53 protein-coding genes and 1 tRNA gene (2 of these 54 running past the window's edge) are annotated in these 57,671 nt (G+C 55.8%); 23 read left to right on the top strand and 31 right to left on the bottom strand.

Going from position 1 to position 57,671, the window contains the following annotated elements; all coding sequences use genetic code 11:
- The 7 genes from AC07S6_RS03305 to AC07S6_RS03275 all read left to right on the top strand — a co-directional run.
- On the top strand, positions 1-788 hold the 3' portion of the coding sequence (locus AC07S6_RS03305) for an NAD(P)H-dependent flavin oxidoreductase (protein WP_495111693.1). It extends 277 nt beyond the left edge of the window; only the last 788 of its 1,065 coding nucleotides appear in the window; its start codon lies beyond the left edge, outside the window; the stop codon is at positions 786-788.
- A gap of 112 nt (positions 789-900) precedes the next feature.
- Positions 901-1,653: a molybdate ABC transporter substrate-binding protein gene (gene modA / locus AC07S6_RS03300; protein WP_495111692.1), complete on the top strand. Its 753-nt coding sequence runs from the start codon at positions 901-903 to the stop codon at positions 1,651-1,653.
- Entirely contained in the window at positions 1,654-2,334 is a 681-nt protein-coding gene (gene modB, locus AC07S6_RS03295) for a molybdate ABC transporter permease subunit (protein ID WP_495111691.1), read from the top strand. It abuts the gene before it with no gap.
- A gap of 5 nt (positions 2,335-2,339) precedes the next feature.
- Positions 2,340-3,419: a molybdenum ABC transporter ATP-binding protein gene (gene modC, locus AC07S6_RS03290; RefSeq protein ID WP_495111690.1), complete on the top strand. Its 1,080-nt coding sequence runs from the start codon at positions 2,340-2,342 to the stop codon at positions 3,417-3,419.
- 74 nt (positions 3,420-3,493) lie between these two features.
- Positions 3,494-4,543 (top strand): DNA topoisomerase IB, encoded by a 1,050-nt coding sequence (locus tag AC07S6_RS03285; protein ID WP_020302751.1) that lies wholly within the window; start codon positions 3,494-3,496, stop codon positions 4,541-4,543.
- A gap of 124 nt (positions 4,544-4,667) precedes the next feature.
- Positions 4,668-6,302 (top strand): ABC-F family ATP-binding cassette domain-containing protein, encoded by a 1,635-nt coding sequence (locus AC07S6_RS03280; RefSeq protein WP_495111689.1) that lies wholly within the window; start codon positions 4,668-4,670, stop codon positions 6,300-6,302.
- A 69-nt stretch (positions 6,303-6,371) separates the two neighbouring features.
- A complete protein-coding gene (locus AC07S6_RS03275) occupies positions 6,372-7,076 on the top strand; it encodes a YoaK family protein (RefSeq protein ID WP_495111688.1) in 705 nt (234 codons plus the stop codon).
- A gap of 147 nt (positions 7,077-7,223) precedes the next feature.
- On the opposite strand, the gene AC07S6_RS03270 is transcribed toward AC07S6_RS03275, so the two are convergent.
- The 5 genes from AC07S6_RS03270 to AC07S6_RS03250 all read right to left on the bottom strand — a co-directional run bounded on the left by AC07S6_RS03270 (position 7,224) and on the right by AC07S6_RS03250 (position 11,613).
- Entirely contained in the window at positions 7,224-7,577 is a 354-nt protein-coding gene (locus tag AC07S6_RS03270) for a hypothetical protein (RefSeq protein ID WP_032903026.1), read from the bottom strand.
- A gap of 171 nt (positions 7,578-7,748) precedes the next feature.
- A complete protein-coding gene (locus tag AC07S6_RS03265; RefSeq protein WP_014718527.1) occupies positions 7,749-8,060 on the bottom strand; it encodes an AzlD domain-containing protein in 312 nt (103 codons plus the stop codon).
- Positions 8,057-8,752, bottom strand: a complete 696-nt coding sequence (locus AC07S6_RS03260) for an AzlC family ABC transporter permease (RefSeq protein ID WP_495111687.1) — start codon at positions 8,750-8,752, stop codon at positions 8,057-8,059. The genes AC07S6_RS03265 and AC07S6_RS03260 overlap by 4 nt, the downstream gene beginning before the upstream one ends.
- A 109-nt stretch (positions 8,753-8,861) precedes the next feature.
- Positions 8,862-11,291, bottom strand: coding sequence for a dermonecrotic toxin domain-containing protein (locus tag AC07S6_RS03255; RefSeq protein ID WP_495111686.1), 2,430 nt, complete (start codon positions 11,289-11,291; stop codon positions 8,862-8,864).
- Positions 11,292-11,397: 106 nt separating this feature from the next.
- Positions 11,398-11,613: a hypothetical protein gene (locus AC07S6_RS03250; protein WP_046068240.1), complete on the bottom strand. Its 216-nt coding sequence runs from the start codon at positions 11,611-11,613 to the stop codon at positions 11,398-11,400.
- A 177-nt stretch (positions 11,614-11,790) separates the two neighbouring features.
- On the opposite strand from AC07S6_RS03250, the gene AC07S6_RS03245 reads away from it, so the two are divergent.
- The 8 genes from AC07S6_RS03245 to AC07S6_RS03210 all read left to right on the top strand — a co-directional run bounded on the left by AC07S6_RS03245 (position 11,791) and on the right by AC07S6_RS03210 (position 19,646).
- Positions 11,791-12,147 carry a metalloregulator ArsR/SmtB family transcription factor gene (locus tag AC07S6_RS03245; protein ID WP_197880551.1) on the top strand — a complete coding sequence of 119 codons (357 nt, stop codon included), beginning with the start codon at positions 11,791-11,793 and terminating at the stop codon, positions 12,145-12,147.
- Positions 12,148-12,166: 19 nt separating this feature from the next.
- On the top strand, positions 12,167-13,450 hold the full coding sequence (locus AC07S6_RS03240) for an arsenic transporter (RefSeq protein ID WP_490614473.1): 1,284 nt from the start codon (positions 12,167-12,169) through the stop codon (positions 13,448-13,450).
- An 11-nt stretch (positions 13,451-13,461) separates the two neighbouring features.
- The gene (locus AC07S6_RS03235) at positions 13,462-13,944 is read left to right on the top strand and encodes an arsenate reductase ArsC (protein ID WP_197880553.1); all 483 of its coding nucleotides are present in this window, start codon (positions 13,462-13,464) and stop codon (positions 13,942-13,944) included.
- Between the two features lie 284 nt (positions 13,945-14,228).
- Positions 14,229-14,840, top strand: coding sequence for a LysE family transporter (locus AC07S6_RS03230; protein ID WP_495111685.1), 612 nt, complete (start codon positions 14,229-14,231; stop codon positions 14,838-14,840).
- A gap of 318 nt (positions 14,841-15,158) precedes the next feature.
- A complete protein-coding gene (locus AC07S6_RS03225) occupies positions 15,159-15,452 on the top strand; it encodes a hypothetical protein (RefSeq protein WP_495111684.1) in 294 nt (97 codons plus the stop codon).
- 236 nt (positions 15,453-15,688) lie between these two features.
- Entirely contained in the window at positions 15,689-18,403 is a 2,715-nt protein-coding gene (mgtA, locus tag AC07S6_RS03220) for a magnesium-translocating P-type ATPase (protein WP_495111683.1), read from the top strand.
- A 64-nt stretch (positions 18,404-18,467) separates the two neighbouring features.
- The gene (locus tag AC07S6_RS03215) at positions 18,468-18,815 is read left to right on the top strand and encodes a DUF2493 domain-containing protein (RefSeq protein WP_003191350.1); all 348 of its coding nucleotides are present in this window, start codon (positions 18,468-18,470) and stop codon (positions 18,813-18,815) included.
- 18 nt (positions 18,816-18,833) lie between these two features.
- On the top strand, positions 18,834-19,646 hold the full coding sequence (locus AC07S6_RS03210) for a PA4824 family protein (RefSeq protein ID WP_495111682.1): 813 nt from the start codon (positions 18,834-18,836) through the stop codon (positions 19,644-19,646).
- On the opposite strand, the gene AC07S6_RS03205 is transcribed toward AC07S6_RS03210, so the two are convergent.
- Entirely contained in the window at positions 19,643-20,341 is a 699-nt protein-coding gene (locus tag AC07S6_RS03205) for a tellurite resistance TerB family protein (RefSeq protein ID WP_034127613.1), read from the bottom strand. The two genes, AC07S6_RS03210 and AC07S6_RS03205, sit on opposite strands and share 4 nt — an antisense overlap.
- 125 nt (positions 20,342-20,466) lie before the next feature.
- Between AC07S6_RS03205 and AC07S6_RS03200 the strand changes: the two genes are divergently transcribed.
- Positions 20,467-20,994: a DinB family protein gene (locus AC07S6_RS03200; RefSeq protein WP_054897299.1), complete on the top strand. Its 528-nt coding sequence runs from the start codon at positions 20,467-20,469 to the stop codon at positions 20,992-20,994.
- A gap of 137 nt (positions 20,995-21,131) precedes the next feature.
- Here AC07S6_RS03200 and AC07S6_RS03195 read toward each other — a convergent pair whose 3' ends face one another.
- Entirely contained in the window at positions 21,132-21,608 is a 477-nt protein-coding gene (locus AC07S6_RS03195) for a hypothetical protein (protein WP_198861593.1), read from the bottom strand.
- A gap of 223 nt (positions 21,609-21,831) precedes the next feature.
- On the opposite strand from AC07S6_RS03195, the gene AC07S6_RS03190 reads away from it, so the two are divergent.
- Positions 21,832-21,918, top strand: a tRNA-Leu gene (locus AC07S6_RS03190).
- A 220-nt stretch (positions 21,919-22,138) separates the two neighbouring features.
- Here the strand turns inward: AC07S6_RS03190 and AC07S6_RS03185 are convergent.
- Both AC07S6_RS03185 and AC07S6_RS03180 read right to left on the bottom strand, forming a co-directional pair.
- Positions 22,139-22,474: a hypothetical protein gene (locus tag AC07S6_RS03185; RefSeq protein WP_495111681.1), complete on the bottom strand. Its 336-nt coding sequence runs from the start codon at positions 22,472-22,474 to the stop codon at positions 22,139-22,141.
- Positions 22,475-22,606: 132 nt separating this feature from the next.
- A complete protein-coding gene (locus tag AC07S6_RS03180) occupies positions 22,607-22,987 on the bottom strand; it encodes a DUF4354 family protein (protein WP_495111680.1) in 381 nt (126 codons plus the stop codon).
- Between the two features lie 446 nt (positions 22,988-23,433).
- Between AC07S6_RS03180 and AC07S6_RS03175 the strand changes: the two genes are divergently transcribed.
- Complete coding sequence (locus AC07S6_RS03175; protein WP_495111679.1) at positions 23,434-24,375, top strand: radical SAM protein; 942 nt, start codon at positions 23,434-23,436, stop codon at positions 24,373-24,375.
- A gap of 15 nt (positions 24,376-24,390) precedes the next feature.
- Positions 24,391-25,698 carry an ATP-grasp domain-containing protein gene (locus AC07S6_RS03170; protein WP_495111678.1) on the top strand — a complete coding sequence of 436 codons (1,308 nt, stop codon included), beginning with the start codon at positions 24,391-24,393 and terminating at the stop codon, positions 25,696-25,698.
- A 235-nt stretch (positions 25,699-25,933) separates the two neighbouring features.
- On the opposite strand, the gene AC07S6_RS03165 is transcribed toward AC07S6_RS03170, so the two are convergent.
- The 19 genes from AC07S6_RS03165 to AC07S6_RS03075 form a co-directional block, all read right to left on the bottom strand.
- Entirely contained in the window at positions 25,934-27,217 is a 1,284-nt protein-coding gene (locus tag AC07S6_RS03165) for an OmpP1/FadL family transporter (RefSeq protein ID WP_495111677.1), read from the bottom strand.
- Positions 27,218-27,352: 135 nt separating this feature from the next.
- Positions 27,353-30,562, bottom strand: a complete 3,210-nt coding sequence (gene tssM / locus AC07S6_RS03160; RefSeq protein WP_495111676.1) for a type VI secretion system membrane subunit TssM — start codon at positions 30,560-30,562, stop codon at positions 27,353-27,355.
- 45 nt (positions 30,563-30,607) lie between these two features.
- Positions 30,608-31,720: a type IVB secretion system protein IcmH/DotU gene (gene icmH / locus AC07S6_RS03155; RefSeq protein ID WP_495111675.1), complete on the bottom strand. Its 1,113-nt coding sequence runs from the start codon at positions 31,718-31,720 to the stop codon at positions 30,608-30,610.
- A gap of 107 nt (positions 31,721-31,827) precedes the next feature.
- On the bottom strand, positions 31,828-33,168 hold the full coding sequence (tssK, locus tag AC07S6_RS03150; RefSeq protein ID WP_495111674.1) for a type VI secretion system baseplate subunit TssK: 1,341 nt from the start codon (positions 33,166-33,168) through the stop codon (positions 31,828-31,830).
- Between the two features lie 15 nt (positions 33,169-33,183).
- Complete coding sequence (tssJ, locus tag AC07S6_RS03145) at positions 33,184-33,675, bottom strand: type VI secretion system lipoprotein TssJ (RefSeq protein ID WP_495111673.1); 492 nt, start codon at positions 33,673-33,675, stop codon at positions 33,184-33,186.
- Positions 33,662-35,617 carry a type VI secretion system Vgr family protein gene (locus tag AC07S6_RS03140; RefSeq protein WP_248091378.1) on the bottom strand — a complete coding sequence of 652 codons (1,956 nt, stop codon included), beginning with the start codon at positions 35,615-35,617 and terminating at the stop codon, positions 33,662-33,664. The genes tssJ and AC07S6_RS03140 overlap by 14 nt, the downstream gene beginning before the upstream one ends.
- A 16-nt stretch (positions 35,618-35,633) precedes the next feature.
- Positions 35,634-36,023 (bottom strand): DUF4280 domain-containing protein, encoded by a 390-nt coding sequence (locus AC07S6_RS03135; protein ID WP_178116058.1) that lies wholly within the window; start codon positions 36,021-36,023, stop codon positions 35,634-35,636.
- A 21-nt stretch (positions 36,024-36,044) separates the two neighbouring features.
- Positions 36,045-37,052, bottom strand: a complete 1,008-nt coding sequence (tssG, locus tag AC07S6_RS03130) for a type VI secretion system baseplate subunit TssG (RefSeq protein ID WP_495111672.1) — start codon at positions 37,050-37,052, stop codon at positions 36,045-36,047.
- Positions 37,016-38,893, bottom strand: a complete 1,878-nt coding sequence (tssF, locus tag AC07S6_RS03125) for a type VI secretion system baseplate subunit TssF (protein ID WP_495111671.1) — start codon at positions 38,891-38,893, stop codon at positions 37,016-37,018. The genes tssG and tssF overlap by 37 nt, the downstream gene beginning before the upstream one ends.
- Positions 38,886-39,359 (bottom strand): GPW/gp25 family protein, encoded by a 474-nt coding sequence (locus AC07S6_RS03120; protein ID WP_082642599.1) that lies wholly within the window; start codon positions 39,357-39,359, stop codon positions 38,886-38,888. Before AC07S6_RS03120 ends, tssF begins: the two co-directional genes overlap by 8 nt.
- A 52-nt stretch (positions 39,360-39,411) precedes the next feature.
- Positions 39,412-39,885 (bottom strand): Hcp family type VI secretion system effector, encoded by a 474-nt coding sequence (locus AC07S6_RS03115; protein WP_047710936.1) that lies wholly within the window; start codon positions 39,883-39,885, stop codon positions 39,412-39,414.
- 65 nt (positions 39,886-39,950) lie between these two features.
- Entirely contained in the window at positions 39,951-41,429 is a 1,479-nt protein-coding gene (gene tssC, locus AC07S6_RS03110; protein WP_202691773.1) for a type VI secretion system contractile sheath large subunit, read from the bottom strand.
- A 37-nt stretch (positions 41,430-41,466) separates the two neighbouring features.
- Positions 41,467-41,988 (bottom strand): type VI secretion system contractile sheath small subunit, encoded by a 522-nt coding sequence (tssB, locus tag AC07S6_RS03105; protein WP_495111670.1) that lies wholly within the window; start codon positions 41,986-41,988, stop codon positions 41,467-41,469.
- 25 nt (positions 41,989-42,013) lie between these two features.
- Positions 42,014-43,024, bottom strand: a complete 1,011-nt coding sequence (tssA, locus tag AC07S6_RS03100) for a type VI secretion system protein TssA (protein WP_495111669.1) — start codon at positions 43,022-43,024, stop codon at positions 42,014-42,016.
- A 715-nt stretch (positions 43,025-43,739) separates the two neighbouring features.
- Positions 43,740-44,945: an MFS transporter gene (locus tag AC07S6_RS03095; protein WP_495111668.1), complete on the bottom strand. Its 1,206-nt coding sequence runs from the start codon at positions 44,943-44,945 to the stop codon at positions 43,740-43,742.
- Positions 44,942-45,658, bottom strand: a complete 717-nt coding sequence (locus AC07S6_RS03090) for a 2OG-Fe dioxygenase family protein (RefSeq protein WP_495111667.1) — start codon at positions 45,656-45,658, stop codon at positions 44,942-44,944. Before AC07S6_RS03090 ends, AC07S6_RS03095 begins: the two co-directional genes overlap by 4 nt.
- 4 nt (positions 45,659-45,662) lie before the next feature.
- Positions 45,663-47,033, bottom strand: a complete 1,371-nt coding sequence (locus AC07S6_RS03085) for an ATP-grasp domain-containing protein (RefSeq protein ID WP_495111666.1) — start codon at positions 47,031-47,033, stop codon at positions 45,663-45,665.
- A 27-nt stretch (positions 47,034-47,060) separates the two neighbouring features.
- Complete coding sequence (locus tag AC07S6_RS03080; protein ID WP_495111665.1) at positions 47,061-48,269, bottom strand: KamA family radical SAM protein; 1,209 nt, start codon at positions 48,267-48,269, stop codon at positions 47,061-47,063.
- Positions 48,270-48,417: 148 nt separating this feature from the next.
- Complete coding sequence (locus AC07S6_RS03075; protein ID WP_047710944.1) at positions 48,418-49,047, bottom strand: response regulator transcription factor; 630 nt, start codon at positions 49,045-49,047, stop codon at positions 48,418-48,420.
- 351 nt (positions 49,048-49,398) lie between these two features.
- On the opposite strand from AC07S6_RS03075, the gene blaPFM reads away from it, so the two are divergent.
- Positions 49,399-50,160 carry a PFM family subclass B2 metallo-beta-lactamase gene (gene blaPFM, locus AC07S6_RS03070; protein WP_495111664.1) on the top strand — a complete coding sequence of 254 codons (762 nt, stop codon included), beginning with the start codon at positions 49,399-49,401 and terminating at the stop codon, positions 50,158-50,160.
- Between the two features lie 32 nt (positions 50,161-50,192).
- Here the strand turns inward: blaPFM and AC07S6_RS03065 are convergent, their stop codons facing one another.
- From AC07S6_RS03065 to AC07S6_RS03055, 3 genes are read right to left on the bottom strand one after another with little or no spacing between them, the layout of a single operon-like run.
- Positions 50,193-50,675 carry a hypothetical protein gene (locus tag AC07S6_RS03065; RefSeq protein WP_495111663.1) on the bottom strand — a complete coding sequence of 161 codons (483 nt, stop codon included), beginning with the start codon at positions 50,673-50,675 and terminating at the stop codon, positions 50,193-50,195.
- Positions 50,672-51,526, bottom strand: a complete 855-nt coding sequence (locus AC07S6_RS03060; RefSeq protein ID WP_495111662.1) for a winged helix-turn-helix domain-containing protein — start codon at positions 51,524-51,526, stop codon at positions 50,672-50,674. Before AC07S6_RS03060 ends, AC07S6_RS03065 begins: the two co-directional genes overlap by 4 nt.
- A 40-nt stretch (positions 51,527-51,566) precedes the next feature.
- Positions 51,567-52,763, bottom strand: a complete 1,197-nt coding sequence (locus AC07S6_RS03055) for an EAL domain-containing protein (protein ID WP_495111661.1) — start codon at positions 52,761-52,763, stop codon at positions 51,567-51,569.
- Between the two features lie 1,026 nt (positions 52,764-53,789).
- Here AC07S6_RS03055 and AC07S6_RS03050 point away from each other — a divergent pair.
- The 3 genes from AC07S6_RS03050 to AC07S6_RS03040 form a co-directional block, all read left to right on the top strand.
- On the top strand, positions 53,790-54,482 hold the full coding sequence (locus tag AC07S6_RS03050; protein WP_495111660.1) for a DUF1120 domain-containing protein: 693 nt from the start codon (positions 53,790-53,792) through the stop codon (positions 54,480-54,482).
- A 177-nt stretch (positions 54,483-54,659) separates the two neighbouring features.
- Positions 54,660-55,343 (top strand): DUF1120 domain-containing protein, encoded by a 684-nt coding sequence (locus AC07S6_RS03045; RefSeq protein WP_495111659.1) that lies wholly within the window; start codon positions 54,660-54,662, stop codon positions 55,341-55,343.
- A 324-nt stretch (positions 55,344-55,667) separates the two neighbouring features.
- Positions 55,668-57,671, top strand: the 5' portion of a protein-coding gene (locus AC07S6_RS03040) for a TcdA/TcdB pore-forming domain-containing protein (RefSeq protein WP_495111658.1). 4,089 nt of this gene lie beyond the right edge of the window; only the first 2,004 of its 6,093 coding nucleotides appear in the window; the start codon lies at positions 55,668-55,670; its stop codon lies beyond the right edge, outside the window.

Genomic DNA, 57,671 nt, shown 5'->3' with positions numbered 1-57,671 from the left:
TGCTGCAACCTTACTACCATGAGCTGGGCGCCGACTTTGATGCGCCAACCCCGGTGTCCAACCGTGCGCCGTTCAATGACGCAGCCTGCCAGGTGGTGGAAGCGTTTCGGCCAGAAGTGGTGAGCTTTCATTTTGGCCTGCCAGAGAAGTCTTTGCTGGACCGGGTAAAAGCCACCGGTGCCAAGGTGCTGTCATCGGCCACCACCGTCGAGGAAGCCGTGTGGCTGGAACAGCACGGCTGCGACGCGATCATCGCCATGGGCATCGAAGCGGGGGGGCACCGTGGCCTGTTTCTCAGCGATGACCTCAATAGCCAGATCGGCTTGATGGCGCTGTTGCCACAGATTGTCGACGCGGTCAGCGTGCCGGTGATTGCTGCGGGCGGAATCGCCGATGCACGCGGCATCGTTGCGGCCTTTGCCCTCGGCGCTTCGGCGGTGCAGATCGGCACGGCGTACCTGTTCACTCCCGAAGCCACTGTAAGCGCCTCCCATCACCACGCGCTGCGCCATGCCCAGGCCAGCGAAACCGCGCTGACCAACCTGTTTACCGGCCGCCCGGCGCGGGGCATCGTCAACCGGGTGATGCGTGAACTCGGCGCAATCAACCCCGCTGCGCCGGCGTTCCCCAAAGCCGGAGGCGCATTAATGCCGCTCAAGGCCAAGGATGAAGCCGGTTTCAGCAACCTGTGGGCAGGCCAGGCCCTGAGGCTGGGCAAAGACCTATCCACCTATGCCCTGACCCGCGAATTGGCCGAACACGCGATAGCCAGATTCACCCGCGACTAACCTGCGCAGCAACTTGGTGCTGTACCGGCAATAGACTACCGCTATATATTCCCATACATAGCGGTAAGCCTTTTTACCTACAACCTGCCGTACACCTTCAAGGAGTTGCTTCATGATGACCCGCGTTTCGCGCCTGGCCCCCCTGCTTGCCGCCATTGCCTTGGGTACGGCGCATGCCGACGAAGTGCAGGTGGCCGTGGCCGCCAACTTCACCGCCCCGATCCAGGCGATTGCCGCCGACTTCGAGAAAGACACCGGCCACAAACTGGTCGCGGCCTACGGTGCCACCGGGCAGTTCTACACCCAGATCAAGAACGGCGCGCCGTTTGAAGTGTTCCTCAGCGCCGATGACACCACCCCGCAAAAACTCGAAAGCGAAGGCGCTACCGTCAAGGGTTCACGCTTTACCTACGCGGTCGGCACCCTGGCGTTGTGGTCGGCCAAAGCAGGCTATGTGGATGCCAAAGGCGACGTGCTAAAGAAAAACCAATACACGCATTTGTCCATCGCCAACCCCAAAACAGCGCCCTACGGCTTGGCCGCTACCCAGGTACTGGCCAGAGAAGGCTTGACCGACAAGGTCAAGGACAAGCTCGTCGAAGGCCAGAACATTACTCAGGCCTACCAGTTTGTTTCCACCGGCAATGCCGAGTTGGGTTTTGTCGCCTTGTCGCAGATCTACAAAGACGGCAAAGTCACCGGTGGTTCGGCGTGGATTGTTCCGGCCTCCCTGCATGACCCGATCAAACAGGACGCCGTGATCCTCAACAAGGGCAAGGACAGCGCCGCGGCCAAGGCCCTGATGGACTACCTCAAAGGCCCGAAAGCGGCTGCCGTGATCAAATCCTACGGTTACGAGCTGTAAATGCCCCTGTCGAGTGCTGATTTTTCTGCGATCTGGTTGACCCTCAAACTGGCCTCGCTGACCACCCTGATCCTGTTGATCATCGGCACACCGATCGCCCTGTGGCTGTCGCGCACCCGCTCCAAGTGGCGCGGCCCCATCGGCGCAGTGGTCGCACTGCCGTTGGTGTTGCCGCCAACGGTCATCGGCTTTTACTTGCTGTTGGCCATGGGGCCCAATGGGTACGTCGGCCAATTCACGCAGTGGCTGGGCCTGGGCACCCTCACCTTCAGTTTCGCCGGGCTGGTGATTGGCTCGGTGATCTACTCCATGCCCTTCGTGGTGCAGCCGTTGCAGAATGCGTTTTCTGCCATCGGCACGCGCCCGCTGGAAGTGGCCGCGACCTTGCGCGCCAACCCGTGGGATACGTTTTTCACGGTGATCCTGCCGCTGGCACGCCCTGGGTTTATCACCGCCTCGATCCTGGGCTTCGCCCATACCGTTGGTGAGTTCGGCGTGGTGCTGATGATCGGCGGCAATATCCCGGACCAGACCCGTGTCGTCTCGGTGCAAATTTACGACCACGTCGAAGCCATGGAATATGCCCAGGCCCATTGGCTGGCCGGGGCCATGGTGGTATTCGCCTTCCTCGTGTTGCTGGCGCTCTATTCCAGCCGTAAAACCAAGATGGGCTGGAGCTGATCGCGATGATGGATATACGCCTGCGCCTGAAATATTCCGCCTTCGCACTGGATGTGGACCTGCAATTGCCCGGCCGTGGCGTGAGCGCGCTGTACGGACATTCCGGTTCAGGCAAGACCACCTGCCTGCGCTGCATCGCCGGTCTGGAACGCGCCGAACACGGTTTTGTGCAAATCAACGACGAGGTGTGGCAAGACAGCCGCAAAGGGCTGTTTGTGCCGCCGCATAAACGCGCCCTGGGCTATGTGTTCCAGGAGGCGAGCCTGTTTCCTCACCTGTCGGTGCTCGCCAATCTGGAGTTCGGCCTCAAACGTATCCCACGCCCGCAACGGCGCGTGGACATGGCCCAGGCCACCGAACTGTTGGGTATCGGGCACTTGCTTGAGCGTCATCCGCAACACTTGTCCGGCGGCGAGCGCCAGCGCATCGGCATCGCCCGCGCCTTGCTCACCAGCCCCAAGTTGTTGTTGATGGATGAACCGCTGGCGGCCCTGGACAGCCAGCGCAAAAGCGAGATATTGCCTTACCTGGAACGCCTGCACGACGAGCTGGATATCCCGGTGCTGTACGTCAGCCATGCCCAGGACGAAGTGGCGCGACTGGCCGACCATATCGTTCTGCTCAGCGACGGCAAGTCCCTGGCCAGTGGCCCGATCGGCGAGACCCTGGCGCGCCTCGACCTGCCCTTGGCGCTGGGCGACGATGCCGGCGTGGTGATCGCCGGCAGCGTCGTTGCCTACGACGCGCACTATCAGTTGCTCACTCTGCAGTTGCCCGATTGCCCGTTGCAGATGCGCGTGGCCCATGTCCCGCTGGCGGTGGGCAACCCGCTGCGGGTCAAGGTCCAGGCACGGGATGTAAGCCTGAGCCTGCAGGCCCAGGAACACAGCAGCATCCTCAACCGCTTGCCGGTGACCGTCACCCAGACTATTGGCGCGGACAACAGCGCCCACGTGCTGGTGCGCCTCGACGCCGGCGGCACGCCCTTGCTGGCACGCATCACGCGCTTCTCACACGACCAGTTGCAACTGCATCCGGGCCAGACACTGTGGGCGCAAATCAAGGCGGTGGCGGTGCTGGCTTAACCATTTGGCACGACCGCAGGGTGCTGCGGTCAATCAGACATACCGGCCTGATTTGTTGCCAAGGAACCCGCCCCATGCCTGACTCTTCGCTACCCGCCGACCTGCCCCGCGACCTGCATTATGTGGATGACACCCAGCCCGGCATCCGCCGTAAAAAAGTGCGAGGCAAGTTCCAGTATCTGAACGCCAAAGGCGAGCGCATTACCGACGCGGACGAAATCAAACGCCTGAACGCCTTGGCGGTACCACCCGCCTACACCGATGTGTGGATCTGCGCCGACCCTCGCGGCCACCTGCAAGCCACCGGCCGCGACGCCCGTGGCCGTAAGCAGTACCGTTACCACCCACGCTGGCGCGAGGTGCGCGACAGCGACAAGTACTCGCGCTTGCAGGCTTTTGGCGCCGCTTTGCCCAGATTGCGCAAACAGCTCGAAGCACAAATCGCCGAGCCAGGGTTTACCCGCGAAAAGGTGTTGGCCACGGTGGTGATGTTGCTGGACGCCACGCTGATCCGCGTCGGCAATACCCAATATGCCCGTGAAAACAAATCCTACGGCCTGACCACCTTGCGCAACCGCCATGTGGACATCAAGGGCAGCGAGATCCAGTTCCAGTTTCGTGGCAAGAGTGGCGTGGAGCACCAAGTCAGCGTCAAGGATCGGCGCCTGGCCCGGGTGGTCAAGCGTTGCATGGAATTGCCCGGGCAAAACCTGTTCCAGTACCTGGACGAAGACGGTGAGCGGCATACCGTCAGCTCCCAGGACGTCAACGACTACCTGCACCGCCTGACCGGCGAAGACTTTACCGCCAAGGACTACCGCACCTGGGCCGGCACAGCAATGGCGCTGGCGGTGTTGCGCGAGTTGGCGTGGCAGCCCGAATCCGACGCCAAGCGGCATGTGGTGGCGATGGTCAAGGATGTCGCCCGGCAGCTGGGCAACACGCCGGCGGTGTGCCGCAAGTGCTATATCCACCCGGCGGTGCTTGAGCATTTCAGCCTCGGTGAATTGTCGAAGCTGCCCAAGCCGCGAGTGCGCAAAGGCCTGAAAGCCGAAGAAGTCGCGCTGGCAATGTTCCTGGAAAAACTGGCCGAAGACTTGCCGCACAAAGTTAAGGTGGGTTAGGCTCTGCCTCCCTTCTGACTCACGGGATGACCGCCGACGTGAACAACTAAGCCTTCCAAAATGTATCTGCAACGAGCCGCCTGGCGCGCTTGTTGGCCTGTTCGACATTTTTTTGGAGGTGCTGATGACTGACGTCAAACGGCTGCCCGCGCTTGTTTCCCTGCAACACCTGTCTTTCCAGTTCGCCAATGGCGAAACCTTGCTGGCCGACGTGAACCTGTCCATTGATCAAACGCCTACCGGTATCGTCGGGCGCAATGGACGGGGCAAAAGTATCCTGGCCAAGTTGATGGCCGGCGTGCTGCTGCCCTCCTCCGGCACGTTGAAAAAACCGGCCCATGTTGCCTATGTGCCCCAGGCCGTCACGGCTCAACCAGGGCAAACCATCGCCGATATCACCGCAACTGCCGCGGCCTTGGCTGCCCTTGAGCGAATGGGCCAGGGCGATGCACGCCTCGGTGACCTGGAACTGATCGACGATCGCTGGGACCTCGCCGAACGCCTGCGCCAGGCACTGGATGCAGCGGGTTTGCAGACCCTCAGTGGCAGTACCCCGGCCGATCAACTCAGCGGTGGCCAACTCGCCAGGGTCGCGCTGATCGGGGCGTTGTTGGCGGCGCCGCAGTTGCTGATTCTGGATGAGCCCAGCAACCATCTTGATGCTGACGGGCGCGACTGGCTGTTGCGTGTGTTGCGCGATTGGCGCGGTGGCCTGGTGGTGGTCAGCCATGATCGACAGTTGCTCAATGCCATGGGCCGCATCATCGAGCTGTCGCCCCTGGGCATTCAGGTGTATGGCGGCAACTACGATGCCTATCGCCAGCAACGCGACACTCACCAGCAGGCCGCGATTGCTGCGTGGGAACAGGCGCGTCTGGCCCGCAGCCGCGAGCGTCGGCGCCTACAAAAAGATCACGACGACCTGCAGCGCCACGCCGCACGCGCACGTAAACAGGCCGAGACCGCCAACGTCGACCGTTTTACCAAGGCGCGCTGGAAAAGCGCAGCAACGGAGGTCGTCAGCAGCGTGCGCAGCGCCCATCATGCGTGCAAAAACCAACTCGACGCCCAGGTACGCCAGGCGTACGAGCTCGTGGTGGATGAGACGCCCACACTGCTCGCATTATCAGGCTCGACCGTCCCCAATGGCCGCCAGGTACTGGTGCTGGAGCAGGCGCAATTGCCCTGGCTTGATCCCCTGGCACCCGCCAGCTACCTGACGGTCAACCTGACAGGCCCGGCTCGCGTTGCCGTACGTGGGCCGAACGGTTGCGGCAAATCGACCTTGCTCAAACTGCTAGCCGGCCACTGGCAGGCGGTCAGTGGCGAGTGCAGCGTAGCAGTGCCCAGTGCGTACATCGATCAGCACCTGGCGCTGCTGGACGACCGTCGCAGCCTTGTCGAGCAACTCAACCTGCTCGACACGCCCCTGGCCGAAGCCGAACTGCGCACACGTCTGGCGTTGTTGCAGTTGGACGCGCTGCGGGTTACGCAGCCGGCAGGGCAACTCAGCGGCGGCGAGCGCTTGAAAGCCGCGATGGCCGTAGCCTTGTGGCGTGAGACACCGGCGCAATTACTGTTATTGGATGAACCCACCAATCACCTGGACCTGGAGTCGGTGCTGGCGTTTGAGCAGGCATTGAAGGGGTTTGCCGGCGCGCTGCTGGCCGTATCACACGATGAGGCATTCTTGCAGGCGATCGAGCCGACTCACCATCTGACGTGGCACGCCACCGGCTGGCAACTTGAGCGTGTCTGAGGTCATTGCGCAGACAGGCAAAGCGTCCTACGGTAGTGGCCGGATAATCTCACCGAGGAAACCGGCCCCATGCTGCCTTCGTCTCGCAAGCCTTATACCAATGCCACGCTCGCCCATCGACAGCGCTGGCGCGGGCGGGTGGGCTTGATGCTGGTGGCTTGTCTGTCGGTGGTGGCGGGTATGACCGATGCCATCGGTTTTATGGCCAGCGGCGATTTCGTCTCGTTCATGAGCGGTAACACCACGCGCCTGGCGGTGGCCATCAGTGCGGGCGACCTGGGGCTCACGGGGCGGCTGGTGCTGCTGGTCGCCACCTTCGTGGTCGGTAATGCCTTGGGCGTGCTGGTCAGCCGTTTCAGCAAGCGCCATGCGTTGCCCTTATTGCTGTGCATCGGCGCCTTGCTCTGTGCTGCGGCGTTGTGGCCATCGACCGACACCTTGCCCGCGTTGCTCGCAGCGATCATTGCCATGGGCATGCTCAACGCGGCCGTCGAGGAGGTGAACGGGCTGCCGGTGGGGCTGACCTACGTCACCGGGGCGCTGTCACGCTTTGGTCGCGGGCTGGGCCGTTGGTTATTGGGCGAGCGCCGCAATGGCTGGCGCGTGCAATTGATTCCGTGGGGCGGGATGTTCAGTGGCGCTGTGATCGGTGCACTGCTGGAACAGCAGATGGGCCTGCGCGCATTGTGGGTCAGTGGTGCGTTGGCTGGGGCCTTGGGGGTGGCGACACTGTTGATTCCGCGACGCTGGCACTTGGGTTTCATGCCCCGTTGAGGTGGGGTGGAGGAGCTCGTTCGACGTTTAAGCCTCGACATCCGTGTACCGGTAAAGAGCCATCACGTCGAACGAGCGAGTGAATCATAAGCCAATGCCCGGCGGCTGTCCCGCCAGGCGTTTCGGAATATGACTAAGGCAACCGACTTACAGACAAGTGGCCAGTGCTGCCAGGCGACGTTTGGCTGGCATCGTGTCCTGAGCGGCGTAGTAGTTGACCGTAGAACCCGCGCCGGTGCTGAGTACATCGACAAAGTAATCGCCACCGGTGGTGTACACCGTAAAACCACCCGCCTCGGTCGCTTCCTTGAAGCCGCCGGCATCGATGCCGAACACGCTTTCATCCTGCCAACCGAACTGGATGCATTGGGCAACCACCAGAGTGGCCTTGTCCGATGCCAGGGTCTTGTAGGGGCTGCCTGCGCGCGCCTCTTTCATCTTGGAACCTGCACAACCGGCCAGTGCCGCCAGTATCAATGCGCCTATTACCACTTTGTGCATGCGATTGCTTCCTTGGAAAAACCGTGACTCTACCACCGTGCGAAAGCCAACTGACGCGCCCATGAACTTTGTTTCACTGTGAAAGGCAAACACGCCGCCTATAGTGGCCAGGCTCATTTTTTGGAAGTCTCCCTTCTGCCCGCCACCCCGCGGGCTTTTTTTGCCTGGGTATCAAAACCACCAACGGAACAGATAGAACAGCGCCATGCTCAATAGCACGGTGGTCAATACGCTGCGCGTCCAATACATCAACGCCACGGCGCAGATGCCGGCCAGCAGGTAAGGGTTGCTCGGGCTCAGGTTAAGCCGATGGTCAGCCAGAAAAATAATCGGCCCGCAGATCGCCGTGAGCATGCCCGGCACGGCGAAGCCCAAAAATTCACGCGCGCCGCGATTGAGCCGTACCGGCAAGCGTGGCTCGATAAACAGGTAACGGTTGAAGAACACCACCAGGCCCATGGCCACAATCATCAGGTAAATCATCGTTGCCCCACTCCCAGCCGTTTACAGGCAAACCCCGCGCTCATCCCCAACACACCCGAGACCACCACCGCCGACTCCCAGTGCAGATAACTCAACCAGACCGAGCTCAGCAGTGCCACGGCAACGCATACCACCGTGGGCACGTCGCGCACCACGGGGGTGATCAAGGCAATAAAGGTCGCGGCAATCGAGAACTCCAGCCCCAATTGATCAAGGCCGGGAATGCTTTTGCCCAGCACAATGCCGGCGAGGGTGAAGAGGTTCCAGATCAGGTAAAACGTCAGGCCGACGCCCAAGGCGTACCAGCGATTGAAGGTCTCGCGGTCGTAGTGGTTGACCAGGGCAAAGAATTCATCGGTCAACAAGAACCCCAGGCTCATGCGCCAACGGGCGTTGAGCGAAGACAGCGTAGGACGCATATGCATGCCATAGAGCAGATGCTGGGAGGTCAGCAGCAAGGTGGTCAGCACGATGGAAATCAGGCTGGCACCGCTCTTGACCATGCCGATGGCCACCAGTTGTGCGGCACCGGCGAACACAATGGCGGATAAGCCTTGGGCTTGCAGCGGGGTAAATTGCGCGTCGATGGCCATGGAGCCGGCCAGCACCCCCCATGGCGCACAGGCCAGGGACAATGGAATGACGGCAATCGCACCACGACAAAAGGCGTTAAGCGGCAAGGCATTGGGCATGGTTCACACTCTCGGCAAACAGTAATTGCCAAGCATGCCTGCCGCTATTAACGGTTGTCTTGAACAATATTGCGCAATGACTGCGTGCGCCAGGTTGCGTGATAACCGCTTATAAAACAGGCATTGACGGTAACTGAACCGGCGACGCTTTAGGCACTTCAACGCCACCGTCATAGCGCACGGGCTTGTAGCTGAAGGTTGGAAACTTATCTTGAGTACTGCCGTCAGCGGCAACCGAGGGTTTCGGTTTGACTTTCACTACCCGATGACTGACGTTTCGAGAAAGCACGTTGTCGAACTGAGTGATCGGTGTTTTCGCTTGACCCGGCTTAAAAAGTTCAGCCAATTCATCAAGATTGAACTCCGCGACGGCTTTACTTGCATAGGCCTTGACCGGAACACTGACATTCATCTGAAATTGCGCCGCGAACGACGCTTCCCCGCCCGTACCGGAGTTGCACATCATCAAGCGAATTCTCGGGTACTTATCGGTCGGCACGTTGTGATCCCAGAGTATATCGGTGAACTCGTCAGCGGTTAACAACTTACCGTCAACAAGCGCTTTGGCCGTGCCGTCTTCTCCCAATACACCGTGAACGACAATATTGAGGCGCTCCTCGCCCCGATTCATATCGACAAAGGTAAACGCCATGTTATTGATTTTTTCCAGATCGATGGTCTTTTTGCCGGTGGGTGGGGTCCCGTCCGTGATCGTCTCATCGGGTTTACCGCGCTTGATACTTTCCGGCGGTTCTCCTTCGAGGTCGTCCGTACGACTGCGCTTGACGCCACCTGTGGCGCTGTCTTCGCCTGCCAGCTCAACCACCTGATATTCAGGCATGTCCTCACCCGGCAGGGGTACTTCGTGGAATTCAATAGGTGGTTGCACCTTGGCGGGGATGCTTGCCAGGGCAGCTTCGCCTTCGGCCCCAGCCACCAGCCCGGGTAATTTTCCCGCCCCGTGGATCAGCGTAGGCACTGCGTTAAGCGCCCCGAATACGATGCGGTCAGTCGCCTTCGGTTTACCGTGCACGGCATCGTCAATCCCTACACCCATCTCGGCGATGCCAGCCGCGAGGTAAGTGGCCTCCATGGCCACTGCAACCTCCGGCATCACGATTGCCAGTGGCGTCAACATCAAAGCGGCAGCTCCGGCGGCCTCCGCCACGCTGACGATCCGATCTTTGACGATATCTCGGTCGGTCGTGATGTCATGGTTGGCATCGGCGTAGGAACGGGCTTTCTGGCGTGCCGTCATCTCAGCGAAGGGGTCCCCCTGTATGGGGGTCGTGGTGATATAAGTCTCTGGATTCCAACCGCTGATTCCAGTAAACCCCAAGCTGTTAGGTTTCTGTGCAGCTGTCCATCCGCCCATCCCGGTCAGCGCCTGATTCACACCGTCAGAAAAAAACCTGTCATCCTGATCGTTCTTTTTGAAGTGGGTACACAACGCCTGCCGCTTGATGGGGTCGCTGGCCTGGTCGGCAATCCATGTTTTCATCTGGCTGACGCTGTCAAAACGATGGATGGGTGAAGAGTTACCAGGAATGTATAAGAGCGTGTGATTCACTCTTTGGCCCTTGAGGTTCAGTCGAGACTGCTTGTCGGTGACATAAATCAGGTCGGTGGAAGGACTTCCGTTAATCGATAACAACCCAGACTCCACGTTCGGGTCTCCACTATAGGGTGCCTGAAGGATGGGTACCGTGATGTCTTCCAAGCGTTTGTCATTGCCGAAGCCCGCTGCGCGCATGACCAGGGTCGTTTCATAGTTGCTGAGGGTGCCTTCCTTGTGCTGCATTTGCGCGGCTGAGGCAAAAGATAATTTGCTCAATTCAGTGTAGTTTTTCTCATGGTTTGGCCAGAATTTATCCAGATAGGATTTGTAAGGTGCGGCCAGTTCGGTTTGCCATACCAGGTCCCTGTATGCCTGGGGCGTAAAGGGTAATTTGTCGGCGGCCTGGTATGTATGGTCGGTCTCGGGCCCCGTGGACTTGAAAATGTACTCGTGTGGGTCGTTTGGATTAGCAAATGTTTCCACTGCACCTGCCATCGGTATAAACATCTTCGTAATGTTAACGGCCGTATCTAGCACGGGATGCTTGGGGCTGCGCTCATCCTCCGTGTTCATACTCCTCACATTCTTGAGGGCTGCCTCTGTCAGCGTGAGGCTGTTGAGCAATTTGCCGTTAGCGGGCCTGGAATGATCCAAGTTGTAGTTGAAGGTGACAATGCGGGTGTTATCGGGGTCGACATCCATGTTCCATTTGCGTCTGATCGCTTCAGCCATGATGGTGGAAGCCTTCTGCGCAGGCGAGAGCATGGAGGGAGCTATCTCTTTGATATGACGCTCGATCTCAGGGCTGGTAGACGGTGAGAGCGTGGTGAGGGACGATTTTGTCTCGACACGCGGCACGACTGGTTGCGTGGTTGAGCAAATCGCTTGCTGGGCAGCTTGTTGCACCTTGGAAGCGGAGCGCATGGGCATCTGCTGGGAGATGAAGGTAGGAAAAGCAGGGAGGACGTTAAGGAGCGGCATGTCAGGGCCCTTCAGAGTGAGGTTGGTATCCTTACTCTTATTGGCACTGTTATCGCTGCAGGTTCATACCAATCAGTTACTTGGCATTAGCGACTTTCTTACACAGTCATGCCAGCTTGACTGAAACCAGTTCAACCGAGTCTCGCGCCTCGCGCAACTCGTAGGCATCCTGGTTCAAACGATGAATGGTGTTGAGCAGGCGCTGACGCAGCACCTCATCGCCGAGTTTTTCTACGGCGCGCATCAAGTCAAACGCCGCGGTCTCGTTATTTTCCGCGACGGAATCCAGGGTCTTGCGCAGGTTGCGGGTGGCTCGGGTCACGCGGGGTCTTCCTTCATCAGCAATGGGCAGGCACGTTAGGACATTTGTGTTTCATTTTAATTTCAAACAGTTGTGGCGGTTTCAATGGCATTTGATCCATATCAATTGAAACTAGATTTGACCGACATATATGGAAATACGTATATTCAGATGTATCTACTTGAAAAGTCCTTGATCATGTCAGACATCTTCTCTCCTCCCACCCTATTCAAATGCCTGGCCGATGCCACCCGTTCACGGGTGACCTTACTGATCCTGCGCGAGGGCGAACTTTGCGTGTGTGAGTTGATCCATGCCTTGGACGACAGCCAGCCAAAAATCTCCCGTCATCTCGCGCAATTGCGTAGTTGCGGGCTGCTGGTGGACCGACGTCAAGGGCAATGGATCTACTACCGCATCAATCCGGCACTGCCTGCCTGGGTTACTCAGGTGCTGGACACCACTCTGCAAGCCAACCAGCCATGGTTGCAGGATGACGCACTGCGTCTGAATGCAATGGGCGACAGACCACAACGGGCCAGCACCTGCTGCTGAGCCATCGGAGCGTTTATTCATGCTTGTCGCAATTGCGATTTTCCTCGTCACCATCGTGCTGGTCATCTGGCAACCCAAGGGCCTGGGCGTCGGCTGGAGTGCCACACTGGGCGCGATCCTGGCGCTGGCCTGCGGGGTGATCAGCCTGGCGGACATCCCGGCGGTGTGGCACATCATCTGGAACGCCACCGGCACCTTCGTCGCGCTGATCATCATCAGCCTGTTGCTGGACGAAGCCGGCTTCTTCGCCTGGACGGCGCTGCATGTGGCGCGCTGGGGCCGTGGCCGCGGCCGGCGGTTGTTTGCCTATATGGTGTTGCTGGGTGCGCTGGTATCGGCATTGTTTGCCAACGACGGTGCGGCGTTGATCCTGACGCCTATCGTGATGTCGATGCTGCTGGCCTTGCGCTTTTCCCCGGCGGCGACCCTGGCCTTCGTCATGGGCGCAGGGTTTATCGCCGACACGGCGAGCCTGCCGCTGGTGGTGTCGAACCTGGTGAATATCGTCTCGGCGGACTATTTCAAGATTGGCTTCAACGAATACGCCGCGGTGATGGTGCCGGTGAACCTGGTCAGTGTCGCCGCCACGCTCGCGGTGCTGCTGTGGTTTTTCCGCCGGGATATTCCGCAGTCCTACAACCCGTCCGACCTGGAAGATCCCGCCAGTGTCATCCATGACCGTGCGACCTTTCGTGCCGGCTGGTGGGTACTCGGTATTTTGCTGGTCGGCTGTTTCGCCCTGGAACCGTTGGGCATTCCCATCAGTGCGATCTCGGCGTTCTGTGCGGTGTTGCTGCTGGTGATTGCTGCCAAAGGTCATCAGATTTCCACGCGCAAAGTCCTCAAGGAAGCGCCGTGGCAGATCGTGATTTTTTCCCTGGGCATGTACCTGGTGGTGTATGGCCTGCGTAACGCCGGCCTGACCGACTACCTGGCCACCTGGCTCGACACCTTCGCCGCCTATGGTGTGTGGGGCGCGGCCATGGGCACCGGGGTGCTGACCGCGCTGCTCTCATCAGCCATGAATAACCTGCCGACCGTGCTGATTGGCGCGTTGTCCATCGAGTCCAGCCATGCCGTGGGCGTGGTCAAGGACGCGATGATCTACGCCAATGTGATCGGCAGCGACCTGGGTCCGAAAATCACCCCCATCGGCAGCCTGGCCACCTTGTTGTGGTTGCATATCCTGGCACGCAAAGGCATCACCATCACCTGGGGTTACTACTTCAAGGTCGGGATCGTGCTGACCCTGCCCGTCCTGCTGATCACCCTCGCCGCCCTCGCCTTGCGCCTGAGCGTCTAATGGAGATTGCAATGAAAGTGCTGTTCATGTGTACCGCCAACAGCTGCCGCAGCATCTTGTCCGAAGCGATGTTCAACCACCTGGCGCCGCCGGGCTTTGAAGCGATCAGCGCCGGCAGTTTTCCCAAGGGCCAGGTGTTGCCCCGTAGCCTGAGCACGCTGCAGGCGGCGGGCATCAGCATCGAAGGTTTGTACAGCAAGGGCAATGACGCCTTCGAAGGCAGCCCGCCGGATGTGGTCATCACCGTGTGCGATAAAGCAGCCGGTGAAGCGTGCCCCGTATATTTCGGCCCAGCGGTGAAGACGCATTGGGGCTTGGAGGACCCTTCCGAAGTGCAGGGTGACGAGGCGCAAGTAGAGGCAGCATTCAAGGCCACCCTCGACATTATCACCGCACGCTGCGAGGCGTTTTTTGCGCTGCCCTTTGCACGTCTATCGCCGGATGAATTGAAGGCTGAACTCCACCGCATTGCCTCAACGCCGCAGCCTGTGTAGGAGCGAGCTTGCTCGCGAAAAACTCATAGGCACCGCGGTCATTCAGGCAACACGCGTTATCGTTGAAGTTTTTCGCGAGCAAGCCCGCTCCCACAGGGACCGGCGCCGGGCGCTGAATCTGTGGGCAATACATGGCCAGTGGGAGCTGGCTTGCCTGCGATAGCGGTGGTTCAGTTGAAGATTCAGTGGCTGACATGCCGCCATCGCGGGCGTTCCTACGGAGGGCGTGGCATCCCTCTCTCGGACTGACGTATGCTCTGGCACTTTCTCGAAGGGAACTGAGCATGCTGTCGATCTTTGCCTATGCGCTGGTATTCGGTTTTGTATTTTGCCTTTCCCCCGGCGCCGTGCTGGCAGAGACTCTGCGCCGCGGCTTGCTCCATGGCTTCACACCGGCGTTGCTGGTGCAGTTCGGCTCACTGGTGGGCGACGCCGTCTGGGCGGTGATTGGCCTCACCGGCATCGCACTGCTGATCCAGCATGATGCCGTGCGGGTTCCACTTACAATCGTCTGTGCGCTCTACCTGGCCTGGCTGGGCATCCGCAGCCTGATTGACGCCTGGCAGTTACCGGCAATGGACAATGCCCCTGCCAGCTCAGGCAAAAATGCGTTGGCGGTGGGCGCGGCGATTTCCTTGGCTAATCCGAAAAACATCGTTTACTGGGGCGCCTTGGGCAGCGCACTGTCGGGGATTGTCGGCACCACCCCAAGCCACGAGCAGACCCTGATGTTTTTTGCCGGCTTCATGCTGGCGTCGATACTCTCGTGTTTTCTTACCGCCGCCTTGGTGAACCTGCTACGCAAGAACGCATCACCGACTTGGCAGCGTGCGAGTTATGCGGCCTGCGGTTTAGTATTGATCTATCTGGCACTCCTCGCCGCGCAAGGTGTATGAAGTTATTCAACCCACAACTTACGCGCGCCTCTTGTCTGAACAAACTCTGAACACTGGTTAATTTAATTAATCATACGTTGACATTCACTGACGCCCTGAGTAGATTGCCCGTGCCCGCAACTGGGGCCTTTTTTAAACCTCACAAAAGAAGCCAATGGACACAGTATCTAGTCGCTGTCCGAGCACCGCCTTTGCGGGCATCGGGCGCCAAACCCAGAATATGACAGGACTCGCGTTCCAGGTCCGGTAAGCTGCGCTAGAGCTTGATGCTCCACCGTAACTGCCTCACCGGTCGCCCGTCCGGTCCCGAGGTGTGTTATGACCTTCCAACTCCTTGTTTTGCCTGATACGCGCACACTGGTCGCAGCCCTGCGCGCCAAGCTGTGCCGAGCGCCGGCGGGCTTTTCGCCAAGCCGCTCGACCTTTGTCACACCCTCCCCTCAAGTGCGCCCAGCCCCGCCGCTGGCGCACTGGCGTATCTGCCCTGAAAGCGGCCACCTGGTGCAGCACTGGGATCATGCCGACCCTCAAGACCCGCAGAGACCCCAGGTTTCCTGCCTGGCGCAAGCGCGCTTGATGCTCGGTCTTTACCTGAGCACTCGCGCCGCCTGAGCTAGCTGGAAACAGCAACTTTCTTATTGATGACCCTGGAGTTCTTTATGAACAAGTCCAGTAGTAGCCCGCTGCACGCTCGTTAACTAACGCGCTGTTAGCGGGCCCTTCAGAAGTTATGTGAACACCTTATTTAAACCGATCGCAAAGTTTGCGGCTCGGCATGCTTTCGCTCGCCTGTATTCAGGTAAGTACCGGGTATGTTTTGTCGAGAATTGGCGACAGGAGTACAGACAATGAGCGCCGTAAAAAACACGCCTCTGCACAAAAAAAATGGCACCGCTGCCGACACCAAGCTGTCGATGCGTGCCGCCCGTGAAGCCCACAATGGCCTGGCGGCCACCCTCGCCAATGTACGGGCCACCCAGGACGGCCTGACCGAACTGGACGCCTCGGCGCGCCTGCAACGCGAAGGCTATAACGAAGTGGCCCATGACAAGCCGCCACACGCTATCGTCCAGTTCCTGCAGGCACTGAACAACCCCTTCATCTACGTGCTGTTGACCCTGGGCGGTATCAGCTTTGTCACCGACTATTGGTTGCCACTTCAGGCAGGTGAAGAAGTCGACCTGACCAAAGTCATCATCATCATGACCATGGTGTTGCTCAGCAGCCTGCTGCGTTTCTGGCAGGAGCACCGTTCGGCCAAATCCGCCGAGGCCCTCAAAGCCATGGTACGCACCACCGCCACCGTGCTGCGCCGCGAGCAGGTTGGTGCTCAGCCCACCTTGCGCGAAGTGCCGATGCGTGACCTGGTGGCCGGCGATATCGTGCAGCTGTCAGCCGGCGACATGATCCCCGCGGATATCCGCCTGATCGAGTCCCGCGACCTGTTTATCAGCCAGGCCGTGCTGACCGGCGAAGCCTTGCCGGTGGAGAAGTACGACACCCTGGGCGATGTCACGCAAAAGTCCGCCTCTACGCTGGCCGCCGACCAGGGCAACCTGCTGGACTTGCCGAACATCTGCTTCATGGGCACCAACGTGGTCAGCGGCCGCGCTAAAGCAGTGGTGGTGGCAACGGGGCCGCGCACCTACTTTGGCTCCCTGGCCAAGGCGATTGTCGGCTCGCGGGTGCAAACCGCCTTCGACCGGGGCGTGAACAGTGTCAGCTGGCTGCTGATCCGCTTCATGCTGGTGATGGTGCCCATCGTGTTCTTCCTCAATGGCTTCTCCAAGGGCGATTGGGGTGATGCCTTCCTGTTTGCCCTGGCGGTCGCCGTCGGCCTTACCCCGGAAATGCTGCCGATGATCGTCAGCGCCAACCTGGCCAAGGGCGCCACGGCCATGGCCAAGCGCAAAGTAGTGGTCAAGCGCCTCAATGCGATCCAGAACTTCGGCTCGATGGATGTGCTGTGCACTGACAAGACCGGCACCCTCACCCAGGACAAGATCATCCTCGAGCATCACGTCAATGCCTTTGGCCAGCGCGATGACGCCGTGCTGTCCCTGGCCTGGCTCAACAGCTTTCACCAGAGCGGCATGAAAAACCTGATGGACCAGGCAGTGGTGCAGTTCTCGGAACAGAACCCCAAGTTCCAGGTGCCGTTTGCCTATAGCAAGGTCGATGAATTGCCGTTCGACTTTGTCCGTCGTCGCCTGTCGATCGTGGTCAAGGATGCCGCCGGTGACCAGTTGCTGGTATGCAAGGGCGCGGTGGAAGAGATGCTGAGCATTTCTACCCATGTCATGGAGGCCGGCGAAGCCTTGCCCCTGGATGACCGCCGTCGTGAGGCGCTACTGGCGCTCGCCAATGATTACAACGAAGACGGTTTCCGCGTGCTGGTGGTAGCGACCCGCAATATCCCTAAAGCGCTGGCACGCCAGCAGTACACCACCAGCGACGAACGTAACCTGGTGATCCAGGGTTTCCTGACGTTCCTGGACCCACCGAAGGAAACCGCAGGCCCGGCCATTGCGGCGCTGCAACAGATTGGCGTGGCGATCAAGGTGTTGACCGGCGACAACGCCGTGGTCACCAGCAAGATCTGCCGCCAGGTTGGCCTGGAACCCGGCCAGCCGCTGCTGGGCGTGGAAATCGAAGCCATGGACGACGCCACCCTGCTGCGCCGCGTAGAAGAGCGCACGGTATTCGCCAAGCTCACGCCGCTGCAAAAATCCCGCGTGCTCAAGGCGCTGCAAGCTAACGGGCACACCGTCGGCTTCCTCGGTGACGGTATCAACGATGCACCGGCGCTGCGGGATGCCGATGTGGGTATTTCGGTGGACAGCGGCACCGACATCGCCAAGGAATCGGCCGACATCATCCTGCTGGAGAAGAGCCTGATGGTGCTCGAAGAAGGCGTGCTCAAGGGCCGCGAAACCTTCGGCAATATCATGAAGTACCTGAACATGACTGCCAGCTCCAACTTCGGCAACGTGTTCTCGGTGCTGGTGGCCAGTGCGTTCATCCCGTTCATGCCCATGCTGGCGATCCATCTGCTGCTGCAGAACCTGATGTACGACATCTCCCAACTGGCCCTGCCGTGGGACAAGATGGACAAGGAATACCTGGCCAAGCCACGCAAGTGGGATGCGAAAAACATCGGCCGCTTCATGATCTGGATCGGGCCGACCTCGTCGATCTTCGACATCACCACCTTTGCATTGATGTGGTACGTGTTCTCGGCCAACAGTGTGGAAATGCAGACGCTGTTCCAGTCCGGCTGGTTTATCGAAGGGCTGCTCTCGCAAACCCTGGTGGTGCATATGCTGCGTACCCGCAAGATCCCGTTCTTCCAGAGCACGGCCGCCTGGCCGGTGTTGATGATGACCTGCATCGTGATCGCCCTGGGCATCTACGTGCCGTTCTCACCGCTGGGCACCCTGGTGGGCCTGCAACCGCTGCCGCTGGCGTACTTCCCATGGCTGGTGGGCACCTTGCTGGCTTACTGCTGCGTCGCCCAACTGATGAAGACGATCTACATCCGCCGCTTCAAACAGTGGTACTGACCCTCCCCGCCGTTCAAACGCAGGCGGCCGCCCGGTCGCCTGCGTGCAATACAAGGATTTGCTCATGCGCGTGTTGATCTGTGCAGGTCGTCATTACGCCGACACCAAAAAGTCCCGCCATGTGCTGGACGCTTACCACCGCCTGCGCCCGGTGCAGGTACTGATCCACGGCGGCAACCAGTTCCTGGGCAGTGAGATCGAGGAATGGGCCCGGGAAATCGGTATCGACGTAGTGCGTTATCCACCCAATTGGCAGCGACATGGCAAACAGGCGGAACGCCAGCGCAATCACTTCATGCTGGCCGACAGCCGCCCCGATCTGATCATTGCCCTGCCGGGCGGTGACGATACCTCGGAGCTGGTTTGCCAGGCCAAAGCCAGCGGCATTTCGGTGCTGACCGTAGAAAGCTGAACTCAAGCGAGGTGCATCATGCACAAAAAACACACGCCGGCACGCCGCGACGGGTTTGCCAAATATCGCGCACGCCACTCTCGCCACACGCTGCTGTTACTGCCGCCAGCAAAGCGCCGTGCATTGCAGCGCAACTTGATCTTTATCGGCATGACCCTGGGCCTGGTCTTTGTCGTCGCGTTGATTTCAAAAGCCCAAGCCGCAGGCGGCGCTTATGTGGTTGATGACGGTGCGATCAACGCGCCGGGGGAATGCAACGTCGACGCCTGGTACAGCGCCCATCGGCACGCGGGCAGCACCTACAACAGCAGCTTGTCGCCCGCGTGCACGTTCAGCGCTATGCCTGCCGTGCAATGGGGCGCCGCGTTGTCACGGGCCGTGGATGCAGGCAAAGGCGAGACGCAGATCAGCCCGCAAGCCAAGGTGCAGGTGCTGTCACGGCAAGACTTGGGCTTGGAACTGGCGATTGCTGTCGGGGCGCATGTCGCGCTGGATCGCCATCACGGGCTTGACGGCGCAGACCTGAACATCCCCCTGACATGGCAACCCCTGGATGCCTTGCGCCTGAACCTGAACGCCGGCTGGAGCCACGCCTACAACGACGGTGATCAACAACATCGCCTGACCTGGGGCACGGGGTTCGAATATCAGTTGGCAGAGAAGCTCACGCTGATTGGCGAGCGTTATGGCCAGGAAGGCGGCGAACAGGCCTGGCAGGCTGGGCCGCGTTTGCACATTGGTGAATGTGTTGACGTGGACCTGATGGTCGGGCGCAGCCTGATTGGCGATCGCGCCCAGTGGCTGACCACTGGGGCGACGCTGAGGTTCTAGGCTTTGGCCTGCTGCTCCAGATGCAGCTGCAATTGCGGATCGATTTGCAACTGACCGGCCAGGTCGTCGAGGTAATTGCGCTCGGCGTCCTGCTGATCATTGACCAGCATCACGCTCGCCAGGTAAATCTCCGCAGCGAGTGCGGGGTCATTGGCATACTCGGCAAAATCGGCGGCATCCAGGGGCTTGGCGACTTCGGCGTCGAGCCACTGCTGCAGTTGTGGGTCGTCGGTATGACGGCCGATCTCGGCAGAAATCATCTGCTGCTCTTGCGCATCGATTTTGCCATCGGCCTTGGCCGCCGCGATCAACGCACGCAGTACGCCGTGGCTATGGGCTTCGGCTTCAGGCCCTTCAAGCTGGTCAACGGTCTGGATAGCTTGCTGCGGTGCCGAAGCCTGTTGGCGTTGCCAGGCTTGATACGCCTGGAAGGCCGCCATCCCCAGGGACGCCAGCGCCGCGTAGTTCATCCCACCGCCGCTGCGCGTCTGGGTAGTACCACCTGCCGGAGCGCCGCCCAACAAGCCGCCCAGGCCACCTAATAAACCACCCAAACCGCCACCCGCCGCAGACGCATTGCCGGTGCCGGCGCCCTTCAACAACCCTCCAAGCAACCCGCCCAGGCCGCCGCCCGAAGCCCCGCCGCCTTGCTGCCCTGCACGCAACAGTTGTTCCAGTAGATCGCTGGTATTCATGGTGTCGCCCTCCCGGGGCGCAATAGTGGCTTTGATCAAACATAGTCCTCCCGCGATGGAACACCATGACCGTCGGGCGGGCAAGCTTTATGATGGCGCCATCACGCCAAGAAGGGGGAACCGCGGTGAACCGCATCGAGCACATTGCGCTGATGGCCACCTATAACCAATGGATGAACCGCAAGGTCTACGACGCCGCCGCCGCCCTGACGCACGCGCAGTTGACCCTGGACCGCCAAGCGTTTTTCGGTTCGATCTTCGGCACCTTGAACCACCTGATGCTGGGTGACACCGTCTGGCTCAAGCGCTTCGCCGAACACCCGGCCAACTTTGCGGCCTTGGCGCCGCTGAACGGGGTTGCCACGCCCGGCGACCTCAAGCAACTGGCCTTCGCCAGCCTTGCCGAACTAGCGGCCCATCGCGCCTGGCTGGATCAACTCATCATCGATTGGGCCCACAGCCTGCAAGAGCCCCACCTCGACCAACGCCTGCGTTATCACAACATGCGCGGCGTGGCCGCCGAGAAACCCTTCTTCGGTTTGCTGGTGCACTTTTTCAACCACCAGACTCATCACCGCGGCCAGGTGACGACACTGCTGAGCCAGGCGGGTGTGGACGTGGGGGTCACCGACTTGCTGGCACTGATTGACTGAAGGCCGACACGGTCAATGTGGGAGCTGGCTTGCCTGCGATGGCGGTGTAACAGGTTCAATACCTGTGACTGACACATCGCTATCGCAGGCAAGCCAGCTCCCACAGTTGCCCTATATTGCCCACAGCATCAGTGCTGTCACTTCACCTTGCTGCTCAAGGTCTCCACGCTGCGCTTCAAATCATCCAGGCTGCGCTTGAGACCGTCGATCTCGCTTTTCTGCCGCTCTATCGTGCTCTTCTGCTCATCCACCGTACGCTTGAGACTCGACAGCTGACTGTCACTGCTACTGGCACTCGAACCGTCCTTGCGCTTGAACTCATCAAACGCACGCTCCTGCCCTTCCACTTTGCTTTTCAAGCTTTGCAGTTCGCTTTGACTCTGTTTTTGCCCAGCTTGCAGCGCCTCGACATCCCCCACGGAAACACCCGACGGCTTCAACACATAGGCACCGCCCACGTCCATCGAGCCGGCCGTCAACTTGTCTGAAGACGACGCACTAAATTCGCCCCACTGCACCGCACTCCCCGCCTGCGCCGAGCTGAACGCGCCAGTGCCCAACAACCCCGCTACACCTGCGGCCATGATCCAAGCCTGCTTACGGATACTGAGCATCAAACGACTCCCTGCGAAATGCCGAAATGGCATATCGCTATGACTGTCATTTATGGGGCTTGTTCCTGGGTTGCAAGCGTTCATCAGGACTTGGTACAAAGGCCATGTAGATCACTGATCTGTCACGTTTTTTTCTGCGCATCTTTATGCGGGAAAACCGGCTGGGAGGTTGCGCTGAAGCGGCTGGATCTATATATTCCCAACCCTGCTACACCGCGCTACCGCCCGAATGGCGAAACTGGTAGACGCATGGGACTTAAAATCCCCCGCTCGTAAGGGCGTCCCGGTTCGATTCCGGGTTCGGGCACCATCTCTAGTTTCACTGACAGCCAGTAAAGTCTGTGCAACCCTTTAAAACCCGCCGTTTGGCGGGTTTTTTCGTTTATGGTGTTTCGTCGGTATGCGAGGCGAGCTGCAGCATTGACTCGTTGCCGGGCGAGCTAGCAGCCTTTGGAACCAGCGCCTGCGCTGCAGGACGCAAATGACTCATTCATGCGACGTGCGCAATAACAACCGTCGAGACACAGCTGTTATCCGCTACATGGTCTAACCGACATGACCTCGACAAAGCGATATTTTTTCCTCGCTGCCTTGGTAGCCTCTTGCTCAGCAACGAGGGAACTGAGCGTATCAGCGTCATGCACTATTTCGTACATTTTCCCTTCAAACTCATTACCCACTCTGAGCTTCACCCGAAGCTTAGAGGTGAATGCCTTTGAGGTTATTTGTTTTTCTGATTTCACGCTCGGTATCGTCGAAACTTGCGGCGCAGGATGTGTTCTATGTTTATTCCCCGCCGATACAACGGACTCAGACACACCAAACAATGCCCAGCGCATCTCTTTTTCAGTTATCTCATTCTTCATTGCATTACTCAGCAAACATTTCAAAAAATATAGCCTTGGGCTGTAAATGAGAGGTGCAGACAATGACGCAGTTCACTCAGAGCGCCGAGAAAGTGCAGAGTGATATTCCGCGGACTGATATCCGAGAATGGCTTATATGCATGTTTCCGAGAGTTTGATCATCAGCGGCTGATATACGCTGGGATCGACCGATGAAAACACTGCCATACCTTGGACCGGCGCGCCTACTTTTAATTTTCCGACGGTAAGCACCTCATCCACAGTATCCAATTTGTATTCTTTGCCTTCAGTTCCGTAAGCTTTCAAACAGTAGCCAGCCAAATCAAGTTCGCGTCCCTTGAGATTCCCCAAGAAAATTTCAAAACTCTGTGTATAGGCACTTTTCTCGCCCACCGACATAGTGCCGGAAGTTTTTTGTGTCGAGACTACTATTACGCGATCCAGACCTTTTGCATGTGCGCTAAGCGTAATGCAGCTCAGAGTGATTGAGGCAATGATACTTGAAATTTTCATAGTAAGTCCGCTGACTGTGTTAAACCTCAATCCTAAACAATTGAGATCAAAGCCATGCGTGAATTACACGCAATCCACCTACTTTTCAGATCGCCAAGCTGTCGCTCTTTAAAAAAGATCTTCGACTGATAAATCAGTCAAACTATTTCGATAGCGGCACCTTTCGGAGGCATGAAGAAAAATTCGCATCACCCTACTCAATCACACTGAATAATTTTGAAACCATCCTGCGAGGCGTAGCAACCGCCTTCAGCCAAATGAAGGCGGCCTTGTAAGCGCTATAAAGTCATTAGCGAAGCGCGCCATGTCGGACTCACTATGAATAACTCTGAATTGCGCTGAATAGCTGTATCAGAACCATTCGGTTGGATGGCACTTTAATGGTTCTCTGATACCAACATCAGCGTCTGTCCCCCCTCACCGTCCTCGACATGGAAGCGACAAGCATGCGCCATCACCAGCAAAAAAACTGCACTTGCGGCTTATCGCGCGTTGATGAAGACCGGGTTGAGCTGACACCTTATTTCGGTTGTCCCTGCCGCTACTGCATCAAGAAAGCCAGCACTGCGCGCTGCGAGCCCCAATCGATGAGTGAAGAAAACCTCATCAATGCCACAGAGCACATACGCAACGATGCACGCATCACCCAAGCCTCAATCGTTGGCGGCGACCCGCTGGTAAAACCAAAACAGTTGTTCGCGTTGCTGGAAAACTTGGCGAGCATCCCCCATCTCAATAACATTCGTATCGCAACCCGGCACGCCCTGCTTCAACCAGAGTGCATTAATGAAGCATTTATCGAACGCATTGCCAGCTATAACTACGTCGATTATGCCTATCCTCTGCGCTCCACAAGCGTGTCTCTGGACGTTGCAATCAACCACGCCAGCGAGCTGAAACCGGACGTCATCAGGGCACTCAATGGCTTCAGCCGTAGGGGCATCAACGCACGTGGCCACGCAGTACTGCTCAAAGGGGTCAACGACGATTTCCACAGCCTTAAGAATCTTATCGATCATTTCCTCGCGGTTGGAATCACGCCTTATCACTTAATGCACTGCGCAGACGCTCCAGGTGGCGCACCGCTGCGCACAACCGTGAAAAAAGGCCATACCCTAATTACCCAATTGATGGCGTTTTCAGGTACCTATGCATTGCCTTATGGGTACGTCACCGCCGTGGGCACGCACTACATCACACCAGGCCAAGTCCTGCGCTACGAAAATATTGGAGGACAGCGTTTTATTCGCGCCCGCTCACCCTATCCAGCGGAGCGCTACAAAACACTTTCCGGTAACTCAAGCCTGCCGCCACTGCACGAGATTGATGATCAAGGCTACATCGTCTCGCACTACCCGGATGGCAACGACGCCCTTCTCGTCTATTGACCCACTAAGCGCCCTATGAACCCCCTCACTATTATCGTTATAGAAAACTTGATCATCCGCCTGCCAAACTTACGTGCCATTGCCGCCGCGGCCACTCAGGCCGGGTTGACTATGATTGCCGTCGTACCTGATGCCCTGACTCCTGATGACATAGATGCCTTGCCATTTCGCGCCATCCCTATTTCGGACTGGAGCAGCGACGGCCTGGAAACAATGGTGTGCCGTCTGGAGCGACACGCAACCGTGGTCGGCATCGGCACCTGTATCGGCTTCTTCACACCCGAAGGGTTATTGGGGGCCCAGGTCGCAGAACTTTGCGCGAGGCGTGGTTTGCCCCATCCTCCTGTCGACGCGTTGTACCTCGCCAACAACAAGTTCGCCATGCGCCAGCGCCTGCGTGAACGCAATGTCTATACCGCACGTTACGCACGCGTTATCGGCGATGCCAGCCTTGTAATCGCCGCCGAGCATGTGGGCTTCCCACTGATACTGAAACCCGTGGTGGGTTTGGGCTCAAGCTTTATTTCACGTTGTGAGAATATTGCCGACATGCGCCGCGTATTCCGCCATTACCAGGAGCATGCTCGCCATGGTTATTACACTGAATATTTTTGCGCCCACGACATTGGCGACGAACATTTCGAACCCATGCGCGAGATGCTTGCCGAAGAGGCGATTGATGGTTATGAAATCAGTGTCGAGTGTTTATGCACCGGGCATCAAATCCTGCCGTTGGTGATGCACGATAAGTTAGACGTAGAGCAGAGCTCATACTCATCCTATGAAAACCTTTTGGTCAGCCCCCCCGTTCGCCTTACGCTCAACGAACAGCAACAAATATTGATCTACACGCGCGTGGTACTGAACACGCTGGGTTTGAGGAATAGTTTCTGTCACGTTGAACTACGATACGACTCCAAAGGCCGTGCCAGCATCATCGAAGTTAATCCACGCGTTGGTGGAATGCGTGTGCGGGAAAGCCTGCTGGCTTTGCGTGGTGTTGACTTTGCAGCTGTATACGTTCAACAACTGCTGGGCAAACCATTTAGTTTCCCCGAGCCCCCCATGGCGTCCGGGTACCATGGGATGTCTGCGGTTTACCCACGGGTAAGTGGAATTTTAAGAGGGATCCACGGCGTCGAAGCGGCACGCCAACTGCCCGGTGTGCTGAGTGTGAATACCCATATAGCACCCGGCACGTCCATCGGCGGCGACTTTGAGGAGGTGTTTGCAGTGGATGCGTGGTTACAAGCAGATACACCGGCGGCTATGAAGGCGCTGGACCGGAAAGTCAGAGAACTGATCAAGATCGATATCGAATAGTGATACGACATTAAAAACGTGAACGCAAACCAGCCCGGCAATCGCCGGGCTATTTCTCCTTGAGATTTCCAGCGTCACTTGTTACGCGCCCGTTCTCTGGCAATCAGTTCCTGCGCCAGTGCCAAATGCACAGCGGGCTTGACGCGTTGAAGCCAGCGGCCTCTACACCGCCACTCCCATCTACGAAAACGCCCCGCTCTCTTGTGAGAAAGCAGGGCTTTAAGACGATGGCGAATCAGAAGCGGTAAGTGACCCCTAAGCCGAAACCATTGGCGCTGTTTTCGTACTTGGCCTTGTAGTACTGGCCAAGCGCGTTGGTGCGGTCAACCTTGACCGGCGTTTCCTTGAGATAGGCATAAGCCACATCGACGGTCATGTTCGGCGCAACATCGTAGCCAACACCGAGACTGAAGATGGTCCGATCCCCGGTAGGAATACGTGGCGAGCGATCGGTGTTGTTGGTCGGCGACTGGTCAACCGTCAAACCGGTGCGCAGCACCCACTGTTTGTTCAGTCGATAGGAAGTGCCCACGGCGTAGGCCCAGGTATCGTGCCAGTTTTGCTCCTCTTTAATGGTACTGAGTAAAGCCTGAGCATACACACCATTGCTGTAAGTAACGCCCTCGTTCTTGACCGTAATGTCTTTGAGACGACTCCAGCGTGTCCAGGTTGCCCCGGCATAGAGCTTCCAATCAGCATTCACCTCTTGCGTCACAGAGAAATCCCAGGACTCTGGCGTATCAATTTTGAGAGATGCGTCGTAGCGGCCACTGCTCAATACTGCGTCAGGAACGTTGGCACCTTTAGTGACTTGAGTTTGCCCCTCCAGCTTGTACTTGACCTGCGAATGGTAAGTCAGGCCTACCCGCGTGCTGTCAGTTGCTTGAAGCAACACGCCAGCGTTAAAACCCAAGGCGGTGTCGTCACCCTTGATTTTGATATTGTTGGACGCGAGACTTGGGTTCGGAATGTTGATATCCGACTCCAAAGTACCGGAAACCCGGTTGATGGTCGGGCCAAAACCGATAGACAGCTTATCGTTGAAGGCATAGCTGACGGTTGGCTGGAGCGTGATGACTTTCACCTCGCTCTTGCTGCCGAACGCTTTGCCCTGGAAGCCTTTTTCATAATCGGCGACCATGCCAAATGGCGCATAGAGACCAAAGCCTGCAGCCCATTGCTCGTTCAGTTTTTGGGTGTAGAAAGCAAAAGGCACGCCGGTAAGCGGCACCATGTTGCCCTTGTTACTGCCACTCGAACTGCCGCTGGCCTGGCTGATGTTGCTCGTTGCGTCGATAACGGCGAGACCACCGGTTATTTGCTGGCCATCCAGGCGAACCATACCGGCGGGGTTGCCATAGACAGTACTGGCATCTTCTGCCGATGAAGACCGTCCGGCAAAACCTGTTCCCATCCCACTGATACTTTGTTCATTCAATGCAAAGCCAGCCGCAAACGCTTGTGAAGAGGCCAGGGTAATAGCCAGGCCCAGTGTTTTTTTCAACATTACTTTCTTCATTAGTTAGAGCTCCGTGGTGATCACCACAGAGGAAAGTAACAATATTTAAATGTCAGTGTTGTAGGGCAACTTGTAGGAAATAAATCTGCACAGGTTAGTTCCACCGATGCCAACTTTTCCCCCGGCAACACTTAGTTACGGACTCAGCGAATAAGGGCAGCGAAACGCTCGCACATTGGCGTCACCGAAGGGTTGCTCAAGCCCCACACTGCGTATCTGCAATACGACGTTATAGCCATCAAATGAAAGCGTCAGCCACTGCGTATCGGCAGTAGGGCCGGCGCTCAGTAGCCCTTGGTCGATAAGCCGAAACCACGCCCACGTGCCTTCCTGCGACTGTCGTATGGTACGCCCATCCAACAGCGTCACCACCGCGTTAAGTCGCGTACCCAGCACTTGAGAGGGCCAGGTAAACAGGCTCGGCAAAATAGGGCCGTGAGAGTAACTCAACTGACGGTCATCCACGATCAGGCTGAAGGAGGCGATCTCTTCGTCCATGGTCACCGGGCTAATTTCGAAATCAATGTGCGCCTGCGCGGCGCCTGCAGGAAAAAAAACCTTGCCGATATGTTCTGCGCGGTCAAATTGCAGCAGAACCAAAGGGTCGATCTCATCACCCTCAACCGCTCTGTTGTCGGGACGAAGTAAGGTACTTTCGTCTTTGTGACGACCAGGATAAAAGCGCCCAAATGTTTGCAGTAACCCGTCAGCGGCAAACAGCTGGTTAAAAGCCTCCAGTGGCACATCGGTGCTTGCATTGCGATCAAAAGGGTAGCGTTGCTGGACCACACGCTCGCAGTAAGGCCCAAGGTCTTGTGCCCATTTTTTTGTGAGCGTCACGGACTGGTGTGCACGTACCCAACCTTTACCGACTTTGACGATGTCGCTGAGTAGCGGCCTTATCAGCAGCGGCAAAGTGCTCGTCAGTGAGTCCAAGCGCTCAAGCGCATTGACGTCGGGTGGTGATAAACCCGAGGCTGTTGAAGCTTCTCGGGCCGACAGATAAACCCCCGCGTAAGCCAGCGCTTCGCGCAGTTGATCCAGAAGGCTGGGCCGCCCCTCGACAGACTCGGTCAGCCGATGAAACGAAGCGAAGTGTTGCGTTACAGCACTTTGCTCCGATGCGTCATTGAGAATGTCCTTGGCGTTGTCCTCGACACCCAAGCGTGTCTTCAGTGCAACAGTGCGCTCGCGAAGACGCTTGAATATGCCGTCGTTCTCAGCATTGAGGCTTAGACGGGTTTCACGGTCGATTAACCGTAACAATCGACTCAATGCACCTTCCAGCTGTGACAAACGTTCCAGACGCCCCGGCAATTGTTCAGGCTCATTGAGGCCCGCAACTTTTAAGTCAGAGACGAAGTACTCCCAATGCCTCACATAGTCACGTTGATAAAGACCCAATATTTCGGCCCGCACGTGGTGCAGAGCTTGTTGACGAGCCGCCCCCATAACCCAGCTTTCATCACGCAAAGCCTCGGCAATGAAACGCTCCAATCGTTGGTTCAAGTGCGTATAACCTTCCAGGGTAAAGAGCCAAGGCACCCCCTGCGTCATAGAGCGGCCAGAGCGTGAGGCAAATAACATCAAGCCTCCTGTCCCGATTTCGCTGGCAACGCTCAACTCCTTGTGGGGCAGGTTTCGCAACACGGTCGATAGCTGGCGGTAAACACGCTGCGCCACCGGTTCAAGCGAGATGTGCTCTCTCGCCTGTTCCACGAGGGCGTCGTTGACACTGAACAATTCAGCGGCAGGTATCGACTGTACTACCCGCTGTAAATGCGCGTTCAGCCATTCACGTTGCGGTTGAGGGAGCCGCTGATCCGACAATACCTTAAGTTCGCGTGCAACAAAGCGGGTATCCCAACGACCTTGCCCGCCCAGCATCAAATACAGGCGCAGATTGTCGTAAGCGTGCGCCTTAGGAGTGTTGATCCGCTCCTCCAACGCGTTCGCCAATGGTTGTGCAATGGCCTCGCTCAACGCTTGCTCGTATAACGTTTGAATCAGTGTCACCAGGCGCTGTTGCTGGTTAAGCTGCAAGCTGGGCAGCCAACCCTTATCCTGCGAAACATCAACCATATCGGTCAGGAGAGTGAGCCGCTCAAGTCCACCCTGGCGAAGGTTAAATAGCGCTTCCCGCTGCTCGGCCAGCTTATCGAGCATGCGCGCCTGATGATGATAATGATGGGCCAGAAACGCACACACACCCGCCACGATCAATATCAAACACACCCGAGCATGCGAGCGCACCCAACCTGCAGAATGCTTGAGAAACATACGCCAGGCGCCATGACGCTCACACTGCTGCAAGGTCCGCAGTAACAGTGTCGAACTCGTAGCCCCTTGAACGTCTTCAGCCAAATCTCCCGCCGTGAAGCGCAGCGACTGCAAACGCGCCTGATCATGAAAGACCGCCTGCAAAAAAACCTGTACGTGCCCACTGAACAGTCGCCACAACGGTGAAAACCCATAAAGCTGAGTCCGAAGCAAGGTCAGCGGCTCCCTCTGCAATCGATCAAGCAGGCTGTCATCAAGGGACTCAAGTCGATTACCCATGCGTTCGGCCAATCGCAAGAGGTTGGATTGGTTAGTCCCCAAAGGAAAGCCAATCGCCAAATCACGCTCCTCGCCCTGCAAGCCCATAATCGAGGGCACATAGCCCGGCAGGCTGGAGCAATGGCTCACAATAGCCTGGATCGGCAAGCCCTTACCGATCGCGCGCGCCAGCTCCTCCAGACGCTCGCGCAGGCTCAACGCTTGCAGCTCCTGGCCGTCATCGGCTCCCAGCAGCTTCTGAGCATTCAATAACAACAGGCCGCCCACCAAAGCGCATCGGTCACGTTTAGCGCCTTTGAGCTCATCCAACAAACATTGCCAGCGTCGCGACTCAGCCTCGGACAGCAAGCGGCCACTCACTGTCAGCACGCTGTAACGCCCTACGCGCTCAATACGCAGGTCAACGTTCGAGGTGGTATGCAAATCGAAGAGCAAAAATGCTGGCCTGACACCCTCAACCTGTGTCTCCAAGCGCCACTGTGTAAGCTGCTCACGCAATTGCAACTCAAGCTCACAGGGAGCTATCCGTTTCTCCAAGTCGACTTGAACCTCCAGAGCGCGGTGTTTGGCGCGCTGCGCATCAACGCTCCATCTCCAGCAAAACCAGATCAGCCCGCCAACGTATAACGGTAACAACACCCCCCATTGCTGCCATGTCTCAGTGAACAGCATGCTGCCATCTATCGACAAGCGAGGGCCATAGTCACGCACCAGCACCGTCACCCAGTACAACATCGCGACCATCACGGCCGCCCGTGACAGCGTTTTAAAGAATCGCAAAAGCATGACGCCAATCATCCACACATAGGAGGGGGAAACTTCATTAGCCCATCAGGGGGTCGCCACAGGCTCTGGGGCATAGATCAAGATCTCGACCCGCCGGTTGCGTGCACGGTGCTCCACACTGTCGTTTGGGAACAGTGGCTCGGCAGCACCACGACCTTCGGCCTTGAAGCGCAGAGGGGCACGCTTGTCGCCCACCAACACCTTCAGGATTGACTGGGCGCGTGCGAGCGACAGCGCTTCATTGGACCCCAGTCGTCCAGCCACGGGGGTGTCGTCACTGTGGCCAATAACCTGAATCCGGCCCTGCCACTCGCCCAATGCCTGCGCAATTCGCAACAGCAGCGAACGCGTCTGTTCGGCAATCTCGCTGCCACCGCTGGCAAACAAACCAGTGGAACTGAGCACGATGCGCACGCTCCGCCCATCATCAATAAGCGTCAGGCGATTGGCCTCGATGTCGGTGGCCAATTTTTCGGCCAGTGTTTGTGCAACCGTGGTCGACTGTGCCGGGCGCAGCGCTTGCAGAGCTTGCAGTTGTTGATAGGAGCGCTTCTCGAAGTAAAGTGCTCCGGCCCCCGCCAGCACCAGCAAGCAAAAACAAAAGCTCCACCAGAACAGGCGTTCGCGGCGACTGAAATAGTCGTGGTTCAAGGTGAGCAAGTGCTCATTCAAACGCACCTTCGGATGATGGCCCCGCTGCAACCGAATGGTTTCGTAAAGCTGACGCCTGCGCAACGCCAAGGCCGCACGCCCCTCGCTCTGAATGCGATAGCGCCCTTCCAGTCCGAGTGCCAAACACAAGTACATCAATTCCAGCAGCGCCAGATTCTCCGCAGGTCTGAGTTCAGCTGCATCAAGGTGAACGAAGAAGCCTTCCCCACCGGCTGTCTCGTTGTGAAAGATCATCAACAGGCTTTGCTTGGACCACGCGCCCTGCCCCCAGTCACAGTTGGCAATCACCTCGTCGAGCAACGTGCAGAGCGCATACTTGGCATGCTCCTGGGTATGCTGATCGATCCCCGCTTCCAGCGCATTGCGCTGAAAACTACGCACTTGGGTAATCAACCGGGCGCGTAGCTCATCGATATCCGGAGCATGATTCAAGCCACGCAACGGCACGACTTCGTAGAGCAGATCGCCTGCCAACTGCACCAGCACTTCATTTGCCGAAACCGAAACGGTACGTGCCGGCTCATCATAGCCATCATCGAGTGGCCGTTTGTGTCGTGACACCCAGCGGCGCCAGTAACCTGGCTTAGCGGTACTCATTGGCCAGCCTTAATGGCCCAGAAAGCCAACTGCAACCCTGGAAAATCCCCGGCAAGATGCAAACCAAACCCGGCGCTGCTGCTCAAGCCAGCCCACAAGGGATGTTCACTTTCCAGTTCGAAATAACTGAAGCCTGCGTAATACGGCAGCTCACGTGGCGCGGCAGGCAATACATGCACCTTCAGACCGGGTAACTGCAGGTCAACCAGGTCACGCATACACTCGATCGGGCCAATTTTCAGGTTGTGCGGGAAACGTTTACGCAGCTCATCGTCAGGCAGTTGCGCGCGTACAGCCAGCACGAAACGCGCCGATCGATACAGCTGCGAGTCGGGCACCGACGCAAAGCGTACCCCCAACTCTCTGTCACTCAACGCCAGCGGAACCACATCGGAGCCGGCTTCAGCACTCAGGGCATGACGAAGGTCCTGAATCACTGGTGTAAAGCAGTCGGCCAATTGATCGTGGCGGTAGATTGGGTATTGCTTGGGCCGCTTATTCTCTTCAACAAAAATGGCCAGATCACCCGCCAACGTTACCAGCGAACGATAGAGCTGCTCGGGGTGCAATCCGTCGCGACTGGCCAGTTGTACCAGCAAGGGTTGAGCGCGATTGAGCGTTTGCAGCATCAAAAAGTCCTGTACTTCGGAAACCCCGCCCAACCCCTGCACGCCGAGGTTCGCCGCCAGCGTAAAGGCGCGCTGGCGAACACGCCCGATGATGTCATCGACAAACTCCGCAAGCTTTGGCGAACGCCGCCAGGCCATAACCGGCGCAATAAACTCCTCATCCAATAACACTTGTCCCCCGGGTGAACGCTCAAGCACCCTGGCGACAGGTAAAAACACATGGGAGACCACCACATCCTGCTCACGCGCCAACTTCATGTTCAGTTGACCCAACTGCAACGTCGCCACCTCACTGCCCTGTACGTTGCTATCAGGGACGCACGCCTCAACCACCCGATAGCGCGCGAGGCTGTCGGCAGAAGGCGCCGTTTCCGTGTCCACACCGTGACCGCGTTGCAGCGCCAGCGCCAATACCACCGGCTGGTCCCGCTCCCCTTCCACCACTGTGTAGCGCAACAACGCCAGTTCATCGTCGCCAAGCACAAAAAAACTGCCATCCGGCAGCACGCCTGCGCACTCGGACAATACTATGGACCCCAGCGCCAACTGCCCCTTGTCAATTTTAAGCGCGGTAAACCCCCAGGCATCGACTTGCAGTGCACGCAGTGCTTGAACCAGTTGAGCTTGAATGTAGCGTTCGTGTTGTTGGAAGTGTTGAGGCTGAAGGAACATGCCTTCGGACCACACGACTTTAGGTTGGTTAATCATTCGTTTGTAGCTCTATCATTGAGGGGCCATGAACTCGATGGCATGCCGTCCGATCTGGACGGATAGCTCTGGGGTCTTGCGTTGATCCAGCAAGGTGACGGCTCGCCAGCGCGCCTGATCAATATCGCGGTACTCGGCAATGATGCCGATGTAGCGCATGCGTGATTCGGGGATGAAGTGGTAGCGATAACGTTCGCCGGGGCGCAGCACAACCACCTCCTGCCCCAACCAGTCAGCGCGTAAAACCTGCTCGGCCGCCGAACTCAATTGAGCCAGGCTGGCTTGCTCGAAGGCTTGACGACGCAGCAATTGAAACACCTGCACCCGCACCGGCGATGGCCTGCCGTAAAGGTTGCGATTGGTGTCCAGAGACGTCTGCAAGGCAAGGGTCAGGTGAGGGTCCGCGACGGGCTCAGGTACGGGCTCGGCCAAGAAGCTGCAACCGGTCATGCACGCCAGCAATCCGCTCGCCAGCCACCACCGTGCCAACGACTCAAGCCTGACCATTGTCGGCTTCCTCCGGCAGTGTTGCAGCGACGGGCTGAGCTGCATCAGCACCGGTAGCAGCACCACCGCCACCGCCGTTGATATCGACCTTTGCAGAGCCGTCAATCGTGACTTGGACGCCATTGATCGCCACGCCCGAAGCGCTGAGTACCAAGGAGCTTGAACCGACCTTGAGCACCAACTCACTGCCGGCTTCAAGGGTGATCGTTTGCTGACCTTTGAGGTCCACACTGCCTGCGGTCAAATACTGTTTGCCCTCAACTTGTGAGTGGCTGTCCCCGTCAATACTCAACGAGCAGTCCTTGCTTACCTTGACATTGCGACTGCCTTCCACCGACTCGTGCAGGTCCTTGGCAACCTTGACGAACTGGTTGGCTCCCGTGCTGATATGCCAATCGTTGCCCACACTGACGAACGCGTCATTGCCCACCGTGACATCCTGGTTGCGCCCCGCATAAATCAGCAGTTGTTCTGCGTCCTTCTTGTCTTCAAAACGCAGCTCGTTGTACATCTGCTGGTCGCCAAGCGATTGCGACTTGAAGCCAGAGCGTGAAGCCTGGTCAGGTAAATCCCAAGGTGGCCGAGTTCCAGCGTTATAAACGCCGCCGACCACCAGAGGTCGGTCCGGGCTGCCGTCCAGAAACTGCACCACCACCTCCTGCCCTACCCGCGGCAAGAACATTGCGCCCCAGCGTTTGCCAGCCATCGGCTGGGCGACACGTACCCAGCAGGAGCAGTTTTCGTTTTCCTTGCCGCTGCTATCCCAATGAAATTGCACCTTGACCCGGCCATGCTTATCTACCCACTGTGGCTCGCCGGATTTACCCACCACAAAGGCGGTCTGCGGCCCGCTAATGACCGGCGTTGGTGTGCGAATGGGCGCACGGAATATCTGGCTGGTTTTGATCACCTCAACCCAGCCTTCAAAACGAAGCTCGCCAAGCCCACCCGTCGACTCCGGGCAACTGCCTGTCAGGGTCGATCGCACCACCAGGTATTTGGCGTTATGAGCCGACTGCGGATGATCGGTGAGTTCGAAGCGGTGACCAGGCGTCAGGTAGGGTGTCGAGTGGGTCGCGTGCGCCACGCATTGGCGGGCGAGCAGAGCCTGCGCCTGTACCTTGGCGAATGCATCGCCGGCACGCTGATCGGCAAAGAAACCGGGGTACGACGACCGCTCATAATCGTCCAGCTCATAACCGGCAGCCACAGCGCTTTCGCCGCGTTGAACGCTAGCCTCACGGCTGTTGGCCTTGCTGAAATCGTAGTCATGCAGCGAGACCTTTCCCGTCGTCATTTCAGACCGCGATACCCAACTGAAAACGCTGGCGATGAAGTGGGGCTGGTGCGGTCTGTAGCTCATTTTGTCGCAGTGAGCTGCCGTTTTGTGGGCGCTCATGGCATCGACGATAACCAGCTCGTGGCTACCGTCTTTAAAAGTGAAAAAATAATAAAGCCCTGCACGCTCCATCAATCGGCTGAAAAAATCGAAATCGCTTTCGCAGTACTGCACGCAGTACTCCAAGGAATCATAGCGTCCCGTCACTTGCCAGTCCACCCTACCCGGGTACTCCTCCAGCACCGCCGTCAGCACCTCGACTACCGTTTTTTCCTCAAAAAAACGATTGTGGCTCGCCAGCGTCAATAACCACAGCCACGGGCGCAACGTCAGCGTGTAGCGCCCCTGCTGGCCAAATCGATCATCCTGGGCCACCGCGCTGATATGCCCGTGTACCCAGCGCACACCGCCATCGGAAGCACTCAAGCCGACACCCAGTGTCTGGCCGAGCAAACGATTGGCGTCCAACTCGGTTTTGCTGCCCTGTACCTCAAGGGTGTATTGCGCGAGCGTGCTCAGGCCCTCGCTCGCTTCAAAATGAATCAGCGATAACGTGCCAGCCGCTGAAGGCGCCTTGATCTGACTAGCCTTGAAGCTGCTCATCATTCGACTCGCTTAATCATGAAATCAGTGTTTTCCGGGTACCTGGATCCGCAACCTGAATCAGGCCTGCCCAGGTGCAGGAGCAGGTTGCGGTACTGCCCAAAGCTGGGAGTTTGCCAATCAAGGTCTTTGTAACGTCGGGAATCCATGGCGTGACCGTTACCGGCAAACACGGCATCGGCGTCAATGCCCCCATCGCTGCCGATGTCGCCGCCGCGACCTGTGGGTTGGCCAGGGAACTGCACATTCCAAACGAGCAAATGTTGACCATCGGCAGGTGATCCATGATGGTCGCCGCCAATTGCCCCTCGGCAAACACCCGATTGATGGGCAGTACAATCAACTTGGCTTGCGTATTGCCGAAGGAGCAACGCAACGAAGCCCCCATGACCACTTGTGCCGGCATATGCCTTTGCTCCTGAATCAGTCACTGAAAAAAGCGTGCCGCTGTGAAACGCCAATGCCGATACCTGCGCGGCTCGCCGCCAGCCGCCAACCAGGTTGCCTGGCCCAGCGGCAATTGGCTTCCCAGGCGCAACTGCACGACCTGTACAGGATCGAGCTGTAATTGAAGGTCCCATTGAAAAGTGCGGCCGACATAACGCTCGACCAACTGATAGAGCGGCAAGAGGAACGCTGCGCCGGGTAAAAGCCTCTGGTAATCGCACCACGACAGTGGCCCCAGTTGCAGCGTAAAACTGTGTTGGACATTCCAGGCATGCTTGCCCACTAGCGTTGCCACGCCAAGTTGGCTGGACTCCCGCTGACGTCCGAGCCTGAGGCATTGCTCAGGCTCTAAGGCTGCACGCCGTCCCACCAAGGTTTGCACACTGACCGGCACCTGCAAAAAGTCCCTGACCATCGCAAGTAAACCGCGAGCACTGCGTCGCTGGTCGACCATCTGGTTGACGTAATAAGTTCCAGCCCCGGGCAATGCGCTCATTCGTGCGGGTGAGAAAGCCGATACGTAGTCGCGAAAGCGATCGTGTGCTGGCCGATCAGCCGACACCACCGGGCGAGCCATGGCCCAACTGCGGTAGAGCAGACTCAACAATCGATGATGAAAGACATCTAGAAAATGCGCGGCGCCAGGGTCGTTATGATTGACCTGCAACGACAATAGCCTTTCACTGAAATGTAATGGCATCGGCCCATTAACGCCGGTCAAACCGAAGAAATTGACCATCAGGCAGGCCGCTTGCCCTTCACGCAAGCGCCAACCGGCAATCATCGCCGGCTGAAACGCCAGGGACACTTGCTGCGCCAGACGCACAGGGTCGTCGCGCAGATGGTCAGCGGTCCCCCAGCGTGGCATCTGCGGGTAGGCAGACTCAATACAGCGCATGGCACTGAAAAATTCATAGCGCCATGGCCATTGACCTAAAGAGGGTCGGCGAGTCACAAGGTCATGCATTGAGTCGCCCTCGCCCGCCATGTTTTGATATGACCACGTGTCCCACTGTGCAGCTCGGTCTCGGTAAACGAGTTAAGTGCGGAGTAATGTGCGAAGAACGCCTCCAGTATCGAGCCGAACGCGTAGGTTCCTGTGCTCTCACAAGCACCGTCGTCCAGCGTCAATATGAGTTTTAACCCTCGGCCAAACGTCACCGGGCCGGGCCCCGGAAGCCGTCGTGTGGTCACCTGTGCACGCAACGAATGGATAGCCTGTAACAGCCTGCTGCTCACGCTATCGTCGGCGATGTATAAGGACAGCAGATCGCACAGCGCCCGCGCGCCCGCCTTGCCATCCTCTTCGGCCAACGGCAAAAAGTTGCGCGAAAGATGGCGTATCGCTTGCCATTGCCGCTCCCCCTGAAGCGGCGCGGGTACCGGCTTGGAGGGACCGGCGACACAGCGCACGGACAAAACTGGCGCACTGACATCGAGTGCAAAATCCGTGTTGCCCTGCCCCAGTGGCATCCTCAACGGTAAATCACGATTGGAGCACCGTACTTTCAGCGCGAGTTGCTGAAGGTCACTCTCGCCTTCGGGAAGCGAAGCGATAACCAACGATAGGCTGACCTCGCTGCCTTGATAGTTGGACTCACGGCTCATCGCCCTGTCGGGCCTGCGGCTCAGACCGCGATGCAACTGATAGAAACCCGCCGGTTGCACACCGCTGCCAGCCAGTGCCTGAGGCGCATAGAGAGGCAAAAACACCAGCCGTTCCCTGGACCCAGCGCAATAACCATGCACCGAGAGAACGTCCAGCACCTCGTGGGCCAGACGATTGGACTTGTCGACAACCACCGGCAACTCTTGGCGATGCGGGTCGTACGCAACGTGGTCGGTATACTTGGCAAACAGGTTGATCGCCGGCGCACAGAACAGCGCAAAACTGCTGACATCCAAACGTGCGGGGAGCGGTAACGTGAGTGGCCGAAATAGAATCACCAACTCCAGCTGATCAGTGCGACATGCGCGCACCGCCGGCCCTAATCCGCCTAAAGTCACAAATCTTTGGGCAGGCGCGAACGCCAAAAACTGTCTCAGCTGGGCAAACGCTGAATGGCTCAACGATAAGGGTACTTGCCGCCCCTCCTCGCCGGGCTCCCGATAGGTTTGCGTTATCTGGTGCGGTTCGATCAAATGTTCCCAGGGTGCATCACTTTCGGCCGGTCGCACGAGTACGCCACACGCATGTGCCAGCAACGCCTCCTGTAAAACCATCGGCAATGAATCGCTGCCAGGCAGAAACAATGTCAGCGCCTCAAGTGCCAATTGCTGGAAGCGTAGGCCCGAGGTCGTGCGTACATTCAAGCGCAACGCAGACACGGCTTGATCGGCCAATGCCGACGGCAAACCTTTAAGCAATCGGGAACTAGGAAGGTAGCCCACAGATTCCAGACGAATCGGCCACAACGTGACCGGCGCAAGGGTTCTGAACTCGCAACGAGGCACTTGCCCCTCGCGATCCAGGCTTGACCGCAGGGCCGTATCGCTGGGGAGGGTATAGCCCGACGCCAAGCTGCCCTCTTGCAGGTCCGGAGCAAACTGGACCACCGCCATTGAGGGCACCGGCAGCAAAAACTGTGGTTGAATCAACGCCAACAGGTTCTGTGTGAACGTTGGAAATTCCGCCTCCATTTGCAGTTGCACGCGGGCGGTGAGAAAACTCAAGCCTTCGAGCAAGCGCTCCACCGACGGGTCGGTGACCTCGTCAGGGCCCAACCCCAAAGCGCTGGCCACCTTCGGGTAATCCCTGGCGAACTCACTGCCCGCCTCGCGCAAAAAACTTAGCTCGCGCTCATACAAACGTAATAGGCGATCATCCATGATGCTTGCCATATGGCTGGACGCTCACTTCACCGCTCTCGGTATTCCACGAAGCCTGCAACCGAAACGACCACTGCGAGGCGCGGTGGCGGGTTTCGCCTTGTAACAAAAACTTGAAATAGCTAGAGCTACCAGAACCAGGCAACAGTTGTACCTGCAAAGTATGGCTGAGCACCCGGGGTTCAAAATCTCGAATCAAGGTACGGATACGAAGTTCCAGTGCTTTGAGGTCAACGCTCGACAACAGCACACCCGCAAAATTACCGAGACCACAATTGAGTACCGAGCGGGCAACCCGCGGCTGCCCGCTCAGTTCATAAAAGCAGCCCAACCCTGTTGAATTGAACAACTGTGCCAACTCATGACATAACCGCCCTACACCGTCTGGAGGCGCCGTTAGGTCATTGCCATAGGCACCGGTAGAGCTGGTCAAACGATCCAGCAGTGATGCTGTGGCAATAGACATACAGAAACCTCAACAGACTATTGGGCGGTTATCAAACAACCGAAGAAACCTATCAACCGGCTTTTTTGGCCAGCAAATCGTAGGTTTTTTCAACATCGCCGTTCTTGGTATTGCCGTTGAACTCAACGTATTTGAATTTGATTTTGGTGAAGCTCAAATGAAGGCGCTCGGTCGGGCGACTCTTGGAACCTTCAATGACATAGCTGGTGAGCAGCGCATCACTCAAGGTAATAATTAAATACGGCTGCGTATCTTCCGTACTGCCGCCGGTCTGCAGCACCGTCAGCGTGGCCACGCCCAAGGACTTGCCGTTGGTCGATTGCAGAAACAGATCGGGGGAAGAAATATCGGTGGACTTCGTCAGGCTCATTTCCGAAATATTCGAAACGCCGGTTTGACGCTCGCCGTCATTAATCGCTACATAACGGGAAGAACCAAAAGAATACGAGTCAATAACGATCTCGCCCTTATGGTTCGCTTCGGTGCAGGTGCCTTTAATCTCGGTTTCAAACTTGAGAGCAATCATGATGAGCCTTCTGGTTCAGGAAAATAGTGCGTTAAATAACAGTTCGAGCGCTAAACTCGTCGGCCTCAGTTCTTGACGGAGGGCAGTTGAGAAACCAGGCGCAGCGAGACGGTCAGGCCTTCCAATTGGTAATGCGGGCGCAAATAAAATTTGGCTTGGTAAAACCCTGGATTCTCCACAATGTCCTCGACCACAACCTCGGCACTGGCCAATGGTTTGCGTGCCTTATCGGCATCCGTCGCGGTACTTGGGTTGCGCTCGACGTAACGGATAATCCAGTTGTTAAGCCAGGTCTCCATTTCGGCGCGTGATTTGAACGAACCGATCTTGTCGCGCACGATGCACTTGAGGTAATGCGCGAAACGGCACGTGGCAAACAAGTAAGGCAGGCGCGCAGACAGCTTCGCGTTGGCTGTCGCGTCGGGATCACTGTATTCCTGGGGCTGGTGCAGCGACTGCGCACCGATAAAGGCCGCCAGCGTCGAATTTTTGCAATGCACCAAAGGCATAAAACCGTTCTTCGCCAACTCCAACTCACGTCGGTCGCTGATCGCGATTTCCGTGGGGCACGTCATGTCCACGCCGCCGTCTTCAGTTGGGTAGGTGTGCAGGGGCAAATCACTGATCGCGCCGCCCGATTCAATCCCGCGAATACGTGAGCACCAGCCATATTCTTTGAACGATCGGTTAATACTGACGCCCATGGCGTAAGCCGCGTTGGTCCACAGATAATTGTCGGCCTGCCCATCGGTCACTTCCTCGAAAGCGAATTCGTCCACCGGGGCCGTTTTAGCGCCGTACGGAATTCGCCCAAGAAATCTCGGCATTGTCAGCCCCACATAGCGCGAGTCTTCACTAGTGCGCAGGTTGCGCCACGCCGCATAATCAGCGGTTTGAAAGATCTTCGTCAGATCACGTGGGTTGGCCAGTTCACGCCAGGAATCCATCATCAGCACGCTTGGCATGGCCGCACTGATCAACGGCGCATGGGCCGCCGCTGCAATCTTGGCCATAGAGGCGAGCAACGCCATATCCGGCGGGCTGTGATCAAAATAGTAATCGGCAATCAACACTCCAAACGGTTCACCACCAAACTGCCCGTATTCATGCTCATAAATTTTCTTGAACAGCGGGCTTTGGTCCCACGCCGCGCCTTTGAATTTTTTCAACTCATGAGCGACTTCAGCCTTCGATGCATTGAAAAACCTGATTTTCAATTGCTCGTCGGTTTCCGTGTTGCTGACCAGATATTCCAGGCCCCGCCAGGCCGATTCAACGGCTTGAAAATTGGGGTGATGCAACACAACATTGACTTGCTCGGCGAGTTTTTGATCAATCTCGGCGATTAACGCTGAAATGGTACTTAACGTGTCATCGGCAATCAGCTGAGTATTGCGCAATGCATGCTTGGCCAGCGTATGCACGGCCGACTGAATCAGGCCCCGGGCCTGCTCACTGCGAGGTTTGAATTCGCGTTGCAACAGATCATTAAACTCACTGTTGGAGACGACGACTGGAATGGACTGCTGAACAACACCAGACATGGGTTACACCTGCTCAAATAAGAATGGAAAATACGCGTCAAACATCCATTGCCGCATCGGCAGGCGGATTGCTCTGTGCCAGTAACGAGGCCATTAACACCGGGTCTTCCAGTAATTGAGCCAGCAATTGCTCAGCACCGCTTTTACCATCCATGTACGTCAACAAGTTTGCCAGTTGATTGCGCGCTTCAAGTAACTCGCGCAACGGTTCGACATTGCGTGCGACCGCACCCGGGGAAAAATCTTCCATCGTGCTCATGCTCAGGGAAATCGCCAGGTGGCCGTCACCGCTGAGTTTATTCGGCACCGTCATTTTTACTTGAGGCTTGATCGCCCCCATGCGGTCATCAAAGTTATCAATATCAATATCCAGAAACTTACGTTCAGAGAACATTGGCAACAGACTGCGATTCGCCCCTGACAAATCAGCAAACACACCGTTAACAAACGGAATGGCGACGGTTTTCTCTGCACCGTACAGTTCAACTTCATATTCAATTTGCACGCGTGGCGCACGGTTCCGGCCAATGAATTTTTGACCGCTGTTATTACTCGACATACGACTCGACCTGATAAAAGTTTAATTAATCCGCGACGCGGCCGCCCAAGCGGCGCAAGTCGGTAACAGAGTTAGGTGCCAGTTCCTCGATAATATCGATGAAACTCATGGTGGTAATTCGGCGAACCCTGGCAATCAAAAAGGGAACCGGGCTTGAAGGTTCATGCCGTTGGTAGTACGAGCAGATCGCATCCAAGGCGCGAACCACGTCCTCCCGAGAGTCACAAGTGGAGCCAGTGCGTTCGTGGTTTTGGGCCCTTGGGACCGAAGATGCACGTTCTGAGGGTTGTACCGATGGCCGTTTCGTCACGACTAAACGTAAACGGTCTTCGATCACCCGTCCCCACTTTTGCAACGATTTGCTTAAGCCAAGAAAAGGTGAAATCCCCTGCACAGCGGTTTTTTCGTCCAGATCCGCCGTCATTTCATCAAACACAGTGCGCAAAGCATTTATCAGCCCAAGACTGCGCATTAATTCAGTCGAGCAGTTGGGTTCTATCAACTGGGTCAACAGTGCCAACTGCTCGTTATGCTGCGCGCCCTCAGTGCTACTAATAGTGTCCAGGTCCCCAAGGCAGAGGGTTTGGCCGTCCTCGGTGCGTGCCAATACCTGACGCTTGAGCACGCCAATCACGGTGGACGGTACCACCAGCTCTGCCAGGGTATTAATCCGAATCAATGGATCGAACTGATCCTCGGCGACTAATTGCGGGTGCACGCTTTCCCAGCGTTGCCGCACCAGCCAGGCCACCAGGCGCAAACCGCCCAGATAACCATTCAAGCCACAGCGGTCAAGCAACGCACGCGCCAGAATCACCATCACCCGCAGGTCCAGTGTCTGTTCATACAAACCTCGACATAGGGCCTCAACGTGCGGCCAATCTATAGCCTGGGTGACATACACATGCTCGCCGTATTCAACAGTTTCGGCTGTGCGTGAAGCTTGCTCCAGCTCGACGAATTCGGCCGTATACTCAAGGTCGCGGCCACAGGAGCGATTACTGAGCGCGCTAACATATTCATCTACATAATTCATAAGCGCAGAGCGATCTCAGTGTTTACTTATCACAAGGCGTAAAGATGCTCGGCGCGGTATTCAGCACCACATCAACTTACATCAATATTGAATGGAATTAATCCACAGCATTTCAACGCAGCAATAGAATGCGAATAATGCCAGACACGCCAAACCACGGAAAATTCGAAACTCCGGCCTTCGCGCCACTCGAATCATTAAACAACTTCGTTAGCGCTGGAAGTACTCCAGCAGTGGCCTGCAGTCCTGGATTGTCACGCTTAAATGCATCCTCCAGACCATAGACAGCCACGACAAAGTGCGTATCGGTCTCACGGGTGAAAGAATCCCATTTCAACATGCCTACTATGCGATGCCGGACGTTGCACGCGCGTAATATACTCGCCACTTTTACCGCACAGTCGAAACATCTACCCCGTGGCATTCGCATGTAGTCCACGATTTCAGAGTTTTGCGTGATCAGCGTTTCTACCTGCGTAGAATCCATCTTCCAAACCTTGTACAGCTGCCAGCCTGCCGCTCACCTGAGTAGTCACCGTCCGTATGGCTACCGGTCTTAATGGTCAGCTGCGCAAAGAAAGCAGTAACATTTACGTTTCCTTGCCCAATCATCATAAACAGCTGACGCAACAGCAAGTGAATAGCTGTGATTAAGCTCAATTCAGCCGATCCTTCCGGTAGCATCTAACACAGGCAACCGAGACAACTCACGCAACTAAGCTCGCCTTCTCATCCATAGCGCCATGATGACCAGCGCAGTTAAAGGCAAGCCATGGAATAAAATTATCACTTGGGCCGGCGTCCAGGCCAAATAGAACGGCCCAGCCACCAGCATCCCCACGCCGAAGCCCGCCATCTGAATCAGCGTCAATAAGCTGAATAACGGCAAACGCAGACTATCAGGCTCGCTTTGCGCACGAGAGATCAGCGCCACCTCGGATAGCCCATCCCCTAACCCCGCCCACACTACCAGCAGCAGTGCCAGCCATAGCTCGGTTTGCTGAAAGGTAAGGACAAAACCGCTGGACATCAGCGCTACGCCGAGCATGAATAAACGCTCCATGCTGTGGGTGCTACGGCCTCTCAATACGACGCTGGCCAGTCGTGCCCCAACGAACTTGCCACAAGCCCAGACCGCCAGCAGATAGCCCATGACCGTTTTCGCGGTGTCAGGCGAAATCAGCTGGGACAGTACCGGCCAGCCGACGTTATGCGCCGCGCTGCCGAGGGTGTCGAGCATGCTGATCAGCAACATGGCGGCCAGCACCGGCGCGCCACGTAGCCCCTTGGTCAACTCCTGCCATTCGGCGGAGAGCCCGCGATGGGCGGCAACGGTCGAGCGGTACAGCGCGCGCAAAGGCAAAACCAGGCAAGCGGCGATCACATAGGTAGCGATGTTGGCGGCAAACACCGCTTCAAATCCTCCCGTGGCGATCAGCAAGCCGGAGAGCAAACTGCCGAAAACCGCACCGGTGGCCGCCGCCGAGGTGATCCATGCATTGGTATTCACCCGTTGCTCTGGCGCGACCCAGGTGGGCAATTGGCTATTGAGGCCGATGGCGAACAGCGAATTGCACAGTCCGATACCAAAGGCGATAAAAGGCAACAGGTTAAGTTGATGGGCCGGTATCAGCACCAACAACGGCATCAGTAACAACGCCCTCGCCAAGTCCAGCCCAGCCAAGGTGCCACGGCCGGCGAAGCGGCGAAAAAACGGGATGCCAAACAGGCTGGCGACAATTCCGCCGGTGACCCGGCACGCCAGGAAAATGCTGACAAACACCACGCTTTGACTAAGCCAGTACACATAGGTGGAGAGCGCTACCAGGTTGAGGAATGCACCGAAATCCGAAACACCGCGGGCAAAGATGATCAGGCGTGCGTTGCGGATCGATAGGTACAACTGTCGATCATCGTTCATGTCGGCTGCGCCTCTTCGACCCTACGTAGACTGACCAGAAGTACATCGCGCCAGGCGGGCCCGGTGTCGACCAGCGCTCTCACGTCACCGGCGCGGTGGAAGTAAGCACGATCATTGATCACGATGGTTTCGAGAAACTGCTCCATTGCCACGTCGAGCATGCAGCGTTGCTCCGTCTCGTCAGCAAACACCTGCGATACCACCGGCACTGTATTGCGCTCGCCTATAAAGTGCATGAACACCCAATCCAAACCGTCCTGATGAATCCCTGAGGTCGTCGGGCTCCTCGACTGCCCATCCGCCCGTACCCGGAACTGATGAATATCAATCGTGCAGGCCTGATCGCCAAGATGCGGTGCAATCACCGCAAGGTCGGTGGCCAACAACTTCCGCATGAGTGGATGCTCGATAAAGCCCTCCTCGCAATAGCTTAGGTGGTTCACGCCCTGGCGGTAATTAACGGCATAGGTGACCGTCGATTTGAACGCGGCATCCCTGTCGATCTGTAACTGGCGGGACGGCGACAAGCGATAGCGTAAAATGCGCCGCTCGCGATGGGTGTACGCCCTGAACGCCTCGTCGCGCACCAGATTGTTCCAGTACGCGCGAAAGCTTTGCTCGTCGCCGGGCTGAGCATCGATCAACTCGCGAAAGTCTCGGCGATGGCAGTACTGATGCTCGCGCAGGTGCGCTGAAATCTGTGAGATGTCCATAGCGCTATCCTGCGTCCGGCATATCGATGATCACACGTAAGTGTTGTTTTATCGCATCATGCAAGGCATGGGCGTCTGCGGCATCGTCAACCTTGGCCCAGCATTTGAGCAAGTAGTGTTCCTCGATATCTGCATCGATACAAACGCCGGCCTCTTGCTGGGCATATTCGAGTACCTGCTCGTTTTCAGCCAGATAGCCCGTACCTTCAATACCTTTAAAGTGACCACTGTGATCCGGATAGATCGCCAACATCGCGTAACGTTGCGGGGCGTCGGCGACCTTTTGCACTGCGGCACCCAGCTGCACATCTATCCCCTGCTCGCCCAGCAGTAGCGAGAGATACACGTGGTAAGGGTTGATTGCCGCAATGTCACGGAATGCCGCGTTGACATAGAGGCCGCCCAGGCGCGGGTTGATCTCAATGGCCACAGGCCCCGCCTCAGTCATCCGGAACTCGAAATGCACCACGGCGTTGGTCAACCCTGTAGCGTTCAAGCAGTCAACGGCATACTGACGGATCTGTGCGCACTGAGCCTGGTTGAACGACGTCGGTGGAGAAATCAGTAGGTTCTCGAGGACCGTGCCGCTGCGCTCGGTCAGCAGTAATTTTTCATTGATCAGCAGCGGGTAGACCCGTTCGCCCGCAATCACACATTCCACACTGCCTTCAATGCCGGGAATATAGCCTTCCAGCAAGATGCTACGCCCTGGCACATAGTCACGCCCAAGCCCTTCCTCAGACGGCAAGGCGTGCGCGCAGCCGTAGAAGTCCGCATAAGCCGCGGCGCCATGATCACTTACAAAATGCGCATAGTGGCTGCGTAGCTCCGCCCAGTTGGAACACTTCTTGATAAACGCCGAGGCACCGCCAAAGGGAGGTTTGGCGATCAGTGGATAGCCCACGTGCGCAGCACCTTGCTGGAGTTCCTGTTCGTCGTTGCACAGCGCGGACGGCACCGAACGCAGCCCATGCTGTTTCAACACGCCGCGCATCAGGAACTTGTTATTGCACACTGCTATCGCTTCCGGGCGGCTGTACACCAGACCGAGCTGCTTGCAGACGCGCGCGACTATGCAACCCACCTCACCTTGAGCAGACGGGTGACCTGCCTGGCAGAAGATCGCGCGCACGTTGTATCGCCCATCCAGTTCACCGATTAACTCAATAATGGCCGTTTCACTGAGCGTTTCCAGCAAGAACACTTGATCACTGTCATCACACAGCCGTTGCAAATGACGACGTCCCAATAATCCGGCCGTCAAACATTTCAGCCCTTGCTCACGGGCGACGGCAAAGTGTGGTTCACGGTAGCGGTAACGAGTAGAAGCACTGTCATCGATATCAATAAAAAGAATAGCGTCTTGGTTCATCATGGGTACTGCCTCAATCCGTAAGTCCGTTCAGGCGTCATGCCAACTGCACCATTGATTTTCCCAGTTACGAAAGCAGTAATAGCGCTGCCCGTCGCGGATTTCGAAGTGCGGCAGATCTTCAGGTTTCTCAAAATCCAGCAGCGGGACGGTGAACTTGCCTTGTGCGTGCGGCAGCACATATTCGGGCATTGCGATGTTGGAGACCCGTCGTTTGAGACGTCCCATGATGGCGATGGCGTGGCCGATAGAGGCCTTATACTCGGATGCGCCCGGGGAAAACGGCATGAAGTGGTACAGGTAATAGGGTTTTACACCCAAGCGATAAAGATCGATGAACAGCTTATGCAACGTGGCTTCATCATCATTGACACCCCGCAACAATGGCATATTGGAGAAGACAATCGGCACCACACTCTGGATACGTTTAACCGCAGCGGCAAAATCGTCGCTGAGCTCCAGCGGGTGACACACATGCACGCCGAAGGCATTGACCTTGTACTTCTCCAGCATTGCGATCAACGAATCGGTGACGCGAAAGGGGTTAAAGCTCAAGGCACGTGAATGAATACGGATCAACAGGTCGTCACTGATCGAGCGCAACGCTGCCAGGTTCTCTTCCAATCGGCGGTCGGACAGCATCAGCGGGTCACCACCGCTGAGGATGACCTCTTCAATGGCCGGGTTGTTGCGTACGTACTCCACCGAGTCCAGGAACGAGTTGGTGTTGGCATTGGCCTTTTCGGTATCGACCTGCAAGGTACGCAGGGCTTCGAAGCAGAACTGACAGTACGCGTTGCAGGTGTTGGTCATCCGCAAGATAACTCGGTTATCGTACTTGTGCTGGCAGATGGGGGTTTTCATCTCATGATGCAACTCCCAGTTCTCCGACGTGCCGTCATAGTCACCCGGCACGTTTTCATTCCAGTAAGGCACAACCTGTCGCCACAGCGGATGGTCCGTCACCTGACCGCTATCGAGCGAACGCATAATCAAATCAATATAGTACGGCGTAATTTGCATCTTGCGATCTTGCAAGTTGCGTTCAATATGAGCAGTCACCTCTTCACTCCAACCGCCGCAAGCCTTGCGAAGCGATGGCTCATCGCGCACGGCACTTTTCTGCTGCCAACGCCAATCAGTCCACTGAATCGAACGATGGGATATCTGATCCAAAATCGACATTTTCTCTGAAGCCTCTATAAGTGGCGCGTGTGCAGGGAAAGGTAGGATGAACATGGACGGTTACGTCGAACCTGTAATACTCTTAAATTCAACTCGCGCCTGGGCAAGGCCAACGCCAAATTAACGCTCAGGCTGTCACTAATCATAAGTTGTGTAAAAATAGGACGGGGTTGATGTCACTGTTGATATTTCGTAAAGCAATCTAGTCCGCGAAGCCATTACGCTTGGCAACTTCGAACAAATGAACCAGAGAAAAGACATTGAGCTTTTCCAGTAGCCGTGCCTTGTAGGTGCTGATTGTCTTGTTGCTTAGCTGCAAATGGTTGGCTATCTCCTTATTACTCATCCCCCGCACAAGCAGCTCAAATGTCATTAACTCGCGGTTGGAAAGCGTATTGATAAGTAGCGCCTCATTGGCGAAACTGTCACTGACCGCAGGCAGTCGATCAATGCCATGAGGCACATAAGCCCCGCCTTTCATTAACAGGTTGACGGTCCTTTGCAACTCTTCAACCGTGCACGTTTTCGACAAAAACGCCGACGCGCGCGCCGCACGGCAACGATTGTAATAATGGCGCGCCGCACAGGATGTCAGCACCAGGATTTCAATACTCTTATCGAAGCTGTAAATCTTCTGCATCACCTCCAATCCCGCGATTCCGGAGAGCTGGATATCCAAAATCACTAAATCAGGTTTATGCTCACGTACCAAGGCAAGGCCATCGGTACCATTACTAGCCTCTGCTACCCAGGCGAAGTCATCTTGACTTAGAATCGATTTAATAGCCGCTCGCACAAGCGGTTGCCCATCAATAACAATGACTTTGAACATCAGTACCCCAGCGTTTCAGTCAGATAAACTATAGGAAACTTTTTATCCGACAATCCTACACACGCGACGACTGTTGCTTAACTAAAATACTAATCAACCAAAGAAATTAACAACTTATCACCCCCCCTTGTGCAGCCAGAACCCTCAAGCAGCTCAGATTAACAGCACGCCTGCACTGACGCCCGGAATTCGCAGTCGAGCCAGCCACATGCTGGCCCCGCATTAATTCTTAATTCACGGTTATTCACTTTGCAAGGAGTGGAACATGCCTGAGTCTAGGCGCGCCCTCACTGCTGATCAGAACATGTGAGACATACGCCTGTATTGTATAACTCTTTCCCTGAGAAACTTATGAAGCTTATTAATATCCTGTCAGCCATCAGCCTGGCCTGCATAACCTCCCAGGTCTTCGCTAACCAGAGTGACTTGACCCTTACCCACTTCAAAGGCCCGCTCTACATCGTTGAAGACAAGGAGTATGTGCAGGAGAACTCAATGGTCTACATTGGCGCGCAACACATTACGGTTATCGGCGCAACCTGGACTCCCGCCACCGCTGAAAAGCTGGAGCAGGAAATCAGAAAAATCAGCCCCCTGCCCATCAAGGAGGTAATCAACACCAACTACCACACCGACCGGGCGGGAGGTAACGCCTACTGGAAGAAACTCGGCGCCAGTATTGTCTCCACACAGATGACCTATGACCTGGAAAAAAGCCAGTGGCGCAGTATTGTCGACTTTACCCGGCAAGGGATGGAACATTATCCGGTCCTGGAACAAAGCCTTCCGGACCAGGTTTACCCGGGCGACTTCGCCTTGCAAAGCGGTCATGTTCGAGCGCTGTATTTAGGCGCGTCTCACACGGAAGATGGGATTTTTGTGTACTTTCCAGAAGAACGTGTCTTGTATGGAAACTGCATCCTCAAGGAAAAGCTGGGTAACATGACGTTCGCCAATCGCAGTGAGTACCCGAAAACCCTGAAGAAATTGCAAGGGCTGATCAGCAGCGGTGAATTACCCGTTGAAACGATTATCGCAGGACATAACTCACCGATACAAAGCGTTGAGTTGATTGACCATTATCTGAACCTGCTCGAACACGGCGAGCAGTAGCACCTGCGGGGGTTTTGCCAGTGTGGGTGAGCTCAGCGTGATGAAATATCGCGACTGCGCTCGCTGCCCAGACACAATACGCGCTCCAGCTCTTTGATATAGAAACACGGCGTGTCCGGGTTCAGCTCTAACTTATAAAATGTCAATTGTGAAGCATAACTGGATAAATAAGCATAGTTAAAAGCGACGTCTCGATCCCGCACTGACATGCTTCTAAGCAGCTCATTACCGCCTACTGGATTAGTCATAAATCGTGCACTACCGAAGAAGTTATTAACCAGCTCAAATGAAAACTTCTGGCTATCAGAGTTGATTTTCTCAAAATCATGAATTTGATTTCCATGCGATTGAAGCCTGATCAGCACATTTAAGACTTCACCGCTGCTCATGATCATCGAGCCGGTGGTGAAACAAGCGCCTTTAAGTAAATCTTTATGCGATGCTGATGAATACATCAAATGCAAGGCCACGAGTACCACGATGCCCACCAGCAGTCCAATACTGCGCTTGCTCACTTCAGGCACCTGTCTAACTGTTCGTCGGTCAAGAGGGCTAACTTCGAATTATGCACTGAAACAAACTCCACCGTACTGCCACTGATGCAAAGGATTTCGTAAAAGCTGTGCATCGTATTTAAAATCACTGTGCCAGGCACTTCCAACAAACTTTCCATGCGCCGTAGCACCGGTGCCATGCTGACTTTTAGCCTCTCGACTTCCGGCGTAGTTGCACCGGTGTACCACACGGTCAGCAAACCTTGCGTGTCTGTTTCTTTGACAAAGTCCGGCTGCAGCCAAAGGTTCCAATCAATCCGCCAAAGAAAACTCATCGCCAATATCAGCGTCGCGCCCATCAAAATACTCTCAGTGCTTAGCCAGCTTCTCAGCCATGAGAGCCTACCCTGCGGCACTTGCGGGCTTGGTGCGACGCCCAATGTTAAAGGAACCGGAGCGCTCATGTCGCTAACTTGCCCAGGCGCAACCAAGAACTCGGAGTTGAACTGGTAACCCCTTCGCGGAATGGTCTGGATGATCTCACGATGCTCATCATCGGCCAGCAGCTCGCGAATGGTTGAAATAGCCTGGTTCAGGCTGTTCTGCCCAACGATACGGTCAGGCCAGCCAAAGGCAAAGATTTCATCGCGACTGACAATGGTGTCTGCCCGGTCAATCAGAATTTCCAGGATGCGACTGGAACTGTACCCCAGCTCAACTTTGCGCTGGTTATTATGTTCATGAATAACCAGCGTATTGTGCGAGGGCCAAAATATAACTTGCCGCCCTTCAGAAGCACACAGGATTAATACTTTTTTAGCTTCCGCTTGAATACCCTTATCGCTCGACGTCGGGTCAATCGATGACTGCATGCTCATTTCCTTGCAATGATAACGGTGAGTACCTATTTCTTTAGATCACTCGGTTCATATCCGGATGAACTAACGAGAAATACCCATGCACCAAGTCTTCTGCAGTCAAGTCCTTTGAATAAAACCAACCTTGGGCGGTGACTGCCCCTAAGGCAAGCAGGCGCTCCACTTGCTCGGGTGTTTCGACCCCTTCGACGATAACGTTGAGTTTCAGGTGTCTGGCCATATTCAGCAAATGGACCAAAATCGTATTGGCGCGTCCTTGATCTTTTTTGCTCGCAAAGCAACGGTCAATCTTAAGAATGTCCAAAGGCAGGAAATCCAGATAAGACAAATTGGAATAACCCGTCCCGAAGTCATCCAGGGCGATCTTATGGCCCTGGTCGCGCAATTGATTCAAATGCAGGATGGCTTCGCGTTTATCAAGTACGACACCTTCAGTGACCTCAAATACAATGCGTGACGCCGGGAGGCGATATTGGCTCAATAATTGTTGAACAAACGCAGGGAACGTGGGGTCGGATACATCCTGAGAGGACAAGTTTATATTGATATAAAATTCATCACATGCCCACAGCAGGCACGAGTAATCTTCAATAACGCGCTGACAAATCCAACGGGTTGTCAACGGCATGATGCCGGAGCGTTCGATCAACGGTATAAATACCGCAGGGCTTATCACCTGTCCTTTATGAGTCCAGCGTAGCAATGCCTCAGCGCCTACCCAAAGGCCAGTGCGCATATTCACTATCGGCTGATAATGCACGCTCAACTCACCGTTAACCAAGCCTCTGCAAAACCTAGCTTGCATCGAAAAGTAATACGTATAGACCGAGGTGAAAACCTTATAAAGGCCAATAATGGTACATACCCCAGCGGCCGACACAAATAATAAAATACAGTACTCTATAAAGGCATAGGTTTTAGCCAATAGCGAAGGCCACTCCTCACCGATGGCCTCATAGTTACCCAAGCTTTTTAACTCACTCAACATGCCGGGCTCGAAACCAGAGAAGTTACCATTGCTCAAATCGACAATACTGCTCAGGCGCTCAAAAACATACATTTTCGCCAAATGCTCCACCGAGTACAGCGACGCCCAAACCATCAGTAATGCTACGATCAACCAAAGCGCGACTTGCGCGACTGCTACCTGAGACCACATTGAAGACATAGAGTTTGCCCATGAGCGCTCAACAGAACGCCCACGCTTAAGAACGCGCTTGATTGCTTTCACGTATCAACCTGTTAGGTAAAGTCGTTTCTAGAACTGCAGGGCTAAATCTGAATGACACTCACAGACGGGCGAATGAAGTGAACCCGTTTGTTTCATGGCTACGATAATGATTTATTGACTGCCCGATTGAATGCCAATCATAAAGCAGATTGGTGTAGAGGCGAGGTGATGAGTGGTGAATTCATAATTATTCACTCACTTGATGTAACTATAAGCACAGCCTGGATGCCGCGGCGTCGCGCGAAGGCCGCCCATCCCACCCCCCTCATGCGTGGATCTCGGCAACATCGAACAAAGGGGCACAATTCAACAGGTTCCGAAAGCTATCGCTAAGCACTAGAGCCCCCCCTAATCTAAAACGTTTAGCGTTCAGCACCAAAACAATGTACTGACTCCAACTCCTTACCTAAAAGCGCTGACTGCCTATACGCGCCTTTATTTTATACACGCTTAATCTGCAGAATTCGTTCGAGTGGCACGCGTAATACACGCGTAATAAGGGCAACATTTCGATCGGTGCTGACATTATCTTTAGCCCACTCGCATCCCGCTCTTGATTCGTGCCGGGCACAGCAGTAAACCGCGATGTTGAGCAGGTGTTAGCAGTGGACGCGTGGTGTCAGGCCGATACGCCCGAAGGCATTGTTGCGCTCGATCGCAAGGTCAAATCATTGGTGAGCATCCATATCAATTGAGCCCTTAGGGCACGAAGGCATAGAGGCAGCGCGCGCTGCCATGCCTCGAACGCTCAGGCGCTAGAGCACCTGAGCAGCCACAAAAACATCACAAACTATGAATTCATAGCTATTCACTCTACCTTGGCAAGGGTTGGCTTTACGCTTTGTCCGTCATTGCTACCTGACGGAATCAGGGATGTATGACCCTACGCAGACAAACTAATGAACGTAGCGGACGTGACAGTTAGAGCAAAATAGATTGGCAACGGATTGGCATTCGTCACACACCAGTTATAAGGCTCAGTGAATAAGAGCCTTTGCCAATTTTTGACACATCGGAGCAACACCCTTGAAGCAAATCTACGTAATTTCCGCCCTTGTCCTCGCTATAGGTTCTTCCTTCGCTGTCCATGCCAAAGAGGCGCAAACAGGCAAGGACCAAGAGCCCCTGCATGTCACAGCCAAAATCAATGCACCTGTGTGCGATTTTGAAATGCCCAATAGCGGCGAAGTTAAATTTGGCAACATTGCCCCGGGCATTTTGAATGCAACCGCCGTAACAGCAGGCGCTATTGTTCCGGTTGCAGGTAACTTCACCGTGAAATGCACGGGCAAAACCCTGACCAGAATCGAAGTAAAAGATGCTTACGCCGATGAACTGTGGGCAGGTAAGCACAGTTCATTGTTTGTTAGCCGTCACGGGCCTTCTGGTCAATTTGGTCTGGTCGATGACAGCACGAAGCAACTGGTAGGTAGTTACATTATTACGCCGACCATCACTACAGTAACCGACGGCGTTATTGCAACCAAAAACCTTCACGTGCAAGGCGGTGGTCATACCGGCGTGTTCCTCAGCACCAAAAGTGACAGTGTCCGAGAACAGCAGACTCTGGTGCTGCAAGATGGCAATGGCTTTTACACTAACGACATAAACGTTGATTATAAAATCGAACCTCAGTTCCTGCCCCGCAACGACTGGAATGCATCAAGCGCTGACGTCAACATCGTCGGGGAAGTAGCATTCTCAATGGTTTATCTGTAATTCGTTGGTGATGGGTGACTACCTGACAGGAATTCAGGTAACAAATAACGTGTCACCTCTATAACGTAACACTCACAGTATAAGTAACGGATCGGCAACGGATTGGCATTCGTCACACCCCAGTTATAAAGCTCCTGCAGTGAGCCTTGCCAATTATTGATACACCGGAGTACTACTTTGAAACAGCTTTTTGTCATTCCCGCGCTCGCTCTTGCCATGGCTTCCCCCCTTGTTGCCAATGCTGCTACAGGCAAAACAGGCAAAGACTCAGAGACTATGAAGGTCTCTGCTTTTGTGGCTGCACCTATTTGCGACTTTAATTTGAACGACAGTCAGCCTGCCAATTTCGGCGTAATCGAACCTACAAAATTAACGTTGCACAGCGTTTACACCCTGCCAGCACAACAAGTCACAATGACTGTTGATTGCAAGGGCAAGACACTGGTTCGAATGACAGTCGAAGATAAATACCTAGATATTTTGCGTGCAAAAAATGCCCCTGGCATGCGTCATGACCCTACTCGACAGTTTGGTCTAGTTGACGTATCCAACCCAGCTGAGACCAAGTTATTTGGTAGTTATACAATTGAAATCAAAACACTCAACGCTACCATCGACGGTGCTGTCAGCCAGCCTGGCATGAGTGCCGCTGGGCGAGGTAGAACAAATGAAATATTCTCCAGTAAAACCGCAACGGGCGTAGAGCCAGAAACCATGGTGTTCGGGGATGGCAATGTCTACGCAAATACAATTAACGCCGTATTCAATGTTATTCCTACCATCCTGCCTGCTTCCACACTTGATCTTGGCCGTGACGTTGACCTTGTCGGCGAAACCACCTTCAAGATGGTTTACATGTAGGCGAATGGCTTAAAGCTAGCGTTTCATCCGTTTGGCCTGCCACTAATTGAATGATTAATGGCAGGTCTTTTTTATGCCTGTCAGTTTTACCTCCTACGCACAAACGGCTGAAACCTGACCTTCAACCAGTGTCTTAAGCATGTATTGCCACTGCCCTCTATTTTGTTATCTCCCAACAGGTGCACTGTGCAGTACGACAACAGTGCATGAGACAACATGAATCCAAAATAACAAGGATGAAACACAGTAATTTCACTATTAACCGCTTGTCATCCATGCCATAAAAACAGCCGCCACACGGCATATTATTATATGGAGTTAAGCATGCATCCCACCCGATACGGTCCAGATAACACGGGCATTCATAACAAACTTTTCAATAAAAAAAAATACCTCCATACCGTCTGGGTGGGAGGCCCTCTACCCTTCATTGCCCAGTCTTATCTAGGTGTCTGGAAAACGGTCGATCCAAAGAAAATATATACACCCACCACGTGGGTAGATACCGACAACCTGTTGGTAGCGCTCTACAACAAGGCAGTCAAAACACTTCGTAACGAGTTTCTTAACATCAGCCTAGAGAGCAACCCTGCCTGGACAGCGTTGGAGTATTATGAAAAAGCCGTGGTGTTTGAGAAGAGCATCAGAGAAATACACCCACACAGCAATGACGAGGAGCGAAAAAAGACTATCCGGTTACTGGCCGAGAGCTTAAGCCCCTCAAAAAGAAATGAATATGAACAACAGATAGATATCGTAGAATATGAAAAGAATGCGATTATTAAAGACCGCAAAAATAGAAAATACCAGGAAGTATCAGACCTATTTGAAACCTTCTCGAAAAAAGATCCCGCAAGAGGCAAAAAATTACGTGCTATTTATAATAAAGAACTCAACGACCGGGGTAATCTGGCTGCGGCATCAGATCTGGTCAGGTTTATAGCCCTCCACGAATATGGCGGCATCTATATCGACATGGATTTATTACCCACTCTCAATTTGGATTTAATTCGCGGCACCGACCTATTCCCCAGCAAACACGTAACGGATCAGCACACACAGATTACGTTAGAAGAACCCTTCGACAAAACTTACGGCGCTGATATTTATATTGAAATTGAAAAAATCCTCAACCTGCCAGGTTCCAAGACCACAGGTTTGCGAAGTCGTTTGAATGAAGACCAAATAGTTTTTATTCAAAACCACATGAACAGCAATCAACTGTTTAACCCCTTGGACTCTTTAAGCTCTGGGGTTTTCCATATAGCGAATACCCGTGATGGCTACACTAACTCTCAAATGGGGTGTGAAAAATCAAACCTCTTCCCTGACAGGATGTTTGATGCCTTTATTGACGGTTATGCCATGCTGGAGATGTTCAATGGAAAATTGGGATTCCCCGTCACATCGACGACGCTAACCCACGAGGTGGAGAACGACATTGACAGGCAATTTGGGGAGCGCGACATCAACTTCGCGATCATCTCAAAGCTTAGAAACTATTATCAAGACTCCATTTTTCCAAGGCGGCCTATAGAAACCGCCACGCTTGCGCTGACCGGTCCAGGAATTATTGGCACACTTATCGGTCGCAGTGATACAGGTGCCGCAATCATTCACGACACCTCCATTGCCAGCCTGAGTACGGTCGAAGAGAAGTTCAGTTCATGGGCAATAGAACAAGATGTCGAGCTCGCCTTTGTTCTCGAAAAATCTAAGCTTGGTATAGGCTTAACACCCCAAGAAACCCACGACACTCGCACTGAATTGTTCGATAGACTCGATTCCCGAACATCACTAACCCCAGATGCGATTGGTTTTCTCCTGCGCCTTGATAAGTTCTCCCCTAAAGAGGTGCAAACCCTCAAGACAGCGGCGGCACTGTCTGACGCTTACCTAGCGCTCAGCACACATGCAGAGGCATTGATTGATAGCCTTGCAGGCGTCGGCATTGAGCATTGGGCCCGCCCGTCGGTCGAGCAATTGCACGCCCTTGCCGAACAACACGGCGCGCTAGAATTTGACAGTTTCCACTATGAAAAGCAGCTGATCGTTCAGTTACAAGGCGATGATGTGTGCTTTCAATCGGCGCAGAACTTGTTTAGCAAACACCCCAAGCAAAGTGAGTGGCTGCAACTGGGCGATACGCTCTCCCCTGGTGTGCTCACCTGGTCAGAGGCGGAGCAAACGTATCGCTACGCGCCCCCGCTTGTACTGGAAAATGAAGGTGCGGTGCGCATTACCCTGGTTGGGCACGGCACCACCACGGACGGTGCCCCCACGCTAGGCGGAATGAACCTGGAAAAAATCACTCAAACCTTGAGCGAC

This window comes from Pseudomonas sp. GW821-FHT07B01, assembly GCF_059419065.1.
This window is presented reverse-complemented; position numbering and strand designations above follow the sequence as displayed.

What these genes read in the sequence shown, in the direction of transcription:
- modA (WP_495111692.1), top strand. Translation starts at nt 901, where the DNA reads ATGATGACCCGCGTTTCGCGCCTGGCCCCCCTGCTTGCCGCCATTGCC.
- modB (WP_495111691.1), top strand. Translation starts at nt 1,654, where the DNA reads ATGCCCCTGTCGAGTGCTGATTTTTCTGCGATCTGGTTGACCCTCAAA.
- modC (WP_495111690.1), top strand. Translation starts at nt 2,340, where the DNA reads ATGATGGATATACGCCTGCGCCTGAAATATTCCGCCTTCGCACTGGAT.
- AC07S6_RS03285 (WP_020302751.1), top strand. Translation starts at nt 3,494, where the DNA reads ATGCCTGACTCTTCGCTACCCGCCGACCTGCCCCGCGACCTGCATTAT.
- AC07S6_RS03280 (WP_495111689.1), top strand. Translation starts at nt 4,668, where the DNA reads ATGACTGACGTCAAACGGCTGCCCGCGCTTGTTTCCCTGCAACACCTG.
- AC07S6_RS03275 (WP_495111688.1), top strand. Translation starts at nt 6,372, where the DNA reads ATGCTGCCTTCGTCTCGCAAGCCTTATACCAATGCCACGCTCGCCCAT.
- AC07S6_RS03270 (WP_032903026.1), bottom strand. Translation starts at nt 7,577, where the DNA reads ATGCACAAAGTGGTAATAGGCGCATTGATACTGGCGGCACTGGCCGGT.
- AC07S6_RS03265 (WP_014718527.1), bottom strand. Translation starts at nt 8,060, where the DNA reads ATGATTTACCTGATGATTGTGGCCATGGGCCTGGTGGTGTTCTTCAAC.
- AC07S6_RS03260 (WP_495111687.1), bottom strand. Translation starts at nt 8,752, where the DNA reads ATGCCCAATGCCTTGCCGCTTAACGCCTTTTGTCGTGGTGCGATTGCC.
- AC07S6_RS03255 (WP_495111686.1), bottom strand. Translation starts at nt 11,291, where the DNA reads ATGCCGCTCCTTAACGTCCTCCCTGCTTTTCCTACCTTCATCTCCCAG.
- AC07S6_RS03245 (WP_197880551.1), top strand. Translation starts at nt 11,791, where the DNA reads ATGTCAGACATCTTCTCTCCTCCCACCCTATTCAAATGCCTGGCCGAT.
- AC07S6_RS03240 (WP_490614473.1), top strand. Translation starts at nt 12,167, where the DNA reads ATGCTTGTCGCAATTGCGATTTTCCTCGTCACCATCGTGCTGGTCATC.
- AC07S6_RS03235 (WP_197880553.1), top strand. Translation starts at nt 13,462, where the DNA reads ATGAAAGTGCTGTTCATGTGTACCGCCAACAGCTGCCGCAGCATCTTG.
- AC07S6_RS03230 (WP_495111685.1), top strand. Translation starts at nt 14,229, where the DNA reads ATGCTGTCGATCTTTGCCTATGCGCTGGTATTCGGTTTTGTATTTTGC.
- AC07S6_RS03225 (WP_495111684.1), top strand. Translation starts at nt 15,159, where the DNA reads ATGACCTTCCAACTCCTTGTTTTGCCTGATACGCGCACACTGGTCGCA.
- mgtA (WP_495111683.1), top strand. Translation starts at nt 15,689, where the DNA reads ATGAGCGCCGTAAAAAACACGCCTCTGCACAAAAAAAATGGCACCGCT.
- AC07S6_RS03215 (WP_003191350.1), top strand. Translation starts at nt 18,468, where the DNA reads ATGCGCGTGTTGATCTGTGCAGGTCGTCATTACGCCGACACCAAAAAG.
- AC07S6_RS03210 (WP_495111682.1), top strand. Translation starts at nt 18,834, where the DNA reads ATGCACAAAAAACACACGCCGGCACGCCGCGACGGGTTTGCCAAATAT.
- AC07S6_RS03205 (WP_034127613.1), bottom strand. Translation starts at nt 20,341, where the DNA reads ATGAATACCAGCGATCTACTGGAACAACTGTTGCGTGCAGGGCAGCAA.
- AC07S6_RS03195 (WP_198861593.1), bottom strand. Translation starts at nt 21,608, where the DNA reads ATGCTCAGTATCCGTAAGCAGGCTTGGATCATGGCCGCAGGTGTAGCG.
- AC07S6_RS03185 (WP_495111681.1), bottom strand. Translation starts at nt 22,474, where the DNA reads ATGAAGAATGAGATAACTGAAAAAGAGATGCGCTGGGCATTGTTTGGT.
- AC07S6_RS03180 (WP_495111680.1), bottom strand. Translation starts at nt 22,987, where the DNA reads ATGAAAATTTCAAGTATCATTGCCTCAATCACTCTGAGCTGCATTACG.
- AC07S6_RS03175 (WP_495111679.1), top strand. Translation starts at nt 23,434, where the DNA reads ATGCGCCATCACCAGCAAAAAAACTGCACTTGCGGCTTATCGCGCGTT.
- AC07S6_RS03170 (WP_495111678.1), top strand. Translation starts at nt 24,391, where the DNA reads ATGAACCCCCTCACTATTATCGTTATAGAAAACTTGATCATCCGCCTG.
- AC07S6_RS03165 (WP_495111677.1), bottom strand. Translation starts at nt 27,217, where the DNA reads ATGAAGAAAGTAATGTTGAAAAAAACACTGGGCCTGGCTATTACCCTG.
- tssM (WP_495111676.1), bottom strand. Translation starts at nt 30,562, where the DNA reads ATGCTTTTGCGATTCTTTAAAACGCTGTCACGGGCGGCCGTGATGGTC.
- tssK (WP_495111674.1), bottom strand. Translation starts at nt 33,168, where the DNA reads ATGATTAACCAACCTAAAGTCGTGTGGTCCGAAGGCATGTTCCTTCAG.
- tssJ (WP_495111673.1), bottom strand. Translation starts at nt 33,675, where the DNA reads ATGGTCAGGCTTGAGTCGTTGGCACGGTGGTGGCTGGCGAGCGGATTG.
- AC07S6_RS03140 (WP_248091378.1), bottom strand. Translation starts at nt 35,617, where the DNA reads ATGAGCAGCTTCAAGGCTAGTCAGATCAAGGCGCCTTCAGCGGCTGGC.
- AC07S6_RS03135 (WP_178116058.1), bottom strand. Translation starts at nt 36,023, where the DNA reads ATGCCGGCACAAGTGGTCATGGGGGCTTCGTTGCGTTGCTCCTTCGGC.
- tssG (WP_495111672.1), bottom strand. Translation starts at nt 37,052, where the DNA reads ATGGCGGGCGAGGGCGACTCAATGCATGACCTTGTGACTCGCCGACCC.
- tssF (WP_495111671.1), bottom strand. Translation starts at nt 38,893, where the DNA reads ATGGATGATCGCCTATTACGTTTGTATGAGCGCGAGCTAAGTTTTTTG.
- AC07S6_RS03120 (WP_082642599.1), bottom strand. Translation starts at nt 39,359, where the DNA reads ATGTCTATTGCCACAGCATCACTGCTGGATCGTTTGACCAGCTCTACC.
- AC07S6_RS03115 (WP_047710936.1), bottom strand. Translation starts at nt 39,885, where the DNA reads ATGATTGCTCTCAAGTTTGAAACCGAGATTAAAGGCACCTGCACCGAA.
- tssC (WP_202691773.1), bottom strand. Translation starts at nt 41,429, where the DNA reads ATGTCTGGTGTTGTTCAGCAGTCCATTCCAGTCGTCGTCTCCAACAGT.
- tssB (WP_495111670.1), bottom strand. Translation starts at nt 41,988, where the DNA reads ATGTCGAGTAATAACAGCGGTCAAAAATTCATTGGCCGGAACCGTGCG.
- tssA (WP_495111669.1), bottom strand. Translation starts at nt 43,024, where the DNA reads ATGAATTATGTAGATGAATATGTTAGCGCGCTCAGTAATCGCTCCTGT.
- AC07S6_RS03095 (WP_495111668.1), bottom strand. Translation starts at nt 44,945, where the DNA reads ATGAACGATGATCGACAGTTGTACCTATCGATCCGCAACGCACGCCTG.
- AC07S6_RS03090 (WP_495111667.1), bottom strand. Translation starts at nt 45,658, where the DNA reads ATGGACATCTCACAGATTTCAGCGCACCTGCGCGAGCATCAGTACTGC.
- AC07S6_RS03085 (WP_495111666.1), bottom strand. Translation starts at nt 47,033, where the DNA reads ATGATGAACCAAGACGCTATTCTTTTTATTGATATCGATGACAGTGCT.
- AC07S6_RS03080 (WP_495111665.1), bottom strand. Translation starts at nt 48,269, where the DNA reads ATGTTCATCCTACCTTTCCCTGCACACGCGCCACTTATAGAGGCTTCA.
- AC07S6_RS03075 (WP_047710944.1), bottom strand. Translation starts at nt 49,047, where the DNA reads ATGTTCAAAGTCATTGTTATTGATGGGCAACCGCTTGTGCGAGCGGCT.
- blaPFM (WP_495111664.1), top strand. Translation starts at nt 49,399, where the DNA reads ATGAAGCTTATTAATATCCTGTCAGCCATCAGCCTGGCCTGCATAACC.
- AC07S6_RS03060 (WP_495111662.1), bottom strand. Translation starts at nt 51,526, where the DNA reads ATGCAGTCATCGATTGACCCGACGTCGAGCGATAAGGGTATTCAAGCG.